This window comes from Qipengyuania sp. GPGPB31, from assembly GCF_038396345.1.
Lineage (GTDB): Bacteria > Pseudomonadota > Alphaproteobacteria > Sphingomonadales > Sphingomonadaceae > Qipengyuania > Qipengyuania citrea.
The window spans coordinates 2,252,898-2,309,788 of the sequence record NZ_CP149572.1 but is presented as its reverse complement, the minus strand read 5'-3'; the positions used below and the strand labels follow the sequence as shown (position 1 = coordinate 2,309,788).

General features: G+C 66.7%; 48 protein-coding genes (2 of these 48 cut by a window edge). 27 read left to right on the top strand and 21 right to left on the bottom strand.

Annotation, left to right across the window (positions count from 1 at the left end; translation table 11 throughout):
• Window positions 1-3,636: the 3' portion of a glutamate synthase large subunit gene (gene gltB / locus WKH79_RS11625; protein WP_341858966.1), read on the top strand. 1,020 nt of this gene lie to the left of the window's left edge; only the last 3,636 of its 4,656 coding nucleotides appear in the window; the start codon falls outside the window, past its left edge; the stop codon is at window positions 3,634-3,636.
• Between the two features lie 5 nt (window positions 3,637-3,641).
• Window positions 3,642-5,078 carry a glutamate synthase subunit beta gene (locus tag WKH79_RS11620; protein ID WP_341858965.1) on the top strand — a complete coding sequence of 479 codons (1,437 nt, stop codon included), beginning with the start codon at window positions 3,642-3,644 and terminating at the stop codon, window positions 5,076-5,078.
• Here WKH79_RS11620 and WKH79_RS11615 read toward each other — a convergent pair.
• Together WKH79_RS11615 and WKH79_RS11610 are read right to left on the bottom strand one after the other, a co-directional pair.
• Window positions 5,075-6,064, bottom strand: a complete 990-nt coding sequence (locus WKH79_RS11615) for a hypothetical protein (protein WP_341858964.1) — start codon at window positions 6,062-6,064, stop codon at window positions 5,075-5,077. The two genes, WKH79_RS11620 and WKH79_RS11615, sit on opposite strands and share 4 nt — an antisense overlap.
• Window positions 6,065-6,134: 70 nt before the next feature.
• Window positions 6,135-6,917 carry an enoyl-CoA hydratase gene (locus WKH79_RS11610; RefSeq protein WP_341858963.1) on the bottom strand — a complete coding sequence of 261 codons (783 nt, stop codon included), beginning with the start codon at window positions 6,915-6,917 and terminating at the stop codon, window positions 6,135-6,137.
• A gap of 84 nt (window positions 6,918-7,001) precedes the next feature.
• On the opposite strand from WKH79_RS11610, the gene WKH79_RS11605 reads away from it, so the two are divergent.
• Window positions 7,002-7,781 (top strand): SDR family oxidoreductase, encoded by a 780-nt coding sequence (locus tag WKH79_RS11605; protein WP_341858962.1) that lies wholly within the window; start codon window positions 7,002-7,004, stop codon window positions 7,779-7,781.
• A gap of 1 nt (window position 7,782) precedes the next feature.
• On the opposite strand, the gene WKH79_RS11600 is transcribed toward WKH79_RS11605, so the two are convergent.
• Together WKH79_RS11600 and ung are read right to left on the bottom strand one after the other, a co-directional pair.
• Complete coding sequence (locus WKH79_RS11600) at window positions 7,783-9,264, bottom strand: serine hydrolase domain-containing protein (protein ID WP_341858961.1); 1,482 nt, start codon at window positions 9,262-9,264, stop codon at window positions 7,783-7,785.
• A 75-nt stretch (window positions 9,265-9,339) separates the two neighbouring features.
• On the bottom strand, window positions 9,340-10,023 hold the full coding sequence (gene ung, locus WKH79_RS11595) for a uracil-DNA glycosylase (protein WP_341858960.1): 684 nt from the start codon (window positions 10,021-10,023) through the stop codon (window positions 9,340-9,342).
• Between the two features lie 80 nt (window positions 10,024-10,103).
• Here ung and WKH79_RS11590 point away from each other — a divergent pair, with 80 nt between their 5' ends.
• Genes WKH79_RS11590 through WKH79_RS11580 form a run of 3 tightly spaced genes read left to right on the top strand, consistent with a single transcriptional unit; the run spans window position 10,104 to window position 11,962 of the window.
• Window positions 10,104-10,721 carry a ribonuclease D gene (locus WKH79_RS11590; protein WP_050601606.1) on the top strand — a complete coding sequence of 206 codons (618 nt, stop codon included), beginning with the start codon at window positions 10,104-10,106 and terminating at the stop codon, window positions 10,719-10,721.
• Window positions 10,722-10,745: 24 nt separating this feature from the next.
• Window positions 10,746-11,414 carry an LPS export ABC transporter periplasmic protein LptC gene (gene lptC, locus WKH79_RS11585; RefSeq protein WP_341858959.1) on the top strand — a complete coding sequence of 223 codons (669 nt, stop codon included), beginning with the start codon at window positions 10,746-10,748 and terminating at the stop codon, window positions 11,412-11,414.
• Window positions 11,414-11,962: an LptA/OstA family protein gene (locus WKH79_RS11580; protein WP_063506281.1), complete on the top strand. Its 549-nt coding sequence runs from the start codon at window positions 11,414-11,416 to the stop codon at window positions 11,960-11,962. Before lptC ends, WKH79_RS11580 begins: the two co-directional genes overlap by 1 nt.
• A gap of 16 nt (window positions 11,963-11,978) precedes the next feature.
• Here WKH79_RS11580 and holA read toward each other — a convergent pair whose 3' ends face one another.
• The 4 genes from holA to WKH79_RS11560 form a co-directional block, all read right to left on the bottom strand.
• Window positions 11,979-13,025 (bottom strand): DNA polymerase III subunit delta, encoded by a 1,047-nt coding sequence (holA, locus tag WKH79_RS11575; RefSeq protein ID WP_341858958.1) that lies wholly within the window; start codon window positions 13,023-13,025, stop codon window positions 11,979-11,981.
• Window positions 13,022-13,522 (bottom strand): LPS assembly lipoprotein LptE, encoded by a 501-nt coding sequence (gene lptE, locus WKH79_RS11570; protein ID WP_341858957.1) that lies wholly within the window; start codon window positions 13,520-13,522, stop codon window positions 13,022-13,024. The genes holA and lptE overlap by 4 nt, the downstream gene beginning before the upstream one ends.
• Window positions 13,522-16,038, bottom strand: coding sequence for a leucine--tRNA ligase (gene leuS / locus WKH79_RS11565; protein WP_341858956.1), 2,517 nt, complete (start codon window positions 16,036-16,038; stop codon window positions 13,522-13,524). Before leuS ends, lptE begins: the two co-directional genes overlap by 1 nt.
• Before the next feature lie 63 nt (window positions 16,039-16,101).
• The gene (locus WKH79_RS11560; protein WP_050601600.1) at window positions 16,102-16,551 is read right to left on the bottom strand and encodes a DUF3576 domain-containing protein; all 450 of its coding nucleotides are present in this window, start codon (window positions 16,549-16,551) and stop codon (window positions 16,102-16,104) included.
• A gap of 484 nt (window positions 16,552-17,035) precedes the next feature.
• Between WKH79_RS11560 and WKH79_RS11555 the strand changes: the two genes are divergently transcribed.
• Window positions 17,036-17,800: a hypothetical protein gene (locus WKH79_RS11555; protein ID WP_063506277.1), complete on the top strand. Its 765-nt coding sequence runs from the start codon at window positions 17,036-17,038 to the stop codon at window positions 17,798-17,800.
• Between the two features lie 119 nt (window positions 17,801-17,919).
• Window positions 17,920-18,645 (top strand): acetoacetyl-CoA reductase, encoded by a 726-nt coding sequence (gene phbB, locus WKH79_RS11550; protein WP_341858955.1) that lies wholly within the window; start codon window positions 17,920-17,922, stop codon window positions 18,643-18,645.
• A gap of 46 nt (window positions 18,646-18,691) precedes the next feature.
• On the opposite strand, the gene WKH79_RS11545 is transcribed toward phbB, so the two are convergent.
• Window positions 18,692-19,420: a DUF4019 domain-containing protein gene (locus tag WKH79_RS11545; protein WP_341858954.1), complete on the bottom strand. Its 729-nt coding sequence runs from the start codon at window positions 19,418-19,420 to the stop codon at window positions 18,692-18,694.
• An 87-nt stretch (window positions 19,421-19,507) separates the two neighbouring features.
• Between WKH79_RS11545 and WKH79_RS11540 the strand changes: the two genes are divergently transcribed.
• Window positions 19,508-19,789, top strand: coding sequence for a ribbon-helix-helix domain-containing protein (locus tag WKH79_RS11540; protein WP_341858953.1), 282 nt, complete (start codon window positions 19,508-19,510; stop codon window positions 19,787-19,789).
• Between the two features lie 11 nt (window positions 19,790-19,800).
• Here WKH79_RS11540 and WKH79_RS11535 read toward each other — a convergent pair whose 3' ends face one another.
• Complete coding sequence (locus WKH79_RS11535) at window positions 19,801-20,028, bottom strand: hypothetical protein (protein ID WP_050601596.1); 228 nt, start codon at window positions 20,026-20,028, stop codon at window positions 19,801-19,803.
• Between the two features lie 62 nt (window positions 20,029-20,090).
• Window positions 20,091-21,374 carry a UDP-N-acetylglucosamine 1-carboxyvinyltransferase gene (gene murA, locus WKH79_RS11530; protein ID WP_341858952.1) on the bottom strand — a complete coding sequence of 428 codons (1,284 nt, stop codon included), beginning with the start codon at window positions 21,372-21,374 and terminating at the stop codon, window positions 20,091-20,093.
• 141 nt (window positions 21,375-21,515) lie between these two features.
• Between murA and WKH79_RS11525 the strand changes: the two genes are divergently transcribed.
• The gene (locus tag WKH79_RS11525; RefSeq protein ID WP_341858951.1) at window positions 21,516-22,406 is read left to right on the top strand and encodes a UTP--glucose-1-phosphate uridylyltransferase; all 891 of its coding nucleotides are present in this window, start codon (window positions 21,516-21,518) and stop codon (window positions 22,404-22,406) included.
• Between the two features lie 399 nt (window positions 22,407-22,805).
• Here the strand turns inward: WKH79_RS11525 and WKH79_RS11520 are convergent, their stop codons facing one another.
• The 5 genes from WKH79_RS11520 to glnE all read right to left on the bottom strand — a co-directional run bounded on the left by WKH79_RS11520 (window position 22,806) and on the right by glnE (window position 30,026).
• On the bottom strand, window positions 22,806-24,107 hold the full coding sequence (locus WKH79_RS11520; protein ID WP_341858950.1) for a cytochrome P450: 1,302 nt from the start codon (window positions 24,105-24,107) through the stop codon (window positions 22,806-22,808).
• Window positions 24,107-25,654, bottom strand: coding sequence for an acyl-CoA synthetase (locus WKH79_RS11515; RefSeq protein ID WP_341858949.1), 1,548 nt, complete (start codon window positions 25,652-25,654; stop codon window positions 24,107-24,109). Before WKH79_RS11515 ends, WKH79_RS11520 begins: the two co-directional genes overlap by 1 nt.
• A gap of 125 nt (window positions 25,655-25,779) precedes the next feature.
• Window positions 25,780-26,487, bottom strand: coding sequence for a M23 family metallopeptidase (locus tag WKH79_RS11510; RefSeq protein WP_341858948.1), 708 nt, complete (start codon window positions 26,485-26,487; stop codon window positions 25,780-25,782).
• A 387-nt stretch (window positions 26,488-26,874) separates the two neighbouring features.
• Complete coding sequence (locus WKH79_RS11505; RefSeq protein ID WP_341858947.1) at window positions 26,875-27,348, bottom strand: peroxiredoxin; 474 nt, start codon at window positions 27,346-27,348, stop codon at window positions 26,875-26,877.
• The gene (gene glnE, locus WKH79_RS11500; RefSeq protein ID WP_341860122.1) at window positions 27,345-30,026 is read right to left on the bottom strand and encodes a bifunctional [glutamate--ammonia ligase]-adenylyl-L-tyrosine phosphorylase/[glutamate--ammonia-ligase] adenylyltransferase; all 2,682 of its coding nucleotides are present in this window, start codon (window positions 30,024-30,026) and stop codon (window positions 27,345-27,347) included. The genes WKH79_RS11505 and glnE overlap by 4 nt, the downstream gene beginning before the upstream one ends.
• A 102-nt stretch (window positions 30,027-30,128) precedes the next feature.
• On the opposite strand from glnE, the gene WKH79_RS11495 reads away from it, so the two are divergent.
• Window positions 30,129-31,832: a M28 family metallopeptidase gene (locus tag WKH79_RS11495; RefSeq protein ID WP_341858946.1), complete on the top strand. Its 1,704-nt coding sequence runs from the start codon at window positions 30,129-30,131 to the stop codon at window positions 31,830-31,832.
• Between the two features lie 25 nt (window positions 31,833-31,857).
• Window positions 31,858-32,850, top strand: a complete 993-nt coding sequence (locus tag WKH79_RS11490) for an agmatine deiminase family protein (protein WP_341858945.1) — start codon at window positions 31,858-31,860, stop codon at window positions 32,848-32,850.
• 168 nt (window positions 32,851-33,018) lie between these two features.
• Here the strand turns inward: WKH79_RS11490 and WKH79_RS11485 are convergent, their stop codons facing one another.
• From WKH79_RS11485 to WKH79_RS11475, 3 genes are all read right to left on the bottom strand, one after another.
• Window positions 33,019-33,762 carry a sulfite exporter TauE/SafE family protein gene (locus WKH79_RS11485; protein ID WP_341858944.1) on the bottom strand — a complete coding sequence of 248 codons (744 nt, stop codon included), beginning with the start codon at window positions 33,760-33,762 and terminating at the stop codon, window positions 33,019-33,021.
• Window positions 33,763-33,776: 14 nt separating this feature from the next.
• Entirely contained in the window at window positions 33,777-35,786 is a 2,010-nt protein-coding gene (thrS, locus tag WKH79_RS11480) for a threonine--tRNA ligase (protein ID WP_341858943.1), read from the bottom strand.
• A 233-nt stretch (window positions 35,787-36,019) separates the two neighbouring features.
• Window positions 36,020-37,681, bottom strand: coding sequence for an alkaline phosphatase D family protein (locus WKH79_RS11475; protein ID WP_341858942.1), 1,662 nt, complete (start codon window positions 37,679-37,681; stop codon window positions 36,020-36,022).
• Between the two features lie 159 nt (window positions 37,682-37,840).
• Here WKH79_RS11475 and WKH79_RS11470 point away from each other — a divergent pair, with 159 nt between their 5' ends.
• From WKH79_RS11470 to WKH79_RS11420, 11 genes are all read left to right on the top strand, one after another.
• The gene (locus WKH79_RS11470) at window positions 37,841-38,020 is read left to right on the top strand and encodes a hypothetical protein (RefSeq protein ID WP_341858941.1); all 180 of its coding nucleotides are present in this window, start codon (window positions 37,841-37,843) and stop codon (window positions 38,018-38,020) included.
• Window positions 38,017-38,595: a hypothetical protein gene (locus WKH79_RS11465; protein ID WP_341858940.1), complete on the top strand. Its 579-nt coding sequence runs from the start codon at window positions 38,017-38,019 to the stop codon at window positions 38,593-38,595. Before WKH79_RS11470 ends, WKH79_RS11465 begins: the two co-directional genes overlap by 4 nt.
• Entirely contained in the window at window positions 38,592-38,786 is a 195-nt protein-coding gene (locus tag WKH79_RS11460; RefSeq protein WP_050601583.1) for a helix-turn-helix transcriptional regulator, read from the top strand. Before WKH79_RS11465 ends, WKH79_RS11460 begins: the two co-directional genes overlap by 4 nt.
• Window positions 38,787-38,857: 71 nt before the next feature.
• Entirely contained in the window at window positions 38,858-39,952 is a 1,095-nt protein-coding gene (locus WKH79_RS11455; protein ID WP_063512139.1) for a YjgN family protein, read from the top strand.
• Between the two features lie 4 nt (window positions 39,953-39,956).
• Window positions 39,957-41,042, top strand: coding sequence for a M48 family metallopeptidase (locus tag WKH79_RS11450; protein ID WP_341858939.1), 1,086 nt, complete (start codon window positions 39,957-39,959; stop codon window positions 41,040-41,042).
• 40 nt (window positions 41,043-41,082) lie between these two features.
• Window positions 41,083-41,826, top strand: coding sequence for an alpha/beta hydrolase (locus WKH79_RS11445; RefSeq protein ID WP_341858938.1), 744 nt, complete (start codon window positions 41,083-41,085; stop codon window positions 41,824-41,826).
• On the top strand, window positions 41,823-42,662 hold the full coding sequence (locus WKH79_RS11440; protein WP_341858937.1) for a tetratricopeptide repeat protein: 840 nt from the start codon (window positions 41,823-41,825) through the stop codon (window positions 42,660-42,662). Before WKH79_RS11445 ends, WKH79_RS11440 begins: the two co-directional genes overlap by 4 nt.
• A complete protein-coding gene (locus tag WKH79_RS11435) occupies window positions 42,659-43,636 on the top strand; it encodes an LLM class flavin-dependent oxidoreductase (protein ID WP_230832170.1) in 978 nt (325 codons plus the stop codon). Before WKH79_RS11440 ends, WKH79_RS11435 begins: the two co-directional genes overlap by 4 nt.
• Before the next feature lie 178 nt (window positions 43,637-43,814).
• A complete protein-coding gene (locus WKH79_RS11430; RefSeq protein WP_341858936.1) occupies window positions 43,815-48,503 on the top strand; it encodes an NAD-glutamate dehydrogenase domain-containing protein in 4,689 nt (1,562 codons plus the stop codon).
• A gap of 45 nt (window positions 48,504-48,548) precedes the next feature.
• Window positions 48,549-49,775, top strand: coding sequence for an FAD-dependent oxidoreductase (locus WKH79_RS11425; protein ID WP_341858935.1), 1,227 nt, complete (start codon window positions 48,549-48,551; stop codon window positions 49,773-49,775).
• A 23-nt stretch (window positions 49,776-49,798) separates the two neighbouring features.
• Entirely contained in the window at window positions 49,799-50,932 is a 1,134-nt protein-coding gene (locus WKH79_RS11420) for a CoA transferase (RefSeq protein ID WP_341858934.1), read from the top strand.
• Here WKH79_RS11420 and queG read toward each other — a convergent pair.
• Entirely contained in the window at window positions 50,929-51,987 is a 1,059-nt protein-coding gene (queG, locus tag WKH79_RS11415; RefSeq protein WP_341858933.1) for a tRNA epoxyqueuosine(34) reductase QueG, read from the bottom strand. The genes WKH79_RS11420 and queG overlap by 4 nt on opposite strands.
• A gap of 48 nt (window positions 51,988-52,035) precedes the next feature.
• On the opposite strand from queG, the gene WKH79_RS11410 reads away from it, so the two are divergent.
• From WKH79_RS11410 to msrB, 4 genes are all read left to right on the top strand, one after another.
• The gene (locus WKH79_RS11410; RefSeq protein WP_341858932.1) at window positions 52,036-53,016 is read left to right on the top strand and encodes an ATP-binding cassette domain-containing protein; all 981 of its coding nucleotides are present in this window, start codon (window positions 52,036-52,038) and stop codon (window positions 53,014-53,016) included.
• Window positions 53,013-54,224: an ABC transporter permease gene (locus tag WKH79_RS11405; protein WP_341858931.1), complete on the top strand. Its 1,212-nt coding sequence runs from the start codon at window positions 53,013-53,015 to the stop codon at window positions 54,222-54,224. Before WKH79_RS11410 ends, WKH79_RS11405 begins: the two co-directional genes overlap by 4 nt.
• A gap of 123 nt (window positions 54,225-54,347) precedes the next feature.
• Window positions 54,348-55,688 (top strand): cytochrome P450, encoded by a 1,341-nt coding sequence (locus WKH79_RS11400; RefSeq protein ID WP_050601572.1) that lies wholly within the window; start codon window positions 54,348-54,350, stop codon window positions 55,686-55,688.
• A gap of 69 nt (window positions 55,689-55,757) precedes the next feature.
• Window positions 55,758-56,270, top strand: a complete 513-nt coding sequence (msrB, locus tag WKH79_RS11395) for a peptide-methionine (R)-S-oxide reductase MsrB (RefSeq protein ID WP_341858930.1) — start codon at window positions 55,758-55,760, stop codon at window positions 56,268-56,270.
• 22 nt (window positions 56,271-56,292) lie between these two features.
• Here the strand turns inward: msrB and WKH79_RS11390 are convergent, their stop codons facing one another.
• Window positions 56,293-56,891 carry the 3' portion of a PilZ domain-containing protein gene (locus tag WKH79_RS11390; RefSeq protein ID WP_050601570.1) on the bottom strand. It continues 52 nt past the right edge of the window, so 599 of the gene's 651 nt are visible here — the last part of the coding sequence; its start codon lies off the right edge, out of view; it ends in the stop codon at window positions 56,293-56,295.

The following is a 56,891-nucleotide window of genomic DNA, read 5'->3' as shown; positions in this document are numbered from 1 at the left end:
GCGCGCCGCGCATTCTACGAATATCACGCGGCGCTGATGGAACCGTGGGACGGTCCCGCCGCGGTCTGCTTTACCGACGGGCGCCAGATCGGCGCCTGTCTCGACCGCAACGGCCTGCGCCCGGCGCGCTGGTGCACCACCAAGGACGATCTCGTCGTGCTGGCGTCGGAAAGCGGCGTGCTGCCGTTCGACGATGCCGATATCACGCGCAAATGGCGGCTTCAGCCGGGCCGCATGCTGCTGATCGACCTCGAACAGGGCCGCATCGTCGAAGACGAGGAGCTCAAGACCGAGCTCGCCAATGCGCAGCCCTATGAGCAATGGCTCAAAGCGGCGCAGTACAAGCTCAAGGACCTCGACCATATCGAGCCCGATCTGAGCGAGATCCCGACCACGGCCACCAGCCTGCTCGAACGCCAGCAGGCGTTCGGCTACACGCAGGAAGACGTGTCCCGCTTCCTCGAGCCGATGGCCCGCGGCAGCGAAGACCCGATCGGATCGATGGGCACCGATACCCCCATCGCGGTGCTGTCCGACCGCAGCCGGCTGCTGTACGATTACTTCAAGCAGAACTTCGCCCAGGTCACCAATCCGCCGATCGATCCGATCCGCGAAGAACTGGTGATGAGCCTGCTGTCGATGATCGGTCCGCGGCCCAATCTGCTGGGCCGCGATGCCGGTACGCATAAGCGGCTCGAAGTCAGCCAGCCGATCCTCACCAATGAAGGCCTGGCCAAGATCCGTTCGGTCGAAGTCGCGCTCGACGGGGCATTCCGCACCGCCACCATCGACATCACCTGGGACGCCAGCACCGGGGCCGAAGGGCTCGCCATGGCGCTCAAGGAAATGTGCTGGGCGGCGACCGAAGCGGTGCTGGGCGATGCCAACATCCTCATCCTGTCCGACCGCGGCCAGGGCCCGGACCGCATTCCCATGCCCGCGCTGCTGGCGACCGCCGCCGTGCATCACCAGCTGGTGCGCCAGGGGCTGCGGATGCAAACCGGCCTCGTCATCGAAACCGGCGAAGCGCGCGAGGTGCATCATTTCTCCGCGCTGGCGGGCTACGGCGCCGAGGGGATCAACCCCTATGTCGCGTTCGAGACGCTCGAGGATCTGCGCGCCAAGCGCTTCCCCGACCGCGATCCCGCGGACGTGCGCCAGAACTACGTCAAGGCAGTCGGCAAAGGCATTCTCAAGGTCATGTCCAAGATGGGCATCTCGACCTACCAGTCCTATTGCGGCGCCCAGATCTTCGACGCCGTCGGGCTCAATTCCGAGTTCATCGATACCTATTTCACCGGCACCGCGACCACCATCGAAGGCATCGGCCTCGCCGAGGTAGCCGAGGAAGCGGTGCAGCGCCACGCACAGGCCTATGGCGACAATCCGCTGTACAAGGGCATGCTCGATGTCGGCGGGATCTACCAGTACCGCCTGCGCGGCGAAGCGCATGCCTGGACCCCGCAATCGGTCGCGCAATTGCAGCATGCCGTGCGCGGCAACGACGCGAAGAATTACGAGGAATTCGCGCGTTCGATCAACGAACAGAGCGAACGCCTGCTGACCATTCGCGGGCTGATGGAACTGACCCCGGCCGAACAGCCGCTGTCGCTCGACGAGGTCGAACCCGCCGCCGAGATCGTCAAGCGGTTCAGCACCGGCGCGATGAGTTTCGGCTCGATCAGCCACGAAGCGCATTCGACGCTGGCGATCGCGATGAACCGCCTCGGTGGCCGTTCGAATACCGGCGAAGGCGGCGAGGAGCCCGAACGGTTCCTGCCGCTCGACAATGGCGATTCGATGCGCAGCCGGATCAAGCAGGTCGCCAGTGGCCGCTTCGGCGTGACCACCGAATATCTCGTCAATTCGGACGATATCCAGATCAAGATGGCCCAGGGCGCAAAGCCCGGCGAAGGCGGCCAGCTGCCCGGCCACAAGGTCGACAAGCGGATTGGCGCGGTGCGCCATGCGACGCCCGGCGTCGGGCTGATCTCGCCTCCGCCGCATCACGACATCTATTCGATCGAGGATCTGGCGCAGCTGATCCACGACCTGAAGAACGTCCAGCCCGAAGCGCGCATTTCGGTCAAGCTGGTGTCCGAAGTGGGCGTCGGCACGGTTGCCGCGGGCGTGTCGAAGTCCAAGGCCGACCACGTCACCATTTCGGGCTATGATGGCGGCACGGGCGCCAGCCCGCTGACCAGCCTGACACATGCCGGAAGCCCGTGGGAAATCGGCCTCGCCGAGACGCAGCAGACGCTGCTGCTCAACGATCTGCGCAGCCGTATCGCGGTGCAGGTCGACGGCGGGCTGCGGACCGGGCGCGATGTCGCGATCGGCGCGCTGCTCGGCGCGGACGAGTTCGGCTTCGCCACCGCTCCGCTGATCGCGGCGGGCTGCATCATGATGCGCAAGTGCCATCTCAACACCTGCCCGGTCGGGGTCGCCACGCAGGACCCCGAACTGCGCAAGCGCTTCACCGGCACGCCCGAGCACGTCATCAACTACTTCTTCTTCGTCGCCGAGGAATTGCGAACGATCATGGCCGAGATGGGCTTCCGCACGGTCGAAGAAATGATCGGCCGCGTCGACCGTCTCGACATGCGCCGGGTGGAACGACACTGGAAGGCGCACGGCGTCGATCTCAAGCGCGTGCTCCACGCGGTTCCGCTCGAGGAGGGGCGCGAGCTGTTCCAGACCGAAACGCAGGACCACGGCCTTGCGGCAGCGCTCGATGTCGAACTGATCGAAGCCTGCAAGCCCGCGATCGAAAGCGGGCAGGCAGTGCAGCTCGCCCGCCCGATACGCAATGTGAACCGCACGGTCGGCGCGATGCTGTCGGGTCGGATCGCCGAGGCGCACGGCCATGCCGGGCTTCCCGCGGACACGATCCGGATCGACTTCACCGGCGTGGCCGGCCAGAGCTTCGGGGCCTGGCTCGCGCATGGCGTCACCATCGGCCTGACGGGCGATGCCAACGACTATGTCGGCAAGGGCCTGTCGGGCGGACGGATCATCGTCCGTCAGCCCGAAGAGGCGCCGCGCGCACCGGGTGACAATATCATCGTCGGCAACACCGTGCTCTACGGCGCGATCGCGGGCGAAGCCTATTTCGAAGGTGTCGCGGGCGAACGCTTCGCAGTGCGCAATTCGGGCGCGGTCGCAGTGGTCGAGGGCACGGGCGACCATGGCTGCGAATACATGACGGGCGGCGTCGTCTGCGTGCTGGGCGCCACGGGGCGCAATTTCGCTGCCGGGATGAGCGGCGGGATCGCCTATGTCTACGACCCCAAGCGACGGTTCGAGGATCTGTGCAACCCGGCGCAGGTCGAGGTGCTCGATGTCCGGTCGGGCGATGGCGAAGGCGCCGACAAGAGCTGGGGTGCCCCGCAGCAGCGGCCCGTCACGGTCGAGAACGCCGGGATGGGCGATCCGCTCTACCATGATGCCGAACGGCTCAAGATCCTGGTCGAGCGCCACCACCTGCATACCGGCTCGGCCAAGGCCAAGAAGCTGCTCGACAATTGGAGCGCCGAACTGGGCAATTTCCGCAAGGTCATGCCGCGCGACTACCAGCGCGCGCTCAAGGCCCTCGAGGACGAACGCGAACAGGCCGCGATGGAAGCGGCGGAGTAAGGGTCATGGGCAAGGAAACCGGCTTTCTCGAATACGAGCGCGAGGATCGCACCTATCGCGATCCCGAAGAACGGCTGACGCATTACAAGGAATTCGTGGTCCCGCTGAGCGAGGAGCAGCTGCGCCGGCAGGCGGCGCGCTGCATGAACTGCGGCATTCCCTATTGCCACAACGGCTGTCCGGTGAACAACATCATCCCGGACTGGAACCACCTCGTCTATGAAGACGACTGGAAGAACGCGCTCGACGTCCTCCATTCGACCAACAATTTCCCCGAGTTTACCGGCCGGGTCTGCCCCGCCCCGTGCGAAGCGGCCTGCACGCTCAATATCGTCGATTCGCCGGTAACGATCAAAAGCATCGAATGCGCGATCATCGACCGCGGCTTCGAAGAAGGCTGGGTCAAGCCGCAGCTGCCCGAACAGCGCACCGGCAAGTCGGTAGCGGTGATCGGCAGCGGGCCTGCTGGCCTGGCCTGCGCACAGCAGCTGGCCCGCGCGGGCCATGCAGTCACCGTGTTCGAGAAGAGCGACCGGATCGGCGGATTGCTGCGCTACGGCATTCCCGACTTCAAGATGGAAAAGCACCTGATCAACCGACGCGCGGTGCAGATGGAGGCCGAAGGCGTCCAGTTCCGCACTTCGAGCGAAGTCGGGGTCGAAGTGAGCTTCCAGGCGCTGAAGGAGAATTTCGACGCGGTGGTCCTCGCGGGCGGTTCGGAAGAAGCCCGTATGCTCGACATCCCGGGTTCCGAACTCGACGGCGTGCGGCTGGCAATGGAATTCCTGACCCAGCAGAACAAGCGCAACGCGGGCGACGACGAAGTCCGCGCCGCACCGCGTGGCAGCCTGACCGCAACCGGCAAGCATGTCATCGTGATTGGCGGCGGTGACACGGGCAGCGACTGCGTGGGCACCAGCAACCGGCAGGGCGCAGCCAGCGTCACCCAGCTCGAGATCATGCCCAAGCCGCCCGAAAAGGAAGACAAGGCGCTGACCTGGCCCGACTGGCCGCTCAAGCTGCGCACCTCGTCGAGCCACGAGGAAGGCGTCGACCGCGACTGGGCGGTGCTGACCAAGCGCGTGATCGAGGAAAACGGCGTCGTTTCAGGGCTCGAATGCGTGCGGGTCGAATGGAAAGACGGCCGCATGCAGGAAGTGGCCGACAGCACGTTCACGCTCAAGGCCGACCTGATCCTGCTCGCCATGGGCTTTACCGGCCCCAAGCGGCGTGGCCTGCTCGACCGGGCGGGAGTCGATCTGGACGGGCGCGGCAATGTCGCGGCGGACACCGACTGGTATCTCACCAGCGAAGCCAATGTGTTCTCCTGCGGCGACATGCGGCGCGGGCAGAGCCTGGTGGTATGGGCGATCCGCGAAGGCCGGCAATGCGCCCGCGCCGTCGACCTCGCCCTGATGGGCGCAACCGAACTGCCGCGCTAGGCTTGAATTCGCCGGTTCAGGGCCGCGAGGAATTCCGCGCTGTCATCGATTCTGAGCGCGATCCGCACGACCTCGCGCGGCGCGCCGATGAGCGGCTTGATCGCTATTGGCCGATCCAGTTCCAGCATGATGTTGGGCCACGCCAGCAAGCCGTGATTGAGCGTGTCCCTGGCAGTGACTTGTTCGGATGCAACGCTGGGCACCACGCGCGCAATCTCGCCATAGGGCACCTGGGCATCGACCAGAATACCGCTCCGCACGCGCAGCCCTTCGTCGGTCAGCAGGACGGGATGGATGCGGAATGCCTGCGCCAGCCCCATTGCCCACAGAGCGCCGGCAGCGCCTAGAGCGGACCATATCCAAGCGGCAATCGCGCTCCATTGCAGCAGCAGAACGTGCATCACGGCAAGCTCGATCAGCTGCAAACCTAGAAAGACATAGATCATCGGCAACATGTACCGATGATAGTCGAACGCCTGCGCTCCGACCGGAATGTCCTGCCCGCGCCGCCAGCCCAGCAGGGCGAGGTGCATGATCCGCAGTTCCAGGCTCAAGAAGCGCACCAGCTTGGGCGGCAACGCCAGTTCTGCGGCCGCTTCGGGCGAGGCGCCCGCCGACCGGGCACGAATTACCACGGCAGCGGTCCACAGCGCGTACAGCCCCACCGTCAGCGCAATCGCAGCCAGCACGGGGGGCCACGATACTATCACCATGCGGACGGGTTCTGCCGCGCCGATTACGATGATCACGCCCGCAAGTGCTGCTGCCCCGAGCACCACGCGAACAGCCGGACGTTGGTCCGGCGCCTTCGCGATGGTTGCCAGAACCAGGCTATCCGCCACCACCCAGGCAAACAGCAATGCGGCCAGCGTGGCATTGGCTGCGGCCCAGTCGGTGTAGGTCATGCCACGCGCGGCCAGGATCGCCAGAGCGGGGAGGATGACCGGTGCAAGGCCGGTCAGACGGGCGGTTCGCTGCCGTTCCATACGGCCGGAATACACTGTCGAGCCGCGCAACGGAACCGCTTTGCCCGCAACGCATATGCTGGCGCATGCATCATCCCTGCGTGCGGCCGCGCGCCTGGACGGCGGTGCGGCGGGCTTCGAGCTCGCCGGGGCGCACGGCGCTGTTGGCGGCCGAGGACTGCCGGTGTTCGATCGCCAGCCCCTCGCCGAAACTGGCGGCATAGCCTTCGTCGATCAGCCGCTTGTATCCGGCAAGGAAGGCGGGGTCGACGCTTCCCATGTCGGCAGCCAGGCGGCGCGCCTCCGCGAGCAGAGACTCCGGCGCGACCACGCGGTTGACGAGCCCCCAGCGTTCGGCCGTGGCGGCATCGAGGAAATTGCCGGTAAAGCTGAGCTCCTTGGCGCGACTGATGCCGATCATCCGGCTGAGTTTCTGCGACAGCCCCCAGCCCGGCACCACGCCGACCCGCGCATGCGTATCGGCGAAGCGCGCGTTGCTGCTGGCAATCAGCACGTCGCAGGCGAGCGCGACTTCGAACCCACCGGTGATCGCCACGCCATTGATCGCGCCGATCACCGGCTTGCGGCAGTTTTCGATCGCCTTGACCGGGTTTTCGTCCGCCCCCTCGGCATTGGCTGCGCCCAACGCGCCTTCCTGCGATCCCAGTTCCTTGAGATCGAGCCCGGCAGTAAACGCCCGCGTCCCCGCGCCGGTGAGGATCACTGCCCGCACACCGTCATCGGCATCCAGCGCGGTCATCACCTTGTAGAGACGATGGCGCAGCACTTTCGACAGGGCATTCATCGCTTCGGGGCGGTTGAGCGTGACGGTGGCGATGCCGCCGGCGATCTCGGTCAGGATGAGGTCGGTCATCCTGCCAGCCTAGCGAACAAGTTGCATCTTGCAATCTTTCGCCCGCTGCCCTTCACTGCGCGCCGAGCGAGAGGAGACGCAAATATGGCTTTCAAACCCTTCGACCTGACCGGCAAGACGGCAGTGGTCACCGGCGGCAATGGCGGTATCGGCCTGGGCATGGCCGAAGGGCTTGCGGCAGCGGGCGCCGACGTCGCGATCTGGGGGCGCAATGCGGACAAGAACGCCGCCGCGCTCGAACGGCTCAAAGCGCATGGTACGCGCGTGGAGGCGCTGGAGGTCGATGTTGCCGATGAACAGGCGTTGGTCGATGCGATGGCCGAAAGCCTGTCACGCCTAGGCCGGATCGACAGCTGCATCGCCAATGCCGGCGTGGGCGGCGGCGCGCCGCTGACCGAACAGACGACCGAGCAGTGGCGCAAGGTCACCGCGGTCAATCTCGATGCGGTGTTCTGGACGTTTCGCGAAGCGGCCAGGCACATGGTCGCGCGCGCCGAGCAAGGCGACAAGGGCGGATCGCTGCTGGTCACATCGAGCGTGTCGGCGATCCATGGCGCGCCGCAGAACCAGGCCTATGCCGCGACCAAGGCAGGCGTACTGGCGATGGTCCGCGGTACCGCAGTCGAACTGGCGCGCCACGGCATCCGCGCCAATGCGATCCTGCCCGGCTGGATCGCCACCGAAATGACCGAGCGGTTGCAGAACTGGGATGCGTTCAACGACAAGGCGATTGGCCGCGTGCCGATGCGGCGCTGGGGCGAGGGCGAGGATTTCGCCGGCATGGCCGTGTATTTCGCCAGCGATGCGAGCAAGTTCCACACCGGCGATTCGGTGGTGATCGACGGCGGCTATTCGATCTTCTGAGCTAGAGGCCGCGCAGCCGGGGGGAAAGGTTCGCGTGCCGGCGGATCGCGCGGACCTGCCCGGCTGCATCGCGTTCGAAAGTCACCGCCTCGCGTTCGGCCCCCTTGTCGGTCACCACGCGGAAGCGGTCACCGCCCAGCGGTTTCAGGCGCCACAGCCCGCGGGCAGGCTCGACCGCATCGGGATCGAGCCAGGTCAGCCCGCCGGCCCAGGGAATCAGCATGAAATCCGAATCCCACGGCTGGCCGCTATACATGCCGGTATAATCTGCCAGATCGACCCCCGCGGCGGGGTCGAACGGCGCCGCTTCGCCCCGGGCCTTGACCAGCGCGGCAATCCCGCGGGCGATGCCGCCGGGATCATCCATCGCATTCATCGCCACGGCCACGCCCATGCTTTCCGACGGTGCCAGCATCAGCGCGCTGCGATAACCCGGGCACGCGCCGCCATGGCCAACGACCGTGGTGCCGCCTTCCTGCCGGACGGAGAAGCCGAGACCCCAGCTCGTTTCCCAATCGGGCGAGATATAATGGACGCGCTGCATCTCGCGCAGGGTCGAGGGGCGCAGCACCTCTTCCTCGCCGCTGCTCGCCAATCGGAAGGTCCAGCTGGCGAATTTGGCGAGATCGGCCACGCTGGCGGTGAAGCCCGCCGCAGGCGTGATCCCCGCCGGATCGAACAGGCCGACCTCGGGCCGCGTGCCGTCGGCTTCGAGCGCGCCCCAGCCGACGGCCATCTGCTGGCCATAGAGCTGCGCAGGAATGCCGGCACGCGTATCGTCCAGTCCCAGCGGGCCGAGGATATTGGCGTCGACATACTCGGCATAGGGCGTGCCGCTGACCGCCTCGACGGTTTCGCCCACCAGCGTGAGCCCGAGGTTCGAATATTGCCAGGTGGTCGATGCGGGATAGAGCGGCGTCTGCTCCCGAATCGCCACGCGGACCTGCGCTTGGGAAGGGAAGGCGAAGTCGGGCCCGGTCCAATAGGGGAAGTCGGCTTCGCGCGGCAGGCCGGCCGAATGCGTCAGCAGGCCGCGCAGCGTGATCGGCACGCTGTCCCGCGGGTCGTCGGCCAGCCGGGCCCAGGGAAGATAGCGTTCGATCGGCGCGTCGAGAGCGACCGTGCCGCGTTCCCACTGCTGCATCAGCGCAACGGCGGTGAACAGCTTGGAAATCGAACAAATCGAATAGATCGTATCGGGCGTCGCCGGGATCCGGCCCGCGCGGTCGGTGGTGCCGAAGCCCTTCGCCCAGACGGTTGCATCGCCCCGCACCATCGCGGCCGAGATTGCGGGAATCCTGCGATACCGCCGCTGCCCGTCGATCCACAGTTCGGCAGCGCGCATCGCCTCACCCAGGGCGGCGGCCTTCGCCGGATCGAGCGCCTCGGCGCCGACCGGCGGTGCATCCTGCGCATCTGCGGCGCCCGGAACCGCCATGCCCCAAGCCGCGAGTGCCGCGCCTGCCCGGAAAACCGCCTTCATCGCTCGTACTCCCAGAGTGGAGCGCGACTGTCCTATACGCGCCGGCCCATGGCAAGCGGCTCCGCCTTGGGGCAGCTAGACCTGCCAGTCGACCGGGGCGCGGCCACGCTCTGTCAGGAATGCGTTCGCGCGGCTGAAGGGGCGCGAACCGAAGAACCCGCGATAGGCCGAGAGCGGGCTGGGATGCGGGCTTTCGATCACGCAGTGCTGCCCGGCACGCAGTCCTTCGATGCGTTTCGCCTTGGCCTGCGCATGGCTGCCCCAGAGGATGAACACGCTGGGCTCCGCGCGCGCCGCCACTGCAGCGACGCAGGCGTCGGTGACCGTTTCCCAGCCGCGCCCGGCATGGCTGGCGGCCTTGCCGCCTTCGACCGTCAGCGTACTGTTGAGCAGCAGCACGCCGCGGCGCGCCCAGGCGCTCAGATCGCCATGCGCGGGGCGCGCGATGCCCAGGTCGGCTTCCAGCTCCTTATAGATGTTCGCCAGGCTCGGCGGGACCTTCACCCCTTCGGGGACTGCAAAGCACAGGCCCATCGCCTGCCCCGGCCCATGATAAGGATCCTGCCCGAGGATCACGACCTTCACCGCGTCGAGCGGAGTCAGCTCGAGCGCCGCCAGCCGGCAACCGCGCGGCGGGTAGACCGGTTTGCCCGCGCGCTCTTCCTCGACCAGGAATCCGCCCAATTGCCGCGCCTGCGGGGTCGCCAGCACCGGGCCCAGAGCGGCCTGCCAGCTTTCGGGGATTTCGTCGGTCGCCATGAGGACAGGACTAGGCCGCCCGGGCGCGCCTCGCCAGCACCCCCTTCCCAGCAATCCCCGATGCGCCTAAGGCCTCGGCCATGGCAGTGCATTTCCACGAAGAAGACCTCCCCGCAGGCGTCCTCGCCGATGGCCCCGTGGCCGTCGATACCGAAACCATGGGTCTTGTCACGATCCGCGACCGGCTGTGCGTCGTCCAGATCAGCGACGGCAAGGGCGACGAGCACCTTGTCCGCTTTGCGCCCGACAGCGATTACGACGCGCCCAATCTCAAGGCGGTGCTGGCCGATCCCGCACGGCTCAAGCTGTTCCATTTCGCGCGCTTCGACCTCGCCGCGATCGAATATTACCTCGGGGTGGAAGCGACGCCCTGCTATTGCACCAAAATCGCCAGCAAGCTGGTCCGTACCTATACCGACCGCCACGGGCTCAAGATGCTGGTCGAGGAACTGCTCGGCGAAAGCATTTCCAAGGCACAGCAGTCGAGCGACTGGGGCGGCCCCGACCTCAACGACGCGCAGCGCGACTATGCCGCGAGCGACGTACGCTACCTGCACCGCATGAAGGAAGAGCTGGACCGCCGGCTGGCGCGCGAAGGCCGCACCGAAATGGCGCAGGCCTGTTTCGATTTCCTGCCCACCCGCGCGCGGCTCGATGTCGCCGGCTGGGCGGATCACGATATTTTCAGCCACATGTAAGGATCACGCGGGTAGGCGGGACACATGGCATTGCGGCAGCGCAGGATCGAAACCCAGGAGGCGAAGGAGCGCCGCGGCGAACGCCGCCTCTGGGCCGAGCCCGGCGGCTCGCACGACCGGCTGGTCGCCGTGCTGGCCCGCGTGTTGCCGATGGGCGTCGGCGTGCTCGCCGCGCTGATGGTGATCACCCCGCTCAGCCCGCGCGGCGAGATCAGCTTCCTGCTCGACCGGAACAAGGTCGCGGTGATCGAGGACCGGCTGCGCGTCGATAACGCGCTCTACCGCGGCGCCGACAACCAGGGCCGGCCCTTTTCGCTGACTGCCGGCGAAGCGGTCCAGCGCTCGAGCGCGGAGGGCATCGTCAGGATGAACGATCTCGTCGCGCGGTTGCTGCTCGAGGAAGGTCCCGCGCGCCTGAGCGCGCAGGCCGGGCTCTACGATATCGACGAAGACACCGTGGCGGTGACCGGACCGATGCGGATGATCGCGGCGGATGGCTACCGCATGATGGCGCGCGATGTCTCGGTCGATCTCGACACCAAGCAACTCGTCGGTGCGGGGGGCGTCGAAGGCGCGATTCCCGCCGGGACGTTCAGCGCCGATCGCTTGACCGCCGATCTGTCGGCGCGCACCGTTACCCTGACGGGCAATGCGCGGCTGCGCATGGAGCCCGGCAAGCTGAGGATGCCCTGATGAAGCCCCTGCTCTCCACCATCGCCCGCTGGGGCATCGGATCGTTTGCCGTCACCGCCGCAGGTTTCGCCGGCATCCAGCTGTCGGCGCAGGCGATCGCCTCGCACAATTCGAACGCGCCGGTTTCCTATGCCGCCGACCGGATCGAATTGCAGGACCGGGAAAACCGCGTCGTCCTGTCGGGCAATGTTCAGATCACGCAGGCCGGGCTCGGCTTGTCCGCAGCGCGCACGATCGTCAGCTACTCGGACGCCGGCAGCCTCAGCATCCAGCGGATCATGGCGACCGGCGGGGTAACCGTATCGCGCGGCAACGAGCGCGCGCGCGGCGATACCGCGGTCTACGACTTCAACCGCCGGATCATCACCATGGCCGGCAATGTTCGGCTCAACCGCGGGGGCGATACGCTCAACGGGGGACGGCTGGTGATTGATCTGGCCTCCGGCGTGTCGAGCGTCGACGGCCGCGCCAGCGGCTCGTCCTCGGTTACGGGCGAAGGCCAGTCGGGCGGCCGCGTAACCGGCAGCTTCTCGGTCCCCGAGAACTGAGCCGGCTGCGGCGCGCCTAGCGCGCCCGTGCCCCGGCAACGCGGGCGATATCGGCGAGACCCTGCGCCAGCAGCAATTCGGCAGCCTGGCTGTTGGTCAGCAAGTCACGGTGCAGCGTCACCAGCCTCTGGGTCAGCCGGCCCAGCTTGTCGCCGTGCCGCCACAGCGCCAGCTGCTGACCGATGTCGCGCTTTTCCTTGAAGAATATCCCCAGCCGCGCTTCCTCGCCGCGGTCGAGATCGCCGAAGGACCGCGGGCCCAGCGCGGCGGCGATGCGCGCGAGCTGCGCCGCCCGGCGTTCGAATGCCAGGAGCACGCCGACAGGGTTGAGCCCGAGCTGCTTCATCCGCGCCAGTTCGGTGCCTACCTTGGCCGCCTGTCCGCCCATCACCGCATTGACCAGCGGGGTGAAGCCATCGTCCTCGCTCGCCGCGCCGATCGCATCGAGGTCTTCCGCGGTCGCGCTCTGCGGGCTTTGCGCACTGGCATCGAGATAGAGCGCGAGTTTCTCCACCTCGCTCTTCGCCAGTCGCACGTCGAGATTGGCCGCACGTGCAATCCGTTCGGCCAGGTCGCCGCCCAGTCGCACCCCCGCCCCGTCGGCAAGGCCGCGCACGCTGCGGGTTACCGATTGCAGGTCGGGTGGATAGAACATCGCCACCAGCGCATCCTTGCGCTTTTCGAGGAGCTTGGCGGAGCGCGACTTGTCGGTGGCCGAGGTGGCGACCACGATGACCGGGCAGGCCTCGCCGCCGCCCGCTTCGCTGGTTTCAACCAGCACCTTGAGCGCTTCATGCGCCTCGTCGCCGTTGGCCCGCACCCAGATATGCCGCTGGTCGCCGAACAGCGAATTGGTCCGAGCCTCGTCGCCCAGCCGCGCGGGATCGCCGCGCAGTTCGGCACCCGACATTTCGACGCGTTCGCCCGGTTCGGGCAGCCAGGTCACGAGGTCGTTGGCGGCCGCACTGGCGCCGGCTTCGTCCTGTCCGCAGAAAAAGAAAATGCCGCAGCCCTGGGCGGCGCTGCGTCCCTTGGCCGCGAAATCGCGGTTGCTGAGCTTCACTGTGCCGCGTCGCCCTGCCGCCGCAAGGCCAGCGCGATCCGCGTCACCATCCGCTGCGCAAGATCCTGCGACAGGTTCTGCAGCGCGGTCTGTTCAGCGGCGATAACCGCATATTCGCTCGACACCACGTCGATCCCGGCATCCGAGCCATCGGTCGCATCGAGCAGGATTTCGCCCGTGGCGAGGTCGACCAGCTGATAGCGCGCCCGCAGCGTCCGCCGCTCGCGGCTGATCGTATCGTCGCGCAGCACCGCAAGCCCTTCGAGCTGGTCGTCGAGCCGGACATCGATCCGGTATTGCGGGCTGACCGTGCCTGCTGCGCCGAAGCGTTCCTCGAGCGCGCTGCGCACCAGCCAGCCGGCCCGCCCTTCGATCGGCGCGACCTCGATCGCGGCCATGGATTGCGCGACCGCGCCGCTGCCGCCGCCCGCATACATGGGCGACAGGCCGCAGGCCGACAGCGTGCAGAGGGCGAGGCAGACGAGGACGATGCGCATCAAGTGACGATATTCACCAATCTGTCGGGCACCACAATGACCTTGCGGATTTCCGCCCCGTCGAGCGAACGCTGCACCTTTTCCGAGGCCAGCGCCATCGCCTCGAGATCTTCCTTCGAAGCGCCCTTGGGCGCGGTCAGCGTGTCGCGCAGCTTGCCCTTGTGCTGGACCGCGATGGTCACCTCGTCCTCGACCAGCAGCGCGGGATCGACTGCGGGCCAGGCGGCATCGGCCACCAGGCCGTCGGTGCCCAGCGAAGCCCAGGCTTCCTCGGCCAGATGCGGCATCATCGGTGCGACCAGTTGCACCAGCGTGCGGATCGCGGCCGACCGGCTGGCCGAAGGCTGCGCCTTTTCGACCGCTCCGGTCAGTTCGTAGATCCGCGCCACCGCCTTGTTGAAACCCAGCGATTCGATGTCCTCGGCCACCGCAGCGACCGTCTGGTGCATCTTGCGCAGCAGCGGCTTGTCCTCGCCTTCGGCCCCTGCGTCATGGGCCGCGAACAAGCGCCACAGGCGATGCACGAAACGGCTGCAGCCCTCGATCCCGGCTTCGGACCACGGCAGGTCGCGTTCGGGGGGGCTGTCGGACAGCATGAACCAGCGCACCGCGTCGGCGCCATAGGTGTCGACGATGGTGTCGGGGTCGACCACGTTCTTCTTCGACTTGGACATCTTGATGACGCGGCCGATCTCGACCGCGCCGCCATCTGCCTTGAGCAGCGCGCGTTCGGCTTCGCGGCTGATCTCGTCCGGCGCGAAGTAGAGCGTCTTGCTCCCGTCCTTGCGGCTGTAGGTCTCATGCGTGACCATGCCTTGCGTGAACAGCGAGGCGAAGGGTTCGGTCACGTCGATCTGGCCCATATGCGCCAGTGCGCGGGTCCAGAACCGGGCGTAGAGCAGGTGCAGGATCGCGTGTTCGATCCCGCCGATATACTGTTCGACCGGCAGCCACTTGGCGATCTCGTCCCTGTCGAACGGCTTGTCCGCGGGCTGGCTGGCGAAGCGCAGGAAATACCACGAACTGTCGACGAAAGTGTCGAGCGTGTCGGTCTCGCGTTCCGCCTTCCCGCCGCATTTGGGGCAATCGACATGTTTCCAAGTGGGATGGCGCAACAGCGGATTGCCCGGAGTCCGGAAATCGACATCCTCGGGCAGCGTGATCGGCAGGCTGTCCTTGGGCGCGGGGACCACGCCGCATTTCTCGCAATGGATGAAGGGGATCGGCGTGCCCCAGTACCGCTGGCGCGACACACCCCAGTCGCGCAGCCGCCACACGGTCTTGCCGCTGCCGCGTCCCTGTTCCTCGATGCGCGCGATGATTGCGCGCTTGGCGTCCTCGACTTCCATCCCGTCGAGAAAGTCCGAATTGACGAGCACGCCCTCCCCCGCCTCGGCCTCGCCGTTGAAGGGCTTGTTCGCCTGATCGGCGCTCGGAGCGACGACCCGGGGGATCGGCAGGCCGTATTTGGTCGCGAATTCGAAATCGCGCTGGTCGTGGCCCGGTACCGCCATGATCGCGCCGGTGCCGTAATCCATCAGCACGAAGTTCGCGATATAGACGGGCAGGTCTGCGCCGGTGAACGGGTGCTTGGCGGTGATCCCGGTATCGAAACCCAGCTTCTCGGAGGTTTCGAGTTCGGCCGCCGTGGTGCCGCCCCTCTTGCATTCGGCAATGAAGGCGCGGGCCTCGTCGCTGTCGACCGCTTGCGCGACCGGATGGTCGGCGGCAACTGCGACGAAGCTCGCGCCGAAGATCGTGTCGGGCCGCGTGGTATAGACCGGCAGCGTGTCGCCATTCGACAGATCGAAAGCGAATTCGAGCCCCTTGGACTTGCCGATCCAGTTTTCCTGCATCAGCCGGACCTTGTCTGGCCAATTCTCGAGGTTGCCGAGCCCTTCGAGCAATTCCTCGGCGAAATCGGTGATCTTGAGGAACCACTGGTTCAGCTTGCGCTTCTCGACCTCGGCGCCGCTGCGCCAGCCCTTGCCGTCGATCACCTGTTCATTGGCGAGCACGGTCATGTCGACCGGGTCCCAATTGACCTCGCTCTCCTTGCGATAGACGAGGCCCGCCTCGTAGAGATCGATGAACAGCGCCTGCTCGTGCCCGTAGTAATCGGGTTCGCAGGTCGCCAACTCGCGCGACCAGTCAAGCGCGAAGCCGAGGCGCTTCAGCTGCGCCTTCATGTGTTCGATATTGTCGCGGGTCCAGCCGCCCGGGTGGACGCCCTTTTCCATCGCCGCATTTTCGGCGGGCATGCCGAAGGCGTCCCAGCCCATCGGGTGCAGCACCTCGTGCCCCACCGCCTTCTTGTAGCGCGCCAGCACGTCGCCCATCGTGTAATTGCGCACATGGCCGATATGGATGCGTCCCGAAGGATAGGGGAACATCTCGAGCACGTAGCTCTTGGGCTTGGGGGAAGCGCTATCCGCGCGGAAGGTCTGCGCCTGTTCCCACGCGCTTTGCCAGCGCGCATCAGCGCGGGCGGGATCGAAACGGGTTTCGCTGCTCATGCGAGCGGCGTTTACGGATTTTGCGGGCTATGGGAAGGCGCTTTTCCGGTTGCGCCCCCGCGATCAGCTGACCGCTTCGCGGCGCAGTTCGCGGGCCTTGGTCAGGATGATGTCTTCCAGCCGCTGGACGGTCGCCGCCTGGACCGGTGCGTCGACCCAGTTGCCCGACTGGTTGACCTGGCGGCTTGCCGCCACGCGCAGCGCGTCGGCGCGCAGGTCCGAATCGAGGATCGTCACCGTCACCTTGACCCGTTCGCCCGGATTGCTGGGATTGGCGTACCAGTCGCTGACGATCACGCCGCCATTGCTGTCTGCCTGCAGCAGCGGGGCGAAGCTGAGCGCATCGAGCGCCGCGCGCCAGAGGTAGGAATTGACGCCGATCGTGGTGACCTGCGCCGCCGCCATGTCCGCCTGAGGCCGTTCACGCCCGCCGCCGCATGCCGCGAGGCCGACCGTGGCGGCAATCGCAACGGCAAAGGTTGCAGGGCGGCGAATGGTTGCAAAGGCGCTCATGTCGATCCTTGGTATCACTGACGTTCCCAGCTCTATAAAGACTGCGCGCGCACGGGCAAGCGTTCGTCCCGCGCGGCACAGTGCCCGTCTGGCCTCCATGTCACTGAATGCCGCCTGAATCCGCACGGCGGCGTGCCGCGATCATCCCATGCCCGGCGAACAGGCCGCCGCTCCGCTGCGGCCGTGCATCGCGGGGCGTTCCGGAGCGCGGAGGTCATCGCCAATGCTGCTTGCGGCATTCGATAAGTTACCGGGAAGAGCCGGAAAATTCCGCTGGCAGGCACTTTGCCACCACGCTTGTGGGCAAACCGCAACACCTTTTGCGAAACTGTCGCAGATGCTGTGGAAAAGCTGGCCATGGCACCGCCCGCTGGTACCATGGCCGAAGAACAGACAGGACTCGGCTGCGCTTGTGCAGAAATACAGGAACCGTTCAGCGGACCTGTGACTTGAAGTTCCTGAAGATGAAGGGTGCGGGTTCGCAATGGCACGTTCGGGTACAGATCAGGGCAAGACGCGGTTCGTTCCGGCAGCGCTTATTGCTGCCGGTCTGGCGCTGACCATTCCCGCCGCCGGTCTTGCCGTGGTGCAGGCCGACGGGGCCGAAGCCCTGCCCGAGACCGTATCCTACCTCCCCTTCACGCCCGCCAATTCGGATCCGCGGCTGGCCGCACGCGTCGCTGCCCTGATCGGCGAAGACGGGCTGCGCTTTACCCCTGCGAACAAGTCGGGGCTGGCGAAAGACCGCACCGTCACCGTCGCAGTACGGGTGGACGATGCCACCGCGCGGGCCATGTCGGTGCGCACGGCAATCGATTCGGTGGGCACCGCCGGCAGCGCCGAACGCGTGCTCGCGATCAGCCCGACCAGCTACAATCTGGGCATCTCGCGCGGCTACCAGAGTTTCGCGCAGACCGCCAAGCCGGCCACCGTTTCGGTCGGCCTGCGTGACATGGGCATGCCCGATCTCGCCAATTTCGCGCCCGACAAGGGTGACAAGCCGGCAAAACCCGGGCGGTTCGATTCGCGGCTCGCGCTCGAGAAGCAGGACAATGCCGGCCGTGCACCGCGCACGCTCGAAGGCATGGGCAACCAGAGCGTCGATCTCAGCACGTCCTACCGCGTGGTCGGTAATCTCAACGTGACCGCCGGCGTGCGCCTGTCCAAGGACAGCAACCGCCTCGCGCCGCTGACCGACGGGGTCGAAGACGACCAGGCCGTCTACGTCGGCACCCGCGTCAGCTTCTAGGCTCCGCGCCATCCGGTAAATACGTCTGCACGCGCCCCCGCGCGCGGACAAAGCGCTTGGCGCGATCGGCTCCGCTCGCCTAGTCTGTGCGAACGCTACGGCAAGTTGGGGGGAATTCTATGTCACGGGTGGCTATCGTAACCGGCGGCACGCGCGGGATCGGCCGCGCGATCTGCGAACGGCTGCGCGATGAGCGCGGTTTCACCGTCATTGCCAATTACGCGGGCAACACCGACGCGGCGGCGCGGTTCACCGAGGAGACGGACCTGCCCACCGCGCGCTTCGATGTCGGCGATCCCGACGCGGTCCATGAGGCCTGCGCCCGGATCGAACGGGAACACGGGCCGATCGACGTGGTCGTCAACAATGCCGGCATCACCCGCGACGGCACGCTGCTGAAAATGAGCTATGACGATTGGGACGCGGTCATGCGCACCAATCTGGGCGGCTGCTTCAACACCGCCAAGGCCACTTTCGCGGGAATGAAGGAACGCGGCTGGGGCCGGATCGTCAACATCGGGTCGATCAACGGCCAGGCGGGGCAATACGGCCAGGTCAATTACGCCGCCGCCAAAAGCGGGATCCACGGCTTCACCAAGGCGCTGGCGCAGGAAGGCGCGCGCTTCGGGATCACGGTCAACGCCATTGCGCCGGGCTATATCGACACCGAAATGGTCGCCGCGGTGCCCGAGCCGGTGCTGGAGAAGATCGTCGCCAAGATCCCCGTCGGCCGGCTCGGCCGCGCCAGCGAGATCGCCCGCGGGGTAAGCTTCCTGTGCTCCGAACACGCCGAATTCGTCACCGGTTCGACGATGAGCATCAATGGCGGACAGCACATGTATTGATGGCCAAGGGCACGGGGGCGCGCTGACGCCCCCGTGCCCGCTCGGTTCAGTCGATCAGGATCCCGACGACCTTCCATTGGCCGTCTTCCTTCACCAGCGTCACCGTCTCCACCGCGTCGGATTTGTTGGCGAAGCGCGTATGGAAGGTGACTTCCTGATAGCCGTGCGGCGGTGCGTTGAGGTAGCGGATCGTCGCCAGATTGCGCGCCACCACGGCCCCCAGCGGAACCCGGGCCTGCGCCGACGCCGCGGCCCATCCCGCAACGCTGTTGGCCGAGCGGAAACTCTCGCCCGCCGCATCGAAGCTCGCCTGCCAGTTTCCGGCATCGCCAAGCGCGAGCCAGTTGCGCGCAGCAGCCTCGACCGCCGCGTCGCGCGCGGCGGTTTCGGCATCGGGAGAGCCTGCGCCATCGGAGGCGAGGGGTGTGAGGAGCAGCAGCGCTGCAGCGGTCAGTACGGACATGAAGATTCCTCCGATTAGCCAGGCACCCTTGCGCCTGCTCCCCGGTTGATCATCCGAACCGGCATACGGGTCTTCCCCCAAATCCTTGTCTGCAAGATTTTCGTGGTGCTCGCCTTCGCGGTCGAGCACCAGCCGGGCCGCCTCGCGGCTGCTGGTCACCGCCAGCTTGCGCCGCGCCGCGCGCAGCCGCTCGTTGATCGTATGCACCGAGAGCGACAGCGCGCTCGCAGCCGACTTGGCATCGTGCCCCCGCGCCATCAGGCGCAGCGTTTCCTTCTCCTTTTCGGTAAGCGCATCATAGCCGTCAGCCATGCCCGAAACCTAGGCGCGGCACGGTTCACCGCACACCCCAAAAAAATCGTATCGGCGCGGGACCGAGCGTTGTAGGGCGCGCGGCCTATGGAAATGCCCCCTTACCACCCCCCCAAGAAATACTCGGTCCGCATCGACGGCCACCGTACCTCGATCAGCCTCGAACCCCTGTTCTGGGAAAAGCTCACCACTGCAGCGCGGATGCGCAACCAGTCGATCAACGCGCTGGTGGCGCAGATCGACGCCGAACGCATCCGTGCGGATACGCCGCCCGGGCTGGCCGGCGCGATCCGGATCTGGCTGGTCACGCACGAAAAAGGCGGCTGGATCACTCCAGCCGCCCCGGTGTCGGAACTGGCCGACAGCTGAACCCTTCCGGGTCAGTATTTCGCGGTCGCGTCGCTCGCCGGATAGGTTTCGTCGAGCGCTTCGTCGGTTGCGCTCATCGTGTCGCCCTTCGTGCCGGTCGCTGCCGCGCCCGCATCGCGGAACTGGCCCTCCGGCTGGCCGTCGGCAAAGGCGACGCCATTCTTGTCGACACGGTTCTTCTCGTAATAGCGATAGCCGGCATAACCGAGACCGCCGAGTGCCAAAAGCTTGAGTAACATGAGAAAACTCCTTTCTTGCTGCCCCAACGTACGGGTCGCCGGAAAGGTCCTTCAATCACGCCTCAATCGTCGCCGACGCGCTCCACATCCGCGCCCACCAGTTGCAGCTTCTCTTCCAGCCGCTCGTAACCGCGGTCGAGGTGGTAGAGACGGCGCACGGTGGTCTCGCCTGCCGCGGCAAGCCCCGCAATCACCAGGCTCATCGAAGCGCGCAGATCGGTCGCCATCACTTCCGCGCCGGTGAGGTCCACCGGACCGCGCACGATCGCGGTGCGCCCCTCGGTCTCGATATCCGCGCCCATCCGCGCCAGTTCGGGCACATGCATGAAGCGGTTCTCGAAGATCGTTTCCTTGAGCACGCTGGTGCCCTCGGCGCGGGTCAGCAGGCTCATCAGCTGCGCTTGCATGTCGGTCGCCAGCCCCGGGAAAGGCGCGGTGGTGAGATTATGCGCCTTGAGCGGCCCGTTCGCGGCCACGTTGATGCCGTGCTTGTCGCTCTCGATCTCGACTCCGATATTGCGCAGCGCATGCAGCGTGGAGCCCATGTCGCCCGCATCGGCGCCCTCGAGCCGCACTTCGCCGCCGGTGATCGCTGCCGCGCAGGCATAGGAGCCCGCCTCGATCCGGTCGGGCATCACCCGGTAAGTCGCGCCGTGCAGCTTGCTGACCCCGTGGATCGTCAGTTCGGAGGTGCCGACCCCTTCGATTTCCGCGCCCATCGCGGTGAGCAGGTTGCACAGGTCGACGATCTCAGGCTCGCGCGCGGCATTGACCAGCCGGCTGGTGCCCTTGCACAGCACCGCCGCCATCAGCGCATTCTCGGTCGCGCCGACCGACACGACGGGGAAGTCGAATTCGCCGCCGGGCAGTCCGCCGTCGGGCGCGCTGGCTTTCACATAGCCCTGCGCCAGTTCGATATGCGCGCCGAAGGATTCGAGCACCTTGAGATGCAGGTCGATCGGGCGGTTGCCGATCGCGCAGCCGCCGGGCAGCGACACGGTCGCCTCGCCGGTGCGCGCCAGCAACGGACCGAGCACGAGGATCGAGGCGCGCATCTTGCGCACCAGATCGTAGGGCGCGACCGAACTGGTGATGCGCATCGCCTCGAGCGTGACATTGCGACCGAACTCCTCGGGCCGCTTCCCGGGGATCGTATGGCTGACGCCGAACTGCGTCATCAGGTGCTGGAAGCCGTCGATATCCGCCAGCCGCGGCAGGTTGCGCAGCGTCAGCGCCTCTTCGGTCAGCAACGCGCAGGGTATCAGCGTGAGCGCGGCGTTCTTGGCGCCCGAAATGGGGATGGTCCCCGACAGGCGGTTGCCGCCGCGAATGATCAATTTGTCCATGGAACCGTGCTTTACCCTCGCGCGTCATGCTGGCAAGCGTCACGATAGCGTCGCAGCGCCGCACCAGCGGATGTATCGTCGACCGATCCCGTGCGCCCCCTCGCGCGAAAACGACCGCGCAAACAGGCAGGAGGAAGAGAGATGTCAGCCCGTAAACCGATCAAGAAGGCGGTGTTTCCCGTCGCCGGTCTCGGAACCCGTTTTCTCCCCGCGACCAAGGCCATTCCCAAGGAATTGCTGCCGATCGTCGACCGTCCGCTGATCCAGTATGCGGTGGACGAGGCGCGCGAGGCGGGGATCGAGCAGATCATCTTCGTCACCGGCCGCGGCAAGACTGCGATCGTCGAGCATTTCGACGTCGCCTTCGAACTCGAAACCACCATGGCGGAGCGCGGCAAGGACCTCTCGGTGCTCGAACCCACCCGCGCCACGCCGGGCGATATCATCACCGTGCGCCAGCAGGTCCCGCTGGGGCTGGGCCATGCGATCTGGTGCGCGCGCGCGATCGTCGGCGACGATCCCTTTGCCATCCTCCTGCCCGACGAGCTGATGGTGGCGGCCAAGGGCGGCGGCACCGGCTGCATGAAGCAGATGGTCGAAGCCTATGAAGAGGTCGGCGGCAATCTGATCTCGGTGCTCGAAGTGCCGCATGACGAAGTGTCGAGCTATGGCGTCATCGCGCCCGGCGCCCAGCTGTCCGAGACGCTGACCGAGGTAACCGGGCTGGTCGAAAAACCCCCGGTGGACGAGGCGCCGTCGAACAAGATCATCTCGGGCCGCTATATCCTCCAGCCTGAAGTGATGGGCGTGCTCAAGGACCAGGGCAAGGGCGCGGGCGGGGAGATCCAGCTGACCGACGCCATGGCGAAAATGATCGGCAACCAGCCCTTCCACGCCGCCACCTTCGCCGGCCGCCGCTTCGACTGCGGCAGCAAGACCGGCTTCGTCGAGGCGACGCTGGCCCTGGCGCTCGAACGCGAGGACATGGGCGCCGAAGTCCGCGCGATGGCGGAGCGGTTGCTGGCGGAGTAGGCTTCCGGTCCGCCGCATAGGCAGCCGTCACCCCGGACCTGATCCGGGGGGCGGGTTTGGGCTCGCTCCGTTTGACCGTAGGGCGGCGGCTATCGGCGCGATTGCCGTGGGCCGTGGACGCCGGGCCCCAACTGCGTGGCTGGGCGATTTTCCTACACGGCTAGTACTTGGTAGCCTTCGCCCGGTGCCGCGTTCTTTCCGCTCCCTTTCACACCCGCACCAAAGGGCGTTCCGTCGCCAGAGACGGCTTGCGGTCACAGAACTGGGTGGTCGGAAGGTCCCAGTCAGACGCGGCACCATCCCCGTGCACCCACGCTTCGCGGCGGCAGTCAGCCGAAGGTCACGCTTTCTCACAGCGCGATTGCCGGTCCAGCGCGGCGCAGGTCGCCGTGAGGCCGGTCAGGCCGCAGTGAAGCGCAGCGGCAGCGTCTTGAGCCCGCCGACGAAAGTCGATTTGGACCGCGCGGGATCGCCCTCCAGTTCGACGGTCTCGATCCGGTCGAGCAGCACTTCGAACAGGATGCGCATTTCGAGCCGGGCGAGATGCAGGCCGAGGCACTGGTGCGCGCCCGCGCCGAAGGCGAGGTGGCGGTTGGGGCTGCGCGCGGCATCGAAGCGGCGCGGGTCGTCGAAATGCGCCGGATCGTGATTGGCGGCGACATAGTTCATCATCAGCCAGTCGCCCTTGGCGATGGCCTGCCCGCCGACCTCGGTGTCCTGGGCCGCAGTGCGCATGAAGTGCTGCACCGGCGTGGTCCAGCGGATCGCTTCCTCGACGATGCCGGGCAGCAGGCTGCGATCGGCGCGCACCCGCGCCCATTGGTCGGCATCCTGCGCCAGTGCGAGCATCGCGCCCGCGGTGCTGGCGCTGGTGGTGTCGTGCCCCGCGGCAGCGAGGATGATGTAATAGCCCATCATGTCGCGGTCGTTGAGCGGCTCGCCGTCGACCACCGCATTGGCGATGGTGCTGGCGACATCGGTGGTGGGATTAGCCCGGCGCTCGGCGGTGAGCTTGGCAAAATAGGCCTCGAAGTCCTTGACCGCGCCCGCCACCAACTGGGTGATCGCCTCGGGCGGGAGGTCCTTCATCCCCGACTGGTTGAGGTCCTCGTCGCTACCGCCGAACATCTGCTGCGTGAGCGTCAGCATGCGCGGCTCGTCTTCCTCGGGCACGCCGAGGATCTGCATCACCACATGTAGCGGATAGGGCGCCGAAACAGTCTTCACGAAATCCGCCTCGCCGCCGCCCGCCAGCAGCCGGTCGACCGCCGCATGCGCGATGCCGCGGATCTCGTCCTCCACGCCGCGCAGGTTCTTGGGCATGAACCATTCCTGCGTCAGCTTGCGATACTTCATGTGAACCGGCGCATCGAAGGTGACGAGGCTGGCGACCATGTGTTCACTGCCGCCGGTGAGCGCCTTGGCGAACTCGATCCCCTCGGTCAGGCTGAAGACGACGCTGTGCGGGTTGTTGAGGAAGGTCGCATTGTCCTTCGACATGCGCATCACATCGTCATAGCGCGTGACCAGCCAGAACGGCGGGTGGACCGCATCGTCGGCCGGCTCGACCCAGGCGACGGGGGTATCCTCGCGCAGGCGGTCGAACGTGTCGAGCAGGCCGTCCCATTCGGCATAGCTTTGCGGGTCGATCACCGCGCGGGCGGTGGCGGGATCGAGCCGGGGCCGGTCCTGCGCCGCCATCACGCCTGCTCCGTCTGCTGCTCGGCCGCCTTCTGGAATTCGTCGCGCAATTCGCGCTTGTACAGCTTGCCATTGGCCTCGCGCGGGAGCTGCGCGCGGAAGTCGAACAGCTTGGGCATCTTGATCTTGGACAGGCTGGGAGCGAGGAAATCGCGCAATTCGGCCTCGAGCGCATCGCCCGCGTCGGCCATGTCGATCGGCTGCACCACCGCGACCACCTTCTCGCCGAAATCGGGGCAGGGCGCACCGATCACCGCCGCGTCCATCACCTTGTCATGCGTGACCAGCAGGTTCTCGATCTCCTGCGGGTAGATGTTGACCCCGCCCGAGATGATCATGTGGCTCTTTCGGTCGGTGAGGTAGAGGAAGCCGTCCTCGTCGACATGGCCGATATCGCCCAGCGTCATCCAGCCCTTGGGATGCATCGCTTCGCGCGTTTTCTCGGGATCGTTGTGATAGGTCGGGATGAGATCGTTCTCGAAATAGAGCAATCCGTCCTGGCCCGCGGGGACCTCTTCCCCCTCGGCATCGCAGACATGCAGCGTGCCGTGGATCGCCTTGCCGACGCTGCCGGGATGGGTCAGCCAGTCCTCGGCCTTGATCAGCGTCATGCCGACACCTTCGGAGCCGGCGTAATATTCGTTGATGATCGGCCCCCACCATTCGATCATCTCGCGCTTGATCGGCACCGGGCACGGCGCGGCGGCGTGCAGCGCACGCTGGTGGCTGGACAGATCGTAGCGCGTGCGTACCTCGGGATCGAGTTTGAGCATGCGCACGAAATGCGTCGGCACCCACTGGCTGTCGGTGATCTTGTGTTTCTCGATCGTCTCGAGCGCGTGTTCGGGATCGAACTTCTCCATCACCACGACCGTGCCGCCAAGCCGCTGGGCGGTGGTGCACCAGCCGATCGGCGCAGCATGATAGAGCGGCGCGGGCGAGAGATAGACCATGCTGCCATCGGCGGGCATGCCGGCGCCCATCACCGCGAGGCCCATCAGCGGATTGGTCGCGAGGATGTCGTCATCCTCGGGCGGCGCGGGCTTGACCCCCTTGGGCCGTCCGGTAGTGCCCGAGGAATAGAGCATGTACTGGCCCGGCGCCTGGTCGGGGATGGGCTCCGCAGGCTGCGCAGAGAGCGCGGCTTCGTAATCTTCCTCGCCCGCGCCATCGACGATCAGCAGCGGCAGGTCGGCGCATTCGTCGCGGATGCCCTCGATCGCCTCGGCATAGCGCGTGCTGGTGAGCAGGAACTTGGCTCCCGCATCCTTGAGGATGTAGCAGATCTCGGGCGCGGTCAGCCGGGTCGAGATCGGCACCATCATCGTGCCCGCACGCTGCGACCCCCACACCACCTGCAGGTAATGGACGTTGTTTTCCATCAGCACTGCGAAATGGTCGCCGCGCTTGAGCCCGCGTGCCCGCAGCAGTTGCGCAAAGCGGTTCGCATAGGCGTCCATTTCCGCGAAAGTCACGGTCTGGCCGCTACCCGCCATGATCATCGCGGGATGGTCGGGGCGCGTCTGCGCATGGGTGATGGGGTGCATTGCTGGCTCTCTCCTCTCTGTCGGTCCGCTGTTCGTGCGCGGACTCGTCCAGTTTCGAGAAGAAACCTACCTATGCGTTTCACATGGGCAAGGAAAAAGGCGCCGGGATCGCTCCCGCCGCCTTTTTATCCTGCCCGGAAGGCCGGCTCGATCAGTTGTCGTCGCCGTCGCCCTGCCCGCCGGTGCCGGTGGCGAGCGCGAAAGCCCGCTGTGCTTCCGATTTCGACCATATAGGGAACCGGGTTCACTGCCTTGCCGGCGATGCGGACTTCGTAGTGGAGGTGCGGGCCGGTCGAGCGGCCGGTCGAACCGACATAGCCGATGACGTCACCCTTCTTCACGCGGGTGCCGGCCTTCACCGTAATGCCCGACATATGTGCAAACCGCGTCTGCAGATCGGCGCCATGTTCGATCGAGACGAACTTGCCGTAGCTCGAGAACCATTCCGCCTTGCTGACATAGCCATCGGCGGTGGCGTAGATCGGCGTGCCGGTCGGGGCCGACAGATCGACACCCTTGTGGCTGCGGCGACCGCCGAGCACGGGGTGCGTCCGCATGCCGTAATCGCTGGTCAGCCGCGTATCGTCGAGCGGCATCCGCGAAGGCACCGAGACCCGCGCCGCTGCCGGCGTCGAGCGGTCGAGTTCGTCCCATTTGGCGAACAGCTGCTGGAACTGGGCGTCGTCACCCGGCTGGGCCGACTGGGCCACCTTGCTCATGTCGATGGCACCGACCGCCGCAGCGGCGTTGGTTTCCTGCGCTTGCGCCGGAGCGGCGGCAAGACCGAAACCGGCCATAATTGCGAAAGCAAGCGTTGCGCGCTTGGTGATCATGCTAACCCGTCCATCCGACGCTTTGCGCGCCTTTTGCTCTTGGCGAAGACAGCGTCCCATGCCGCTTTCGCCATTTTTACGTCACTGCCGGAACCCCCGGCGTCTCGTGAGTTTGGGTTATCGGGTAAAAAATCGATCAGGCAAGTGCTGCGGAACGGACGCGCGGCAGGCCGCAAGCGAAACGCGTTGAGTCGTTGAAACCCCGCTCCAACCCCCGAAAATCGACTTCGACACGCGATTTTGCAGCGATTCCCGATATTTTCAACCGAATCCGGCAGTAATCCGCGAAATCGGTTGCAGCCGAACCGGGCAATACCTGCAGCAGGGTCAACGATTCGCTGGCTGCAGACCGCAGGAGCGCCCGGTGCTTGCCCGCCGCCTGCGCGGTCAGGCGGTGCGCGCGGCTTCGAGGACTTCGTCGACGTGGCCCTTGACCCGTACCTTGGGCCAGATGCGCAGGATGCGCCCGTCTTCACCGAGCAGGTAGGTCGAGCGAATCATGCCCATATAGGTGCGGCCGTAATTGGTCTTCTCGCCCCACACCCCTAGCGTATCGGACAGGCCGCCTTCCTCCTTGTCGGTCGCGAGCGCGACGGTCAGATCGTGCTTGGCGATGAAATTCTGGTGCTTCTTCGGCGAATCCTTGCTGACACCGAGCAGGCGCGTTCCCACCTTCTCGAATTCCTGCTTGAGCGCGGAAAATTCCTTCGCCTCGGTGGTGCAACCGGGCGTGTTGTCCTTCGGGTAGAAGAAGATCACCGCCTTGCTGCCCGCGAGGTCCGCCTTGGTTACCGTGCCGCCATCGGGGGTTTCCATGCTGAAGTCGGGAAAGGCATCGCCTTCGGTAAAAGTATCGGTCATCCATCCATCTCCAAAGTTTCGCCGAACACGTCCAGCCAGGCCGCCGCGACGCTCTCGCGCGCGCCGCCTAGGCTGCGCAGCAGGTCGGCATAATTATCGCAGCCGCTCTGCCGCGCGAGCAGGGCCGCCGCGGCGGGATCGGGCCGATCGAGGTCGGGCGCCAGCAGCCGTGTACCGACCAGCAACCGCGTCATCAATGCATGCGCATCGGCAATCCCGGCGGGCAGCAGGCCGGCTTCGGCCAGCTCGGCGATGGCCTGCGCAAGACCCGGCACCAGACCTTCGTGATCGCGCAGCTGGAGAAAGTGGACGAGGAATTCGAGATCGACCAGCCCGCCGCGCAGCAGCTTCGCATCCAGCGGACCCTTGGCAGGCTTGTGCCCCGCCATCTCGGCGCGCATCTTCAGGACATCGCCGCGCAGCCGGTCGGCATCGCGCCGTTTGCACAAGATGTCGCGGACCACCGCGTCGACCTCGTCGCGGGCGCCGGTGCTGCCGACCAGCACGCGTGCACGCGTCAACGCCATGTGCTCCCACGTCCAGGCGTCCTCGCGCTGGTAGCGCGCGAAGCTCTCCACGCTCACTGCCAACGGCCCCTGGTTGCCCTGCGGGCGCAGCCGCGTATCGACTTCGTACAGTGCCCCTTGCGCGGTCGGCACGCTGAGCGCAGCCGTGACACGCTGCGCCAGGCGATTGAAATAGAGTGTCGCGCCAAGCGGGCGCTCGCCATCGGATTCGCCGTCATGCGTGCCGGTGAACAGATAGACGATGTCGAGATCGGATGCATGCGTAAGCACGCCGCCGCCCAGCCGGCCCAGACCGAGCACGACCAGTTCGCTGCCCGCGATCCGTCCGTGCTTGGCGGCGAATTCCTCTTCGGCCGCACGCACCGCCACCTGCAAAGCGGCTTCGGCGGTGCGCGCCAGCCCGGCGGCGATCGCCAGCGGGTCGTGCGCCGCCTCGACCAGTTGCACTGCCAGCGCGAACCGCTCTTCCCCGGTCACCACGCGCAAGCGGTCGAGCTGCATTTCGTAGTCGTCACCGCGTTCGCGGCGGCCCATCTTGGCCGCAAGTTCATCGACCCCGCCGGGAAGATCCAGCGCGGTGCGATCGATCAGCGCATCGAGCAGGTCGGGGCGCCGCGCGAGTTCGTCGGCCAGCGGCGGAGCGAGCGTCAGGCAATCCGCCAGCAGGGCGAACAGCCCCGGCCGCGCTTCGAGCAGGCGGAACAGGTTTACCGCGCTGGGGAGACGCGCGATCAGGCTTTCCCAGCGGAGCACTGCGGCATCCGGGTCGGGCGAGGCCGCAATCGATGCCAGCAGGTCGGGCCGGATCGCGTCGAACGCGCTCAGCGCAGCCGAACTGCGCAGCGCCTGATATTTGCCGCTGGTCCACCCGGCCACGCGCTCCACCAGTTCCGGAGCGATATCGGGGGCATGGCTGTCCTCGCCCAGCACATGCGGCGCGCTTCTGGGAACCGATATACGGTCCTCGTCCAGCAGCGCATCGAAGCGCTCCGCAACCGGGCGGGCAAGCGTTTCCACCGCCTCGACCAGCTGCGCGCCGGTATCGAGACCGTGCAGCCGCGCGACCTCGTCCAGCGCCTGGCTGCTTGGGAGGCTGTGGGTCTGCTGGTCCCCGACCATCTGCAGCCGGTGTTCGATCGTGCGCAGCCCGTCATAGCTGTCACCCAGCCGGCGCGCGTCGCTTTCTCCGATACGGCCGGTCGCCGCCAGCGCATCGAGCGCTTCGCGTGTCCCGCGGCCGCGCAGCGAGGGATCGCGCCCGCCATGGATGAGCTGGTGGGTCTGCGCGAAGAATTCGACTTCGCGAATGCCCCCGCGGCCCAGCTTGAGATGGTAGCCCGGACCCGGTTCGGCAGGCCCGCGCTGCTCCTCGCGAATCCGGTGGGTCAGCCGGCGCACTTCGTCGATCGCGCCGAAATCCAAGTTGCGTCGCCATACGAATGGCCGGATATGATCGAGAAACGCTTCGCCCGCAGCGATATCGCCCGCGCAGGAACGCGCCCGGATGAACGCCGCGCGCTCCCAGGCCAGCGCCGAGCTTTCGTAGTGCGTGATCGCCGCATCGAGCGGCAGCGCCAGCGGGCTCACTTCGGAAGCGGGTCGCAGCCGCAGATCGACGCGAAAAACATACCCCTCGCTGGTGACTTCGGACAGCAAGCGCACGGTTTCGCGGGCATAGCGCTGCGCCGCTTCACCCGGCTCGTCGCGCTCGCGGCGTGGCAGCGTCGCCGGATCGTAGAGCAGGATGGGGTCGATGTCGGATGAGTAGTTGAGCTCGCCTGCCCCGTGCTTGCCCAGCGCAAGGCCTATCATCCCCGCCGGCTCCGCATCGGGAACGCGCTTGCGGATCGCCGCCTCGATCGCTGCATGGAGCGCGCGATCGGCGAAAGTCGAAAGCTCGCGCATCACCTTGTAGAGATCGAATGCCCCGGCAAGGTCGCCCACGGCCAGCACCAAAGCGAGGCCGAGCCGTTCCTGCCGCAACGCGCTCGCGACATCGGTTGCGCGGACCTGCTTGGCGGCGCGCAGCGCAGCCTCGCCATCGCCGCTTGCCATCAGTTCCGCCAGCTCGGGGCGGCGTTCCAATGCGCGGGCAAGGAAAGGCGCGTGATCGCGGGCGCGGTTGAGCGCAGAAGTCCAGTCGGCAGCCATCGCCTGTCCCTCTGCCGCAAGGCGGCGCGGATGCGCAAGCTTGCCCTTGCCGCGCCATGCTGACAAGACGCGCGCATGTTCGAATTGAGAGGACGCCCTTCGATGAAACGCTTCGTTCTTGCTGCCTGTTCGGCGCTGCTGCTGACCGCCTGCGATGGCGCGCTGGAAACCGGCGCAGGCGCCGATGCCATGCTCGACTTGCCCGAAGTCGCCGACGGCACGCTTTCCGAAGCAACGATGAAGCGCGTCACCGAGCGCCTGTCGTCGGACGAATTCGAAGGCCGCGCGCCAGGCACCCAGGGCGAAGAAAAGACCGTTGCCTATCTGGTCGAGGAATTCGAGAAAGCAGGCCTCGAACCGGGTAATAACGGCAGCTGGGTGCAGGAAGTGCCGCTGGTCGAAATCACCGGCAAGGATTACGCCCCGCTGACGATCGCAGGCGCCGATAGTGGCCCGATCGAACTCGAATACGCATCCGACTGGGTCGGCGTGAGCTATCGCGAGGATGTCGAGACCGCGCTGGAAGATAGCGAACTGGTCTTCGTCGGCTATGGCATCAACGCACCCGAAAAGGGGTGGAACGACTATGCCGGGCTGGACATGGCAGGCAAGACCGCGGTCATCCTCGTCAACGATCCCGATTTCGGCGCCGAGACGCTGGAAGGCCCGTTCAACGGCAAGGCCATGACCTATTACGGCCGCTGGACCTACAAATACGAAGAAGCCGGGCGCCAGGGCGCAGCCGGGGCGCTCATCATCCACGACACCGAACCCGCCAGCTATGGCTGGAACGTGGTCGAAAGCAGCTGGTCCGGCCCGCAGGCCTATGCCTCGCGCGGGGACAACCCGCCGCCGATGACGCAGCTCAATGGCTGGGTGCAGAAGAGCGTGGCTGAACGCCTGTTTGCCGCGGCGGGCAAGGATTTCGGCGAACTGGCCGCCGCCGCGCGCGAAGAGGGCTTCGCCCCGGTCGCGCTCGGACTGACCGCCTCGACCAGCTTCCGCAACGACATCCGCACCTTTGCCTCGAAGAACGTCATCGGCATGTTGCCGGGCAGCGAACGGCCTGACGAATATGTGATGCACACCGCGCACTGGGACCATCTCGGCCGGTGCACGCCGGCACCCGATGGCGACGACATCTGCAATGGCGCGGTCGACAACGCCACCGGCACCGCCGCGCTCGTCGCATTGGCCGAAGCGCATGCCCAGGCCGGCCCGGCCAAGCGCAGCCTCGTCTTCCTTGCGGTGACCGCCGAGGAATCGGGCCTGCTCGGCGCGGACTACTACGCTGCGAATCCGGTGTTCCCGCTCAACCAGACGGTCGGCGGCGTCAACATGGATGCCTTCCTTATGGCGGGCGCGGCGAAGGACGTGACCGTAGTCGGACCGGGCAAGTCGCAGCTCGACCTGTTCCTCGACAAGGCGCTGATGAACGACAACCGCGTCACCACGCCCAACCCCAATCCCGAAGCGGGCTATTACTATCGTTCGGACCATTTCGCCTTCGCCAAGCGCGGCGTGCCTATGCTCTATCTCGATGGCGGCGAGGACCTGATCGACGGCGGAACCGAGGCGGGCGCCGCCGTAGCCGCTGATTACCGCGACGACCGCTATCACGGGCCCAAGGACGAATACGATCCGAACTGGGACTGGTCGGGCGTGATGAGCGATCTCGCGCTGTTCTACCGCATCGGGCGCATGCTGGCCGATTCGACGAGCTGGCCCAACTGGAACGAGGGCGACGAGTTCAAGGGCACCCGCGACGAAGATTGCGCCGCCGAGGGCGCTGGCTGCGCCGCCTGAGCCTGCTGAGCGAGAGAACCGATCCATGACGCCGCGCATGCCGCCCGAATGGGCACCGCAGGACTGGCTGTGGATCGGGTTTCCGCATGACGCGAATGAATGGCCCGCAGTGCTCCCGCGCGCGCAGGAGCAGATCGCGGCCTTCGCCAATGCCGTGGCCGAGAGCGGACAGGAAGTTCGCCTGCTGGTCCGCGACGCCGCCAACGAGGCACGCGCGCGGCAGCTGGTAACCGGCGCCGTCACGCTCGAACGGCGCAGCTACGGCGATGTCTGGCTGCGCGACACGGGCCCGCTGGTGCTGAGCGACGGATCAGGCAACCGCGCCGCGCGGCGGTTCGGTTTCAACGGCTGGGGCGGCAAATATCTGATGGACGGCGACCAGACGGTCGGCGCCGAACTGGCCGAAGAAGCCGGGCTGCCGCTCGCAGTAGCGGACTGGGTCCTCGAAGGCGGGGCGATCGACGGCGATGGCACCGGGCTGGTGGTCACGACCGAACAATGCCTGCTCAACCCCAACCGCAATCCGCACTTGTCGCGCGAAGAAATCGAGGCCCGGTTGCGGCGCGATCTCGGTTTCGCGCGCGTGCTGTGGCTCGGCGATGGGCTGATCAACGACCACACCGACGGTCATGTCGACAATCTCGCGCGCTTCGTGGCGCCCAACACGCTGTGCCTGCCGCGCGCGACCGGGTCCGACGATCCCAATGCGGCGATCTATGCCGATGCCAAGGGGCGCGCCGAGGCCGCCGGCGTGACCGTCGCAGAGATTCCCTCGCCGGGGCGCGTGACCAGCGGCGACCATGTCGAACCCGCGAGCTACGCCAATTTCGCGATCACCAGCCATCTCGTGGTCGTGCCGACCTTCGGCAGCCCGCATGACGAGGATGGCGTGGCAGCCGTGGCCGAACTGTTCCCCGACCGCGCAACGATCGGCCTGCCGGGCGATGCCGTGCTTGCGGGCGGCGGCGGGTTCCATTGCGCCAGCCAGCAGATGCCCGCGGCCGGGTGGCGGCCTTAACCTTTCATTAGCTATTGCAACCGAGAATGGCGGTCATGGTCAAGCCCACCGCTCTCTCCCGCATGCAGACCCCCGCCCCGTCGGTGGTCGATCTCGCGCGCGCGCTGATCGTCGGTGGCTGCGGCCTTGCGCTGGTCCTCGCCGGACCGGTGCTGCCGTTCTGATCGCCTAGAGCAGCCGCAGCAGCGCCGCGAGCGCGGCCCCGCCCAAAATCACGCCGACGACCCCGCGCCACAGCGCGTCCCCGATCTGCCCCGCAGCGCGATCCCCCAGCCAATTGCCCAGCAATACGGCGGGGAACAGCAACGCCGCCAGCAGCGGCAAGCGCCAGGCGAGGATTCCCAGTGCGGCGCCCGAAACCAGGCCCGCGCCTGCCGCAATGGTGAAGATCAGCATCATCGAGGCCTTGGCCGTCTCGCGCGGGATGGCCCGCCCGACATAATAGGGCACGACCGGCGGGCCGGGCATTCCGGCATAGCCCGTCATCAGCCCGCTGAGCACCCCCACCCCTCCGGTGGCCAGATGCCCCGGTTCGGTGCCCGCCCGGCGTGGCAGGAGAATGGCGAAGAAGGCGGACCACGCAATCATCGCGATCAGGAAGCGCGCGAGGTCATCGCTCGTCGCGGCCAGCGCCAACAGGCCGAGCGGGGTAACCAGCACTACGAGGATGGATATCCGCCACGCCGATCGCTCCGCCCCGCGCACCAGCCGCCGAACCTCGCTCAGCCCAATGAAGAGCGAGAGGAAATTGGCCAGCAGCACCGCCTCCACCGGCGGCAATGCCAGCGCGAGGATCGGCACCAGCAGGATCGCCATGCCGAAACCGGTCAGGCCGCGCACGAAGGCCGAGCCGAAGGCCGCGGCAAGCGCCGCCGCCAATTGCCACGGCGCATAGGCCGCCAGCAGATCCATCGCTTGCAGTCCTTCTAGTGCAGGTCGGGCGGCGTGGCTTCGCTACGCAGCATGGCGATCGCGTCGTCCAGGCTCATCACGCGCTGGTCCTTCTCGCCCAGCGTGCGCACGGCGACCGTGCCTTCCTCGGCTTCGCGATTGCCCACCACCAGCAGGTGCGGGACCTTGGCGAGGCTGTGCTCGCGCACCTTGTAGTTGATCTTCTCGTTGCGCAGGTCGCTCTCGACGCGGATGCCCGCGGCCTCGAGCTTGGCTACCGCTTCCTTCGCATAGTCGTCGGCGTCGGACACGATCGTCGCGACCACCGCCTGCACCGGGGCGAGCCAGACGGGCAGGCGCCCGGCGAAATGTTCGATCAGGATACCGATGAAGCGTTCGTAGCTACCAAAGATCGCACGGTGCAGCATGACCGGGCGATGCTTGTCGCCATCCTCGCCGATATAGGTCGCATCGAGCCGATCGGGCAACACGCGGTCACCCTGGATCGTGCCCACCTGCCAGGTCCGGCCGATTGCATCGGTGAGGTGCCATTCGAGCTTGGGCGCGTAGAAGGCGCCTTCGCCTTCCAGTTCTTCCCAGCCGAACTCCTCGCTCATCATGCCGGCTTCCTCGACCGCATCGCGCAGTTCCTGCTCGGCCTTGTCCCAGTCCGCATCCGAACCCAGACGCTTCTCGGGCCGCAGCGCCAGCTTGATCGCGAAGCTGAAGCCGAAGTCCTTGTAGACCTCGGCGGCGAGGTTGCAGAAGGCGCGCACTTCCTCGACGACCTGTTCCTCGGTGCAGAAGATATGCGCATCGTCCTGCGTGAACTGGCGCACGCGCATGAGGCCATGAAGCGCCCCATGCGGTTCGTTGCGGTGGCAGCAGCCCATCTCGCCCAACCGGATCGGCAGGTCGCGATAGGAGGTGATGCCCTGCTTGAAGACCAGAACATGCGCGGGGCAGTTCATCGGCTTGATCGCCATCCAGTCGGCGTCCTTGGCGACGCTGGGATGCGCACCCGCACCGCTGTCGTCGACCTCGGGCACCATGTCGGGCACGGCGAACATGTTCTCGGCATATTTGCCCCAGTGACCCGATTGCTCCCACTGGCGCACGTCCATCAGCTGCGGCGTCTTGATTTCTCGGTAGCCGGCGCCGTCCATCTTGCGGCGCATATAGGCTTCGAGCTCGCGCCAGATACGGTAGCCCTTGGGGTGCCAGAAGACGCTGCCATGCGCCTCTTCCTGCAGGTGGAACAGGTCCATCTCGCGCCCCAGCTTGCGATGGTCGCGCTTGGCCGCTTCTTCCAGCCGCGTCAGATGCGCGTTGAGCTGCTTCTTGTTCAGCCAGCCGGTGCCGTAGATCCGCGTCAGCTGCGCATTCTTCTGGTCGCCGCGCCAATAGGCACCCGCCACCCGCATCAGCTTGAACGCCTGCGGGTCGAGCTTGCCCGTGCTCGGCAGGTGCGGCCCGCGGCACATGTCGAGCCAGTCCTCGCCCGACCAGTAGACCGTCAGTTCCTCGTCCTCAGGCAGTTCGCGCGCCCATTCGGCCTTGAAGGTCTCGCCTTCGGCTTCCCACTTCTCGATCAGCTGCTGGCGGCTCCAGACCTCTCGGCGCAGCGGCTTGTCGGCCTTGATGATCCGCCGCATCTCTTCCTCGATCGCGGGCAGGTCGTCCATGCTGAACGGGTCGCGGCTCTCCGGCGCTTTTACATCGTAATAGAAGCCGTCGTCGGTCGCGGGGCCGAAGGTGATCTGCGTGCCCGGCCAGAGCGCCTGCACCGCTTCGGCGAGCACATGCGCGAAATCGTGCCGCGCCAGTTCGAGCGCATCCTCTTCGTCGCGCGCGGTTACCAGCGCCAGCTCGGCATCGCCCTCGAAGGGGCGGTTGATGTCGCGCAATTCGCCATCGACGCGCGCCGCGATCGCCGCCTTGGCGAGGCCCGGCCCGATCGCTGCGGCGACGTCGGCCGGCGTCGAGCCCTGTTCCATTTCGCGCACCGATCCATCGGGCAGGCTGATCTTGAGCAGTTCCGTCATGTCATTCGTCGTCCGTCTGGTTGCGGCGCCCATGGCACAAGGGCGCGCGCGCTTGAAGCGGCGTTTGCGCAAAATCCGGTTTCGGGAGGAAACGCCATGCCGCCCGAAACCGGGCGGCGGCGGCGCGGATCAAGCCGCGACCGACCGCCCCCGGTCACCCGGGGTGGTGGTAGTGGTCGTGATGATGCGCGCGTCGGGCATGGCCGGCACATTAGGTGCGGGCCGCGGGTTTCTCAACCCATATCGAGCGCGCGGCTTCCCGCCTGCGTCGAAACGCGGCGGGTATCGTTCACCCCGGCGCCCTTCTCGCGCACGCTGGAAACGAAGCGGAACTCGCTCGATGCGCTGGCCGGGGTCAGCTCGACCGCCATGTATCCGCGGCGCGATCCGTCCATCCATTTGAGCTGGCGATTGTGCGCAACCGTCTCGCGTTCGAGGACATCGACCGGGAGGTAGGAGGCGTAGCTTTCGAGTCCCGGGGAGGTCACCCCCTGCACACCGAATTCGACCCCGACCTTCTCCCCCGCATGATCGAGATCGAAAGCCCAGGCATTATGCGTATCACCCGCCAGACTGATGAGGTTCGCATTGGCGTCGAGCGCGGCCCTGAACACCCGTTCGCGCGCAGCGGGGTATCCGTCCCACGCATCCATGTTCAGCGGCAATTCGGCGCGGCCGGCCATCGCCCCGGCCAGGATGCGCTGGCGGATATAGGCGGGCAGGTCTGCCGGCAGCCCTTCGGTCAAACGCGGTGCCGTGACCAGATTGCCCATCAGCACCTGCTGCACCAGCACCTGCCACGGCTTGCCTGCAGAAGCCGAGCGCTTGAGGCCATCGGCCAGCCAGGCCTGCTGCTTCATTCCGAGCAATTCGCGGCTGCCATCGCGGTAGTCGCCCTCGCGGAAGGCGACGAGCGCAGCCATCGCGGCTTCGGGACTGGCCTTGCCCGACAGGATCTGGCCGTAGGAAAACTGTTCGGCGCGGGCGGTCAGCCGCGTTTCGAGCCGGTAGAGCGTCGCGAGGTCGCCCACTTCATAGGCGGCCCAGGGCTCGTCCGACACGGGCATCCATTCGCGGTAGGCCTTCACGGCGGCGGCCTTGCGCACCGACCATTCGCCCTCGGTCTCACTCTGGTGGTTCTGCGCGCCGCCTTCCCACGAATCATTGGTGCTTTCGTGGTCGTCCCAGCCGGCGATCATCGGGAACAGCTGGTGCAATCGGCGCAGGTCCGGATCGCGGCGATAGGTCGCATAGCGCATGCGGTAATCCGCCAGGCTGACGATTTCGCGCGCGGGAAACAGCACGCGGCCCGATTGCGCCTCTTCGTTCGAGGGATAGGTGCCGGGACCGTATTCATAGAAATAGTCGCCAAGGTGCAGCGCGCAGTCGAAATCGCCATCGGCGGCGGCATGCGCATAGGCATTGAACCAGCCGAACCCGAGGTTCGAACAGGAGAACACCGCCATGCGGAACTTGTCGGTCTTGCCGACCGGCAGCGTCTTCGTGCGGCCGACGTCCGAGTGCGAACCGTCGGGTGCAGTGAAGCGGTAATAGTACCAGCGGCCCGGCTCGAGCCCCTCCGCCCACGCCTTGCAGCACCAGTCGTTCTCCGCGCGCGCAGTCACAGAGCCTCCGGCCGCGACGCGCGAAAAGTCGAGCGTTTCGCTGACCTCGAATTCCAGCGCGGTGTCCTGCGCGCCCACGAAACGGGTCCACAGCAGGACTCGCTCGGCCGCCGGTTCGCCGCTGGCGACGCCGTGGCTGAACCCTTGCCCGCCCGACTGCGCGGCGAGGGGAGCTCCTGCCACCCCCAGCCCGAGGATGCCGGTCTTGAGCAGCGTGCGGCGGTTAAGTGCGGATAGCGGGGCAGCGGCAGGCGGTTCGGTCGCGAACATTCGAATTCTCCTCTTCCGGCCCCCTGCCTGCGCCCGATGACGGTGTGGTGACAAGCCATTTTGCGAAGCGACAAGCACGCGCGACGGACTGGAAAGCAAGCTTGACAATAGGCAGCGCTCGTGACAAATACGCTTTACATCACGGAAAGGACCATTGCCATGTCACTCAAGACCCCCCTCTTGTTCGCCAGTGCGATCATCGCGATTGCCGTGCTGGCGATCTTCGACGTTATCCCTGAGCAATTCGCGCGGTTCAGCGTGATCCTCCTGCCCGCGCTGGCAGCCATCCATATCGCGCGCCGCGGCTCGTGCGGGTGCAGCACGAAGATGCGCGCATGAGCGGTTCCGGCAGGCCCTGGCTGCTCACGTCGCCGGGACGCTGGGTCGCGCTCTATTTCCTCAGTGTCGTCATCATAGCGGCGCTGAAACTGACCGGGGCGATCGAATCGCCGGTCGGATTCATTCTGCTGGCAGCGGCGACCTGCCTGCTCTTGCCACTGGCACGGCGCCGGCCCGACGGCTGCACCAGCCGCGCCATGGCCGATTACAACCGGCGGATCGTGTTCAGCAGCCTGGGCTACGTTCTCGGGCTCGGCATCGCCGTAACACTATGGGATCGTTATGAACTGTCGGACGCGCTCGTTTTCGCAATCGCGCTGCTCCCGACACTCCCGACCTTCGGCATCATCTGGGCGATGGGGCGCTACCTCGCCGAAGAGCAGGACGAATATCTGCGCCATCGCACGATCATGGCGGCGTTGGTCGCGCTCGGCATCGTGCTCGCGCTGGGTATCTTCTGGGGCTTCCTCGAGATGTTCGAGCTGGTGCCGCATGTCTGGGCGTGGTGGGTGCTCCCCGTCTGGGCGATCGGCCTGGGTCTCGCGCAATTGTGGCAGAAGGTGCGCGGCGCTTGAAGAACCGCCTCAAGGTGCTGCGCGCCGAACGCGACTGGAGCCAGCAGGACCTCGCCACCCGGCTCGAAGTGTCGCGCCAGAGCGTCAACGCCATCGAGACCGGCCGCTACGATCCGTCGTTGCCGCTCGCCTTCCGCATCGCCGATGTATTCGGTCTGACCATCGAGGAGATCTTCCTGCGCACCGAGTAGTCCCGCACCATGATTGACAGGATCATTCCGATCCTCGACCCGTGGCGGCTGGTTATTCAAGGGACACGAACTTGCTCGATGGGTCGCACCATGCCGACAGCGCGGACAGCGCTTTCACATTCGAAGGCAACTGGCAGGATTTCGCGCGGATCGCGCTGCCCAACCTCCTGCTGACGATCGTCACGCTGGGCATCTACCGGTTCTGGGCCACCGCGCGCGAGCGGCGCTATCTGTGGTCGCGCACGAGGTTCGTCGACGAGCATCTCGAATGGGCGGGCACCGGGATGGAGCTGTTTGCCGGTTTCGTCATCGTGCTGGTGCTGTTCGGCGTGCCCTATTTCGGAGTGAGCTTCGTTTCGCAGGCGCTGATCGCCCGCGGCTACGAGGCGCTGGGATCGGCGCTCGGCGTGGCGGCGCTGCTTTCGATCTTCTATCTCGGCGGAGTCGCGCGGTTCCGCGCCCTGCGTTATCGCCTGTCGCGAACGCGCTGGCGGGGCATCCGCGGGGGCAGCGACAGCAAGGGCTTCGCGTTCGGCCTGTCCTACATGTGGAAGACCGCGGTCGGCTGGCTGCCGCTCGGACTGCTGCTACCCTGGTCGATGACCAGCCTGTGGAACGAACGCTGGAGCAAGATGAGCTTCGGCCCCTTCGCCTTCCGCAGCGATGGCGAGGCGGGCGGGGTGTTCGCCCGTTTCCTGCTGTTTTACCTCGCTCCCTTCGTGCTGTTCGTCGGCGGAGTGATCATGGCCGGCATGGGCATGCTCGCCGGCTATGGCATCGGCGGCGAGAACGGAGTGGCACTGGGCGGCCTCGTCGGGCTGATCGGCCTGGTGCTGTTCTTTTATCTCGGCCTCGGCCTGATCGCTGTGGCATTCTATGCCAAGTTCTACCGTGAAATGGTCGGCGCGACACGCTGGCGCGACCTGCGTTTCAGTTTCGAGGCCTCGACGCTCGACTGGGTCAAGCTGCTGCTGGGCGATGCGCTGCTGGTGGTCTTCACCCTCGGCATCGGGCTGGTCTTCCTGTCGTACCGCCACTGGAAGTTCTTCATGACCCATCTCGAAGCGAGCGGCGAGATCCTGCTGGACGAATTGACCCAGTCGCGGACCCGGACCGCCGGGCATGGCGAAGGCCTGCTCGATGCGTTCGACATGGGCGCGATCTGAGCCGATGGATACCAGCTTCCAGCTTGCCGCCGAATGGTACGACGGACGCAGCGCCCTGCGCCACGCGGGCGAGTTGCACTGGGACGGGCACGCCGGGCTGGTGCTGCATGCCCCGACGGCGCGCGCCGAATTCGCGGTCGACGACCTGCAATTCGCCGATACGCGGCCCGGGCAAATGATCTATCGCCGCAAGAGCCAACCCGATTTCCGGCTGATCCTGCCCGCGGACATGCCGCCCGGCCTGGCGGCCCGGCTGCCGCGGCCAAGCACTTACGGCCGCTGGATCGACCGGCTCGGGCTGGGCCGGGCAGCGGCGATCTTCGCCGTGACAAGCGCGGCGGCGGTGGCTCTGTTCCTGACTGCACCCGCCTGGCTCGGCCCGCGTATCCCGGCCGGCTGGGAACGCCAGATCGGCGACGCGCTGGTCGGCGATTTCGGCGGGCGGATCTGCCATACGCCCGCAGGCGACGCCGCGCTCGCCAAGCTGCTGGCCAAGGTCGACCCGGCCGACAACGCGCAAGACAAGGTGCGCGCTGGCATCGCCAACATGGACATGGTCAATGCCGTTGCCCTGCCCGGCGGCCAGGTCCTGCTGTTCGATGGGCTGGTCCAGCAGGCCGAGAGCCCCGAGGAGCTGGCGGGCGTGCTGGGGCACGAGGTCGGCCATGTCCGCGAACGCCACGTGATGACCGCGCTGCTGCGCCAGTTCGGCATGTCGATCCTGCTGGCGGGGGCCGATTCGGGCGTCACCAACGGGGTCTTCGGCCTGGCCGCCATGGGCTATTCGCGCGACGCCGAACGCGAGGCCGACGAATATGCCCGGGCAAGGATGGCCGAAAGCGCGATCTCGCCGCTGGGCGCGGCCGATTTCTTCGCCCGCATGGCCGACGAACGCAGCGACAGCGAGGATGGCTCCGCCGTGCTTGGCTGGCTCGCCAGCCATCCCTCGGCCGGCGAACGCGCGCAGGCCTATCGCACCGCTGCCCGCACGGCCCCGGCCTATCCCCCGGTCCTGTCCGATGCCGAGTTCGCTGCGCTGAAATCGATGTGCGCCGACGATCCCGATGTCGCGGAATTCGACTTTTTCTGACCCTTGCAATCGCGCCCTGCGACGTGAACAGCATGCGCGCATGAGCGACATCCAGTTCCACGCCATGCCCGACGGGCGGCGCATCGCCTATCGCTTCACCCCCGGCAGCGGCCCCGCACTGGTGTTCCTGCCCGGCTACATGTCCGACATGGCCGGCAGCAAGGCGACCGCGCTGTTCGACTGGGCGCAGCAGGGCGGGCGCGCCTGCCTGCTGCTCGACTATTCGGGCTGCGGCGAGAGCGATGGCGATTTCGCCGATGGCACCTTGTCGCGCTGGCGCGAGGAAGTGCTGGCGCTGGTCGAGGCTCACATCACCGGCCGCGCGCTGGTCATCGGGTCGTCGATGGGCGGCTGGCTGATGCTGGCGGTCGGCGCAGCGCTCGGGCCGCGCCTTGCCGGCATGGTCGGTATCGCTGCCGCGCCCGACTTTACCGACTGGGGCCGCAGCGCAGATGAAAAGGCGCGATTGCGAGCGGGCGAGACGCTGTACGACGACAATCCCTACGGGCCCGAACCCACCCCGATGCATGCCGGTTTCTTCGCCGACGGCCAGGCCCAGTTGCTGCTGGGCGGCGAAATCCCCATCGATGCGCCGGTGCGGCTGATCCATGGCCAGCGCGATCCGGACGTGCCCTGGGACATCAGCCTGCAGCTTGCCGAACGGCTGCGTTCGGACGATGTACAGGTGGCGCTGGTAAAGGATGGCGACCACCGCCTGTCGCGCGAACAGGACATCGCCCTGCTGCTGCGCACGGTGGCTACGCTTTCGAAAGGTCCTGCATGATTGCCTCCGCCCTCGCCCTGCTGCTGATGCAGGTCGGCCCCGACCCCACCCAGGGCAGTTTTCCCGGCATCCCCGAGGAATTGCGCGACCGGCCCCAGCGCGAGAGCGTGGCTGCGCCGCCGGCCACCTTCCCGTCATCCGGTGGCAAGCTGGCCGAATGCGTTACCCTGGCGACGGAGGACGCTTCCGCAGCCAGCGATATGGCGCAGACCTGGCGCGAAACCGCCGCCAACCAGCTCGAGCTGGCCCAATCGGCGCATTGCCTTGGCTTGGCCCTGGTCCGGCTGGACGATTTCGACGGCGCCCAACGCGCCTTCGACCTGGCTACCGACGAAGTGCCCGACGGCGCCCCGGCCTACCGGGCGCGGCTGGCCGCAATGTCGGGCAACGCCGCGATGGCGCAGGGCAAGCCCGCGATTGCCGAGATCGCCTTCGCGCGTGCCAGCCGCTTCGCTGCCGCGTCCGCCGATGCGCCCCTTACCGCCAGCATCGCAGTCGACCGCGCGCGCGCACTGGTGGCGCTGGACCGCCGCGAGGAAGCCGCTGCGGAACTGGCGCAGGCGCGGGCGAGCGATCCCGCCAATGGCCGCGCATGGCTGCTCTCGGCCACGCTCTCGCGCCGGCTGGACCGGCTGGGCGAGGCGCGTGAACAGATCGCGCAGGCTGCATTGCTGGCACCGCAGGATCCCGCCGTGGGCCTCGAAGCGGGCGTGATCGCCGCGCTTTCGGGGCGCGAGGACGATGCGCGCAGGAGTTTCGAATCGGTGCTGCAGGTCGCCCCGCAAAGTCCCGAAGCGACTCGCGCCCGCAGCTATCTGGAGCAACTCGCCACATGACCGATTTTTCCGTTCTCGATCTCGTCCCCGTCCGCGAAGGCGGCTCGGTCGGCGATGCCCTTGCCGCCGCGACCGCGCTCGCCCGCACGGCCCAAGACGCGGGCTGCAAGCGGTTCTGGGTTGCCGAACACCATGCAATGAAGGGCATTGCCGGGGGAGCGACTTCGGTCGTGCTTGCGCATATCGGCAATGCGACCTCCACGATCCGCATCGGATCGGGCGGGATCATGCTGCCCAACCACTCGCCGTTCCAGATCGCCGAGCAATTCGGCACGCTGGATGCGCTGTTCCCCGGCCGGATCGACCTGGGGCTGGGCCGCGCGCCGGGGGCCGGCCCCGAACTGCAGCGCGCGCTGCGCAAGGACCTTCACCGGGCGGCGGAAATGTTCCCGCAGGACGTGGCCGAACTGATCGCGCTGATGGCAGGCGAAACCGCCGTTCAGCCCACTCCCGGCGTCGGTGCGAAACCGCAGTTCTGGATGCTCGGGTCGAGCCTCTTCGGGGCGCAGCTCGCCGCCAAGCTCGGGCTGCCCTACGCCTTCGCCAGCCATTTCGCGCCCGATCACCTCGATACCGCGCTCGAGCTCTACCGCCGCGATTTCCAGCCCTCGGAAGCCTGCGAAAAACCGCATGTCATGGTCGCGATGAACCTGTTCGTCGCCGACACCGAAGACGAGGCTGAATATCTCGCCACCTCGCAATTGCAGGCCTTCGTCGCCTTGCGCACGGGCACGCCGGGCAAGCTGCCCCCGCCCGTGCGCGGCTATCGCGCCAGCCTGCCCCCGCAGGCACAGGCCATGCTCGCGCATATCGGCCAGGCCAGCGCGACAGGTACGCCGCAGCAGGCTGCCGAGGCCGTGCGCGCATTCGTTGCGCGGACAGGCGCCGACGAAGTCCTCTTCGGGGGGAGCATGTACGATCCCGAAGCGCGCTGCCGCTCGCTGCGACTGGCGATGGAGGCGCTTGCGGCTTGAGCGTGCCGTAGCGTCGGCGGGGCGCTGCCGCGCCACCCACGGGCGTGCGAATTCTGTCGCACGGCACCTTGCGGGGCGCCTGCAACAGGGATAGGCGCGGCGCTCAGGTCGTGGCGGACACGGCCCAATTATTTCGCGGCGCTGAAACGATCATGCGCCGACAGGAGAGAGGCCCCGTATGGGTTCGAACACTGCCGCGCTGCCCAAGAAGCTCCAGAACGCAATTACCGAACGCATGCGGCTGTCGCTGCTGTCCGGCGACACGCCCTTCGAGAAGGCACGTCTCGAAGATGCCGCCGCTTTCGTCGGAGAGCTGGCTTCCCAGCGCACGCGCGGCCGGTCGGCCATGGCGATCGAAAGCGTCAGCGACGACCGGCGGCTGACGCGGATCGCGATCATCAACGAGGACATGCCCTTCCTCGTCGATTCGGTCGCGGCGACCATCGCCGCGCTGGGCCTGTCGATCGACCGGCTGGTCCACCCGGTGATCCCCGTCGAGCGCGACGGCAAGGGACGCCTGCAGGCGATACCCGACCGCGACAAGGACGATGCCGATCGCGAATCGATGATCTACATCGAGACCGCGCGGGTCGATGCGAAGACCCGGCGGCAATTGCAGGAAACGCTCAAGCTGACGCTGGGCGACGTGCGCGCGGCGGTGTCCGACTGGCCGCAACTGCGCGACGCGATGGCGGCCGATGCCGAACGGATCGCCGGCGACAGCGAAGAGGGCGCCGAACTGCTCGAATGGCTCAATTCGGGCATGCTGACGCAGCTGGGCCATGTCACCCGCTACCGCGACGGGCGCCAGGAAGACGAGCTCGGCATTTGCCGCAAGAGCGCGGCGCAGCTGCTCGCCGAGGCATCCTACGACCGCGCCTTCGCCTGGTTCGCCGCGGGCAACGATCCCCGCCGCCCGCTGATCATCAAGGCCAACCACCTCAGCAATGTCCACCGCCGCGTCCCGCTCGACCTGTTCATCGTGCCGGTCGAGGACAATGGCGAAACCGTCGCGCTGTCGCTGCATGCGGGCGTCTGGACCAGCGCCGCACTGGCGGCCCCGCCGCGCAATGTGCCGCGCCTGCGGCGCCAGCTCGACATGCTGCGGGGCCGCCACGGCTTCGACGACGGCGGCCATGCGGGCAAGGCGCTCGTCCATGCGCTGACCACGCTGCCGCACGACCTGCTGATCGGCTTCTCGGAAAGCGACGTCGAACGCGTCGCGATCACCATGATGAGCCTGGTCGACCGCCCGCGTCCGCGCCTTGCGCTGGTCGAGGCGCCGCTGGCGCGCCACCTGTTCGCCTTCGTCTGGCTGCCGCGCGACATGGTCGCCACGCAGGTCCGGCTGGAAATCCAGGCGCTGCTCGAGGAAGCCGCCTCGGCGCGGCTGCTCGACTGGAGCCTCGAGGTCGAGGGCGGCAATCTCGCCACGCTGCGGTTCGTCTTCGACATTCGCGACGGCGACCAGGCACCCGACGAGGCGGCGCTCGAGGAGCAGATGCAGACGCTGCTGCGCGGGTGGAGCGAAGCGGTCGAGGCGGAGCTTTCCGCGCTCGAGGACAGCTCGCGCGCGGCAGCGCTGGCGATGCGTTTCGCCGAGCATTTCCCGACCGGTTTCCGCGGTCGGTTCGGCCCACGCGAGGCCGCGCTCGACATCGCCCGCCTCCACGATCTGGGCGCCAGCCTCGAGAGCGAGGAAGTCGTGCGCGGCGCGCGGATGTATTATTGCGAGCGCGATACCGAGGGCTGCCTGCGGCTCAAGCTGTACCAGTCCGAAGGCAGCCTGCCCCTGTCCGAAGGCGTGCCCGCGCTGGAGGATTTCGGGTTCTACGTGCGTTCGGAAATGCCCACCGTGCTGGACGATGGCCGGCTGGGCACGGTCCACGACTTCCTGCTCGACCTCAAGCCGGGGGCCGACCCCAAGGGGCTGATCGACCGCGCCGATGCGATCGAGGAAGCCATTGCCGCGGTGCTCAACGGCGAAGCCGAGAACGATCCCTTCAACCGGCTGGTCCCCGAAGCGGGTCTCTCGTCGCGCGAGGCCAATTGGCTGCGCGCCTTCTATCGCTATCTGCGCCAGGCCGGGATGGGTTTCACCATCTACACCGTGGTCGACGCGCTGGCCGCCGCGCCCGACGTGACCCGCGCGCTGATCGCGCTGTTCACCGCGCGGCACGATCCCGAGTTCGGCAACGGCCGCGACGCCGCGATCGAAGAGGCGCGCGGCGCGATCAAGCGCGGCCTCGCCAAGGTCAAGGCGATCAACGACGACCGCCTGCTGCGGCTGTACAACGCGCTGATCGATTCGATCCTGCGCACCAATGCCTTTGCCGATGCCGCCGCCGAGGCGCTGGCCTTCAAGATTGATTCGGCCAGGGTTCCCAACCTGCCCAAGCCGATCCCCTACCGCGAGATCTTCGTCTATTCACGGCGGGTCGAGGGGATCCACCTGCGCAGCGGCCCCGTCGCGCGCGGCGGCCTGCGCTGGTCCGACCGGCGCGACGATTTCCGCACCGAGATCCTCGGGCTGATGAAAGCGCAGCGGGTCAAGAACGCGGTTATCGTGCCAACCGGCGCGAAGGGCGGGTTCTATCCCAAGCAGCTGCCCAATCCGGCGCTCGACCGCGAGGCCTGGGCGGCCGAGGGGCGCGCCAGCTACGAGACCTTCATCCGCACGCTGCTGTCGGTCACCGACAACATCGTCGACGACCAGGTCGTGCACCCCGACGATGTCGTCATCACCGATGGCGAAGACCCCTATTTCGTGGTTGCCGCGGACAAGGGCACCGCGACCTTCTCCGATGTCGCCAATGCGATCGCCAAGTCGCACGATTTCTGGCTCGACGATGCCTTCGCCAGCGGCGGTTCGAAGGGCTACGACCACAAGGCCATGGGCATCACTGCCAAGGGCGCCTGGGTCAGCGTCCAGCGGCACTTCCTCGAAATGGGGGTGGACGTGCAGGAGGACCCGGTCGAGGTGGTCGGCTGCGGCGACATGTCGGGCGACGTCTTCGGCAACGGCATGCTGCTGTCAAACGCGATCAAGCTGGTGGCGGCCTTCGATCATCGCCACATCTTCATCGATCCCGATCCCGATCCGGCGGCCAGCTGGAAAGAACGCAAGCGCCTGTTCGACCTGCCGCGCTCGAGCTGGGAGGATTACGACAGCGCGCTGATCTCGCGCGGCGGCGGCGTGTTCCCGCGCGATGCGAAAAGCATCAAGCTATCGAAGGCGGCGCAGGCGAAATTCGGCATCGACCAGGCCCAGATCGAGCCCGAGGCGCTTATTTCGGCGATCCTCACCGCGGCAGTCGACCTGATCTGGTTCGGCGGCATCGGCACCTACATCAAGGCCGCGCACGAGAACAACGTCCAGGTCGGGGACCCGGCCAACGACGCGCTGCGGGTCGATGGCCGCGACGTGCGCGCCAAGGTGATCGGCGAAGGCGCCAATCTCGGCATCACCCAGGCCGGCCGGATCGAATTCGCGCAGCGCGGCGGCCGTTCGAATACCGACTTCATCGACAATTCGGCGGGCGTCGACTGTTCGGACAATGAAGTGAACATCAAGATCGCGCTCGCCGCGGCCAAGCGCGCGGGCAAGCTGAGCGAACCCAAGCGCGTCGACCTGCTCGAATCGATGACCGAGGAAGTCGGGCAGATCGTGCTCGAGGACAACCGCCTGCAGGCTCTTGCGCTCTCGATCGCCGAATATGGCGGCGCGCGCGCCATGGCCTCGCAGCGGCACATCATCGACACGCTCGAGGCGGGCGGCAATCTCGACCGCAAGACCGAAGGACTGGCCGACGACCAGACCTTGCAGCGCCGCGCGGCGGACGGCGGCGGCCTGACCCGCCCCGAGCTCGCAGTGCTGCTGTCGTCGTGCAAGCTGGTCCTGCAGGACGCGATCGAGCAGGGCGAGCTGGCGGACGATCTGTTGCTCGAGGACACGCTGTTCGAAGCCTTTCCCGAACCGATGCGCAAGAAGTTCAAGGCGCAGATCAACGGGCACCAGCTGCGCCGCGAGATCATCGCGACCAAGCTGGCCAACCGCATCGTCAACCGCATGGGGATGGTCCATCCCTTCGAACTGGCCGAAGAAGAGGGCGTCGAACTGCATGAAGTCGCCGCCGCTTTCGTGGCTGCGGAAGAGCTGTTCGACTTGCCCGCGCTGTGGGCCGCGATCGATGCCACTGCCATGCCCGAAAGCGCCCGGCTGATGCTGTTCGACCGCATCGCCGCAGCCGCTGGCAATCTCATGTCCGACGTGCTGCGCACTTCATCGGGCAGCGTCGACCCGACCGGACTGGTCGAAGAGATCGGCAAGGCGGTCAACAAGCTGGCGGGTGCCACCGGCGAATTGCTCAGCGCCGAATCGCGCCAGCAATCGGATCGGCTGCGCGATCAGCTGGTGTCGGCGGGCGCGCCCGAAGCGCTCGCTGCGCGGGTGGCGCATCTCTACGACCTCGACGGGGCTGTCGGGCTGGCCAAGCTGTCGAGCGAAACCGGCATAGCGCCGATCGGCCTGACCGAGGCCTTCACCGATGTCGGCCGCCGTCTGGGCCTCGACTGGGCGCAATCGACCGCAGCGTTGATGAGCCCGTCGGACGTGTGGGAACGCCTGCTCGTTTCGGGGCTGGCGCGCGATTTCCAGCAGATGCGGCTCGAACTGCTGCGGCGGCTGGCGCGTCGCAAGGATGCGAAGAAGGATCTGGCTGCCGTCGTCGCCAAATGGGCCGAGGAACAGTCCACCGCGGTGACCAATTTCCGCAGCATGATCACGCGGGCGCAGGGCCAGTCCCCCGTGGCCCCGGCCATGCTGGCACAGGTCGCCAGCATGGCGCGCAACCTGCTCGGACGTTAGCACTGCGCTTGACCGGCTGGCGTTTTCGCGTCAGCCAGCAAGGCGATGGAACATTACGACGTCGTTATCGTGGGGTCGGGGCACGGGGGTGCCCAGGCCGCTATCGCACTCCGCCAGAACGGGCACGAGGGCTCGATCCTGATGGTCAGCCGCGATCGCAACCCGCCGTATGAGCGGCCCCCGCTGTCGAAGGAATATCTGGCGGGCGAAAAGCCGTTCGAACGCATCCAGATCCGCCCCGAACAGTTCTGGGCCGACAAGGACATCACGCTGCGCCTGGGGCGCAACGTCAATGAAGTCGATCCGGTCGCGCGCGAACTCGGCCTGTCGGACGATACGCGGGTTACCTATCGCAAGCTGATCTGGGCCGCCGGCGGCGATGCCCGGCGACTGTCCTGCCCGGGCAGCGACAATGCGGGCATTCACTACATCCGCACGCGGCGCGACGTCGATACGCTGAAGGGCGAGCTGGCGGCCGGCGCCCGGCGCGCGGTCATTATCGGCGCGGGCTATATCGGGCTCGAAGCGGCGGCCGTGCTGCGCAAGCTCGGCCTAGACGTTACCGTGGTCGAAATGCTCGACCGCGTCCTCGCACGTGTCGCGGGTCCGCAGCTGTCGGAATTCTACGCTGCCTATCACCGCGAGCAGGGTGTCGACCTGCGCCTGTCGACCGGCGTCGAGACGATCAGCGGCGACGATGGCCGCGTGACCGGCGTGGTGACCGACAGCGGCGAGACGATCGCCTGCGACGTAATCATTGCCGGGATCGGCATCGTGCCGTCAGTCGGGCCGCTGATCGCGGCGGGCGCGGCGGGATCGAACGGGGTCGACGTCGACAGCATCTGCCGCACCACGCTCGATGACATCTACGCCATCGGCGACTGTGCGAGCCATGCGAATGCCTATGCCGACAACAAGGTCATCCGCCTCGAATCGGTGCAGAACGCCAACGACATGGCGACCATCGCGGCCAAGGCGATCATGGGCGACAAGCAGGATTACGACGCCGTCCCGTGGTTCTGGTCGAACCAGTACGACCTCCGGCTGCAGACGGTCGGCATGTCGATCGGCTATGACGCCACCGTGCTGCGCGGCGATCCGGCGGACAAGAAGTTCAGCGTGGTCTATCTGCGCGAAGGCGTGGTGATCGCGCTCGACTGCGTCAACAACACCAGGGATTACGCGCAGGGGCGCAAGCTGGTGATGGCGCGCGCCGAGGTGGATCCCGACCTGCTGGCCGACACTACGGTGCCGCTCAAGGACATGCTGTGATCGCGGCGGGGGACGGTCGCGCGATGCTCGAAGGGCTTCGCGTGATCGACATGACCTCGGTGGTCTTCGGGCCCTATTGCACGCAGATCCTTGCCGATTTCGGGGCCGAGGTGATCAAGGTCGAGGCCCCCGGCGGCGACGTGTTCCGCTATGGTGCGCCCTCCGCGCATAGCAAGGCGATGGGGCCGGGATACATCGCGCTCAATCGCGGCAAGCAGTCGCTGGTGCTCGATCTCAAGCAGGAGGCCGACCGCGCGATCCTGCGCGATTTGCTCGCCGATGCCGACATCTTCATCCACAATGTCCGCGCCGAAGCGATCGAGCGGCTCGGGTTCGATTACGACAGCGTGCGCGCGCTCGCTCCCGACATCATCTATGCGCATTGCGTCGGCTTCGGCTCGGGCGGGCCCTATGCCGGGCTGCAGGCCTATGACGACGTGATCCAGGCCGCCAGCGGCACCACCACACTGCTGCCGCGCGCGGACGGCAACGAGCGCCCACGCTACCTGCCATCGCTGATCGCCGACAAGGTCGCCGGGCTGCACGCCGCTTATGCGGTGATGGCCGCCGTGGTACACCGCCTGCGGACCGGGCAAGGCCAGCATGTCGAAGTGCCGATGTTCGAGGCCTTCAGCAGCTTCATGCTCAAGGAGCACCTCGGCGGGAACACTTTCGATCCGCCCGTCGGCCCGCCCTGCTATGGCCGCCAGGTCGACCCGGATCGCCAGCCGTTCCCGACCCGCGACGGATATGTCAGCATCGTGCCTTACCGGCTCGACCATTTCACCAGGGTGATCGCGCTGATGGGCGACGAGGCCTTCGCGCAAGAGGCGCGCTTCGCCACCCCCGAGGGGCTGATCGCGGGGCAGGCCGAACTCTATGCCCGCATCGCCGAACTCGCCGCCGGTTTCGCGACCGACGAACTGGTCGCGCTGATGCACGCCCATGCGATCCCCGCAATGCCGGTGCGCGACATGGCCGACATGGCACAGGAGCCCCATCTTGAAGCGTCGGGCTTTTTCATGCGCCGCGAACACCCCACCGAGGGCACGCTGGTCGAAATGCGCGAACCCTCGCGCTTTTCCGCTTGGGACGCCCCCGATCCAGCGCCCGCCCCGCTGCTGGGCGAGCATGACCGGGATTACCGCAAGGGCTAGCCGAGCCGCCGGGCGGCCCAATCAGCCGCTTCGGAAACCGCGGGATCGGGATCGCCGCGCAGCCCCTCGACAAGCGGAGCGAGAGCTGCCGAACCGCTATTCCCTGCCGCATAAAGGCAGTTGCGCACGAAGCGGTCGCGCCCAACCCGCTTGATCGGCGAGCCCGAGAAGAACTGCCTGAAGCCCGCATCGTCAAAGGTCAGGAAGCTCGCCAGGTCGGGCGCCATCAGCTCCTCGCGCGGCGCCAGCTTGAGGTGTCGGTGCGCCGTATCGGCGAACTTGTTCCACGGGCAGACCGCGAGGCAATCGTCGCAGCCATAGATGCGGTTGCCCAGCGCCTCGCGAAACTCCTCGGGGATCGGCCCCTTGTGCTCGATCGTGAGGTAGGAAATGCAGCGCCGCGCATCGAGCTGGTAGGGCGCGGGGAAGGCGTCGGTCGGGCAGGCATCCTGGCACGCGCGGCAATTTCCGCAGCGATCGGGATGCGAGAGGTCGGGCGCGAATTCGAGCGTCGAATAGATTGCGCCGAGGAACAGCCAGCTGCCATGCGACCGGCTGACCAGATTGGTGTGCTTGCCCTGCCAACCGATCCCTGCCGCCTCCCCCAGCGGCTTTTCCATCACCGGGGCGGTGTCGACGAAGACCTTGAGTTCGCTTGTCGGTTCGCGCGCGATCAGCCAGCGCGCCAGCGCCTTGAGCGCCTTTTTCACGACGTCGTGGTAATCGCGCCCTTGCGCATAGACCGAAACCCGCGCTTTTTCCGCCGCGTCGGCAAGCGCCAGCGGATCGATATCGGGGGCGTAGCTCATGCCCAGCGCGATCACGCTGTTGGCTTCGGGCCATAATCCTTGCGGCGAGGCGCGCTGCTGTTTGCGCGCTTCCATCCATTCCATCGAGCCATGACGCCCTTCGCCGAGGAATTGCTCCAGCCGCGCGGCGCGCTGCGGATCGGGCGCTGCCGACGCAAAGCCGCAGGCGACGAAGCCGAGCCGCTCCGCCTCCTCGCGCAATTCCGCCTGCAACTCGCCATTAACCACGCTTGCGTGTGCTCCCATTCACGGCCAGCATCTAATCATGCCCGCATGCTTATCGAGACAGGCTCCATGACGCGACCTTCGGGCGGGGACAACCGCAAGCTTGCCATCGAGGCCCACGGGCTGGTCAAGCGGTTCGACGACACGCTGGCGGTCGACGGTGTCGACATCGCGGTTCCCGAAGGCGCGATCTACGGCATTCTCGGGCCCAATGGCGCGGGCAAGACGACCACGCTGCGCATGCTGCTGGGTATCATCGATCCCGACGCAGGCGTGCGCCGCGTGTTCGGCAACGACCGACCGCACGAGGTTGCCAAGCTGATCGGCTACCTGCCCGAGGAACGCGGGCTCTATCCAGCGATGAAATGCGACGAGGCGATCGCCTTCCTCGGGGCGCTGCGCGGGCTGCCGCTGGAAGAAGGCAAGGCGCGCGGGCGCGTGCTGCTCGAGCAGCACGGCCTGGGCCATGCGGTGGATCGCCAGATCCGCCAGCTGTCGAAGGGCATGGCGCAGACCGTCCAGCTGCTCGGCACCCTGGTCCATCGCCCGAAGCTGGTGGTCTTCGACGAACCCTTCAGCGGGCTCGACGCGATCAACCAGGGCAAGCTGGAAGTGATGATCCGCGAACTGGCCCACAGCGGCACCACGGTGATCTTCTCGACGCATGTCATCCACCATGCCGAACGCCTGTGCGACGAGGTGGCGATCATTGCCGGGGGCAAGGTGCCCTATGCGGGATCGGTCGACGCCGCCCGCGACCGGATCCCCGCGCAGGTCCGGCTCGAGACGCGCTCCGCATCCGGGCCCTGGCGCAGCGCGCTGCCCGGCGATGCACGGCACGATGCGAAGGGCGAGGCCAGCCATTTCTGGTACTTCCCGGTCCCCGAAACCGGGATCGAGGAATTGCTCAAGCCGCTGATCGAAGGGCAAGCGGGCATTCTCTCGCTGTCGATCGAGCGCGCCGGGCTTCATGATGCCTTCGTCGAAATCGCCGGCGAGGCCGCCGCGCGCGCGCTCGAAGAGGACAACGCTCGGGGAGGCAAGCCATGAAAGATACGACCCGCCTGTCGCGCTTCGAGGCCGCCCGCGTGATTGCGCAGCGCGATTTCCGCGCCATCCTGTTCAGCCGCGCATTCCTGTTCTTCCTGCTCGGGCCGCTGTTCCCGATCATAATCGGCGTGCTGGCCGGGGGGATCGGCGGACAGGTGCAGCGCGATGCGAACACCCGGCTTGTGGCGGTTGCGATGAGCGAGGCGGATACGCAGGCGCTGATCGCGGCGCGCGAGCGGCTCGCCCCGCAAATCGGAAGGGCGCTGCCCGAACTGGCAATGGCCGATGCGGGCACTGCCCCCGAAGTCATCCTGCGCGAACCCGGCAAGAATTACGTCGCGGTGGTCGGCGGCACGCTCGCCGCGCCCGAACTCACCGCCCCGCAGCCGGCGATCGACTATTGGAGCGGGCCGGTGGCCATGCTTGCCGCCGAAGCCGGGACGCGGCAGGTGGCCGCATATCCCGCCGTGGCGCCCCGCCCGGTAGCCACCAGCATCGCCGCGCAGCGCGGCGACCGGATCCGCACCGCGCAGGCGGGGCAGTTGCTGCTGTTCCTGCTGATGATGCTGCTCGCGGGGATGGTGCTGTCCAACCTGGTCGAGGAGAAGGCCAACAAGGTGATCGAGGTGCTCGCAGCAGCGGTCCCGATGGATGCGGTCTTCCTCGGCAAGCTGGTGGCGATGCTGGGCGTCAGCCTGGTCGGGATCGCGGTCTGGGCCGCGGTCGGTTCGGCGATCGCCCTGCTGGCAGGCAATGCGCTGCCGCAATTGCCCGCCCCCGCGCTCGGCTGGCCGCTCTTCCTGGCGCTCGGGCTGGTCTATTTCGCCATGGGGTATCTGCTGCTCGGTTCGCTGTTCCTTACCATCGGGGGCCTCGCGACCACCGTGCGCGAGGTGCAGACGCTGTCGATGCCGGTCACCATGGCGCAGCTGCTGGTGTTCTTCCTCGCCGCATCCTCGATCACCCGCCCCGGTTCGCCGATGGAACTGTTCGCCGCTGCCTTTCCGCTGTCTTCGCCCTTCGCGATGCTCGCCCGCGCGGCGCAATCGGACGCGCTGTGGCCGCATGCCCTCGCGCTCGGCTGGCAGGCGCTGTGCGTGCTTCTTTTCGTCCGCTTCGGCGCACAGATATTCCGTCGCCGCGTCATGAAGTCGGGCAAGGGCGGCCATGCGGTGAAAGGGCATGTCGGGAGCGTCAGGGCGCGCTGAGACCCCGCCCCGCCCGCGATTGGGTAGCGAATTGCAACGCACTATTGACACGTGTGTCAGTTAAGGCAGGATGGCCGCAATGACGAGAGCGGCCGATGGAGTCGCTCCTGCGAGGAGAGAGACATGGCCACCGCTGCAATCGAACGTCCGCAATGCCGTACCGAACCGTCCGCCTATGAGGCACTGAAGAAGCATTTTGCCGAGCACCCCGAAGAACGTCTGAACCATCCCCACAAATGGGATGTGAGCCGCAGCGATATCTACGCCGAGAACACCTGGCATCCGATCTTCCGCGAGATGCGCGAAGCCGGTCCGCTGCACTACATCCCCGAGAGCCCCTATGGTCCCTATTGGGCGGTCGTCGGGCACAAGGCGATCCAGCATATCGAGGCGCTGCCCGATACGTTCTCCTCCAGCTGGGAGCATGGCGGGATCACGATCCTCAACCGGTTGAGCGAGGAAGAACTGGCCGAAGCCGGGATCGAGGAACGGCGCGAGCTGCCGATGTTCATTGCCATGGACCGCCCCCAGCACACCGGCCAGCGGCGCACCGTGGCCCCCAAGTTCACCCCCAGCGGCATGGCCGAAATGGAAGGCGAGATCCGCCGCCGGACCGGGGAGCTGCTCGACACGCTGCCGCGCGGCGAGGTGTTCGACTGGGTCGACAAGGTGTCGATCGAACTGACCACCGGCATGCTTGCCATCCTGTTCGGCTTCCCCTGGGAAGACCGCCGGCTGCTGACCTTCTGGTCGGACTGGTCGGGCGACACCGAACTGGCCACCGTGCGCGACCTCGACGAGATGCGCTGGGGCTTCCTCCACGAGATGGCGGCCTATTTCCAGTCGCTGTGGGTCGAGCGGACGCACGACAAGGAGCCGGGTGACGATCTCATCTCGATGATGATCCATTCCGAGGCCATGAACCAGATGAGCCCGCAGGAATTCATGGGCAATCTGATCCTGCTGATCGTGGGCGGCAACGACACCACGCGCAATTCGATGAGCGGGATCATCTACCAGCTCGACAAGAACCCCGACCAGCGCAAGCTGTTCGAACAGCAGCCCGAGCTCATTCCCAACGCCGTGCAGGAAATCCTGCGCATGCAGACCCCGCTCGCACATATGCGCCGGACCTGCACCGAGGACACCGAAGTCTTCGGCCAGACGATCAAGAAGGGCGACAAGGTCGTGCTGTGGTACCTGTCGGCCAATCGCGACGAGGAAGTGTTCGAGAACCCCGACAAGCTCGACATCCAGCGCGACAACGCCCGCCGCCATATCGCCTTCGGCTATGGCATCCACCGCTGCGTCGGGGCGCGGCTCGCCGAATTGCAGCTGCGCATCCTGCTCGAGGAACTGCACAAGCGGCGCATGCGGGTGCATGTCGCGGGCGATATCGAGCGCGTCCGTGCCAATTTCGTGCACGGCTTCCGCAAGCTCGAAGTCGAGATTACCGACTTCTGAGGCACCGCTGCGCCGGCGCAGTGCCCGCGCAAGCATAGGTTCAGGCGTGGAGGACTATTCCTCCACGCCATGACCCGGAGCGATTTGACCCGCCTTCCCATTGCCCGCCGCCGCCTGTTCGGCTGGATCGGCGCCTCCGCCAGTTTCGCGGCGCTGACCGCTTGCGGTTCGCGGCCCGCGGAAGCCAGGAGTTTCGCCGTCGAGCTGACCGAAGCGCAATGGCGCAAGCGGCTGACCGCGGAGGAATACCGCGTGCTGCGCGGCGCGGGGACCGAGCGGGCCTATTCATCGCCGCTCAACGAGGAGGATCGCGCGGGCACCTTCGTCTGCGCAGGCTGTGGCAACGCGGTCTACAGTTCCAAGACGAAATACGATTCGCGCACCGGCTGGCCCAGTTTCTGGCAACCGATCGACAAGGGCGCGGTGGGCACCAGCACCGATTACAAGATCGGTTATCCGCGCACCGAAGTGCATTGCGCGGATTGTGGCGGGCATCTGGGCCATATCTTCAACGATGGGCCGCGGCCGACCGGCAAGCGCCACTGCATCAACGGTGTCGCGCTCGATTTCAAACCCGCGTAAACCAGCGACGGGTTGAACGGTCTCAGGGAATGCGCGGCCAGGCCTCGTCTTCCTCGACCAGCGCCGGGCACTGGACCCGTGCGGCGGCGAGTGCGAATTCGCGCAAGGTGAAAGTGTCCTCGAACACGAGGCCGTAATTGGCATCCCTGCGCCAGCGCACCGTACAGCGAATATCGGGCAGGCCTTCGCAGGAAATCGTCAGCCGCTGGCCGACCGCGAAGATGCTTTCGCATTCGATCCGCGCGCCCTGCTGCGACATGTTGAGCGTGATCGCTTCGGCACGGCCCGAGAGCGAGGCCACGGTGAGCGGCATCATCAGATTGAGCCGCAAGCCACGCTTGGGGAACTTCCAGTTTTCGCGGATCAGCCGTTCGGCTTCGATCGGGGCTTCGAACCGGTAGCTCGCCTCGAAGCCTTCGCTGCGGACCAGTTCGAGCTCGTAGCTTTCGCCGTTCTGCAATTCGAGCGCGATCGCTTCGTCGGTGGGCAGCTTGTGGAAGGTGCGCAGCGAGACACCCGTGGCCGACACGTCGCGGATCACACAGACGAATTCGCCCTGGCCGCAGACCAGCTTCGCCGCGCGGATGAGCGAGGTGTAGCGCGGAGCGCCGCGCTGTTCCT

What these genes read in the sequence shown, in the direction of transcription:
- WKH79_RS11620 (WP_341858965.1), top strand. Translation starts at nt 3,642, where the DNA reads ATGGGCAAGGAAACCGGCTTTCTCGAATACGAGCGCGAGGATCGCACC.
- WKH79_RS11615 (WP_341858964.1), bottom strand. Translation starts at nt 6,064, where the DNA reads ATGGAACGGCAGCGAACCGCCCGTCTGACCGGCCTTGCACCGGTCATC.
- WKH79_RS11610 (WP_341858963.1), bottom strand. Translation starts at nt 6,917, where the DNA reads ATGACCGACCTCATCCTGACCGAGATCGCCGGCGGCATCGCCACCGTC.
- WKH79_RS11605 (WP_341858962.1), top strand. Translation starts at nt 7,002, where the DNA reads ATGGCTTTCAAACCCTTCGACCTGACCGGCAAGACGGCAGTGGTCACC.
- WKH79_RS11600 (WP_341858961.1), bottom strand. Translation starts at nt 9,264, where the DNA reads ATGAAGGCGGTTTTCCGGGCAGGCGCGGCACTCGCGGCTTGGGGCATG.
- ung (WP_341858960.1), bottom strand. Translation starts at nt 10,023, where the DNA reads ATGGCGACCGACGAAATCCCCGAAAGCTGGCAGGCCGCTCTGGGCCCG.
- WKH79_RS11590 (WP_050601606.1), top strand. Translation starts at nt 10,104, where the DNA reads ATGGCAGTGCATTTCCACGAAGAAGACCTCCCCGCAGGCGTCCTCGCC.
- lptC (WP_341858959.1), top strand. Translation starts at nt 10,746, where the DNA reads ATGGCATTGCGGCAGCGCAGGATCGAAACCCAGGAGGCGAAGGAGCGC.
- WKH79_RS11580 (WP_063506281.1), top strand. Translation starts at nt 11,414, where the DNA reads ATGAAGCCCCTGCTCTCCACCATCGCCCGCTGGGGCATCGGATCGTTT.
- lptE (WP_341858957.1), bottom strand. Translation starts at nt 13,522, where the DNA reads ATGCGCATCGTCCTCGTCTGCCTCGCCCTCTGCACGCTGTCGGCCTGC.
- leuS (WP_341858956.1), bottom strand. Translation starts at nt 16,038, where the DNA reads ATGAGCAGCGAAACCCGTTTCGATCCCGCCCGCGCTGATGCGCGCTGG.
- WKH79_RS11560 (WP_050601600.1), bottom strand. Translation starts at nt 16,551, where the DNA reads ATGAGCGCCTTTGCAACCATTCGCCGCCCTGCAACCTTTGCCGTTGCG.
- WKH79_RS11555 (WP_063506277.1), top strand. Translation starts at nt 17,036, where the DNA reads ATGGCACGTTCGGGTACAGATCAGGGCAAGACGCGGTTCGTTCCGGCA.
- phbB (WP_341858955.1), top strand. Translation starts at nt 17,920, where the DNA reads ATGTCACGGGTGGCTATCGTAACCGGCGGCACGCGCGGGATCGGCCGC.
- WKH79_RS11545 (WP_341858954.1), bottom strand. Translation starts at nt 19,420, where the DNA reads ATGGCTGACGGCTATGATGCGCTTACCGAAAAGGAGAAGGAAACGCTG.
- WKH79_RS11540 (WP_341858953.1), top strand. Translation starts at nt 19,508, where the DNA reads ATGGAAATGCCCCCTTACCACCCCCCCAAGAAATACTCGGTCCGCATC.
- WKH79_RS11535 (WP_050601596.1), bottom strand. Translation starts at nt 20,028, where the DNA reads ATGTTACTCAAGCTTTTGGCACTCGGCGGTCTCGGTTATGCCGGCTAT.
- murA (WP_341858952.1), bottom strand. Translation starts at nt 21,374, where the DNA reads ATGGACAAATTGATCATTCGCGGCGGCAACCGCCTGTCGGGGACCATC.
- WKH79_RS11525 (WP_341858951.1), top strand. Translation starts at nt 21,516, where the DNA reads ATGTCAGCCCGTAAACCGATCAAGAAGGCGGTGTTTCCCGTCGCCGGT.
- WKH79_RS11520 (WP_341858950.1), bottom strand. Translation starts at nt 24,107, where the DNA reads ATGGCGGCGCAGGACCGGCCCCGGCTCGATCCCGCCACCGCCCGCGCG.
- WKH79_RS11515 (WP_341858949.1), bottom strand. Translation starts at nt 25,654, where the DNA reads ATGCACCCCATCACCCATGCGCAGACGCGCCCCGACCATCCCGCGATG.
- WKH79_RS11510 (WP_341858948.1), bottom strand. Translation starts at nt 26,487, where the DNA reads ATGATCACCAAGCGCGCAACGCTTGCTTTCGCAATTATGGCCGGTTTC.
- WKH79_RS11505 (WP_341858947.1), bottom strand. Translation starts at nt 27,348, where the DNA reads ATGACCGATACTTTTACCGAAGGCGATGCCTTTCCCGACTTCAGCATG.
- glnE (WP_341860122.1), bottom strand. Translation starts at nt 30,026, where the DNA reads ATGGCTGCCGACTGGACTTCTGCGCTCAACCGCGCCCGCGATCACGCG.
- WKH79_RS11495 (WP_341858946.1), top strand. Translation starts at nt 30,129, where the DNA reads ATGAAACGCTTCGTTCTTGCTGCCTGTTCGGCGCTGCTGCTGACCGCC.
- WKH79_RS11490 (WP_341858945.1), top strand. Translation starts at nt 31,858, where the DNA reads ATGACGCCGCGCATGCCGCCCGAATGGGCACCGCAGGACTGGCTGTGG.
- WKH79_RS11485 (WP_341858944.1), bottom strand. Translation starts at nt 33,762, where the DNA reads ATGGATCTGCTGGCGGCCTATGCGCCGTGGCAATTGGCGGCGGCGCTT.
- thrS (WP_341858943.1), bottom strand. Translation starts at nt 35,786, where the DNA reads ATGACGGAACTGCTCAAGATCAGCCTGCCCGATGGATCGGTGCGCGAA.
- WKH79_RS11475 (WP_341858942.1), bottom strand. Translation starts at nt 37,681, where the DNA reads ATGTTCGCGACCGAACCGCCTGCCGCTGCCCCGCTATCCGCACTTAAC.
- WKH79_RS11470 (WP_341858941.1), top strand. Translation starts at nt 37,841, where the DNA reads ATGTCACTCAAGACCCCCCTCTTGTTCGCCAGTGCGATCATCGCGATT.
- WKH79_RS11465 (WP_341858940.1), top strand. Translation starts at nt 38,017, where the DNA reads ATGAGCGGTTCCGGCAGGCCCTGGCTGCTCACGTCGCCGGGACGCTGG.
- WKH79_RS11450 (WP_341858939.1), top strand. Translation starts at nt 39,957, where the DNA reads ATGGATACCAGCTTCCAGCTTGCCGCCGAATGGTACGACGGACGCAGC.
- WKH79_RS11445 (WP_341858938.1), top strand. Translation starts at nt 41,083, where the DNA reads ATGAGCGACATCCAGTTCCACGCCATGCCCGACGGGCGGCGCATCGCC.
- WKH79_RS11440 (WP_341858937.1), top strand. Translation starts at nt 41,823, where the DNA reads ATGATTGCCTCCGCCCTCGCCCTGCTGCTGATGCAGGTCGGCCCCGAC.
- WKH79_RS11435 (WP_230832170.1), top strand. Translation starts at nt 42,659, where the DNA reads ATGACCGATTTTTCCGTTCTCGATCTCGTCCCCGTCCGCGAAGGCGGC.
- WKH79_RS11430 (WP_341858936.1), top strand. Translation starts at nt 43,815, where the DNA reads ATGGGTTCGAACACTGCCGCGCTGCCCAAGAAGCTCCAGAACGCAATT.
- WKH79_RS11425 (WP_341858935.1), top strand. Translation starts at nt 48,549, where the DNA reads ATGGAACATTACGACGTCGTTATCGTGGGGTCGGGGCACGGGGGTGCC.
- WKH79_RS11420 (WP_341858934.1), top strand. Translation starts at nt 49,799, where the DNA reads ATGCTCGAAGGGCTTCGCGTGATCGACATGACCTCGGTGGTCTTCGGG.
- queG (WP_341858933.1), bottom strand. Translation starts at nt 51,987, where the DNA reads ATGGGAGCACACGCAAGCGTGGTTAATGGCGAGTTGCAGGCGGAATTG.
- WKH79_RS11410 (WP_341858932.1), top strand. Translation starts at nt 52,036, where the DNA reads ATGACGCGACCTTCGGGCGGGGACAACCGCAAGCTTGCCATCGAGGCC.
- WKH79_RS11405 (WP_341858931.1), top strand. Translation starts at nt 53,013, where the DNA reads ATGAAAGATACGACCCGCCTGTCGCGCTTCGAGGCCGCCCGCGTGATT.
- WKH79_RS11400 (WP_050601572.1), top strand. Translation starts at nt 54,348, where the DNA reads ATGGCCACCGCTGCAATCGAACGTCCGCAATGCCGTACCGAACCGTCC.
- msrB (WP_341858930.1), top strand. Translation starts at nt 55,758, where the DNA reads ATGACCCGGAGCGATTTGACCCGCCTTCCCATTGCCCGCCGCCGCCTG.